This is a genomic window from Aeoliella straminimaris (genome assembly GCF_024054565.1).
Taxonomy (GTDB): domain Bacteria; phylum Planctomycetota; class Planctomycetia; order Pirellulales; family Lacipirellulaceae; genus Aeoliella; species Aeoliella straminimaris.
The window spans coordinates 97,501-140,002 of the sequence record NZ_JAMXLR010000043.1; the positions used below are offsets into that span (position 1 = coordinate 97,501).

The 42,502-nt window shown below is 59.4% G+C and carries 36 protein-coding genes (1 of these 36 cut by a window edge); 14 read left to right on the plus strand and 22 right to left on the minus strand.

Annotated elements, in window-relative coordinates; genetic code table 11:
- The 6 genes from NG895_RS13390 to NG895_RS13415 form a co-directional block, all read left to right on the plus strand.
- Nucleotides 1-1,107: the 3' portion of a PEP-CTERM sorting domain-containing protein gene (locus NG895_RS13390; protein WP_252853010.1), read on the plus strand. It extends 42 nt beyond the left edge of the window; 1,107 of the gene's 1,149 nt are visible here — the last part of the coding sequence; its start codon lies off the left edge, out of view; it ends in the stop codon at nucleotides 1,105-1,107.
- A 321-nt stretch (nucleotides 1,108-1,428) separates the two neighbouring features.
- Complete coding sequence (locus tag NG895_RS13395) at nucleotides 1,429-2,859, plus strand: mechanosensitive ion channel family protein (RefSeq protein ID WP_252853011.1); 1,431 nt, start codon at nucleotides 1,429-1,431, stop codon at nucleotides 2,857-2,859.
- Nucleotides 2,860-3,406: 547 nt separating this feature from the next.
- Nucleotides 3,407-5,170, plus strand: a complete 1,764-nt coding sequence (locus tag NG895_RS13400; RefSeq protein WP_252853012.1) for a hypothetical protein — start codon at nucleotides 3,407-3,409, stop codon at nucleotides 5,168-5,170.
- 125 nt (nucleotides 5,171-5,295) lie between these two features.
- Nucleotides 5,296-5,985 (plus strand): PEP-CTERM sorting domain-containing protein, encoded by a 690-nt coding sequence (locus tag NG895_RS13405; protein ID WP_252853013.1) that lies wholly within the window; start codon nucleotides 5,296-5,298, stop codon nucleotides 5,983-5,985.
- A 249-nt stretch (nucleotides 5,986-6,234) separates the two neighbouring features.
- Nucleotides 6,235-7,035 (plus strand): endonuclease/exonuclease/phosphatase family protein, encoded by an 801-nt coding sequence (locus NG895_RS13410; protein ID WP_252853014.1) that lies wholly within the window; start codon nucleotides 6,235-6,237, stop codon nucleotides 7,033-7,035.
- Nucleotides 7,036-7,208: 173 nt separating this feature from the next.
- Nucleotides 7,209-8,423 (plus strand): alpha/beta hydrolase family protein, encoded by a 1,215-nt coding sequence (locus NG895_RS13415; protein WP_252853015.1) that lies wholly within the window; start codon nucleotides 7,209-7,211, stop codon nucleotides 8,421-8,423.
- Between the two features lie 152 nt (nucleotides 8,424-8,575).
- Here NG895_RS13415 and NG895_RS13420 read toward each other — a convergent pair whose 3' ends face one another.
- Entirely contained in the window at nucleotides 8,576-11,119 is a 2,544-nt protein-coding gene (locus NG895_RS13420) for a protein-disulfide reductase DsbD family protein (protein ID WP_252853016.1), read from the minus strand.
- Nucleotides 11,120-11,224: 105 nt separating this feature from the next.
- A complete protein-coding gene (locus NG895_RS13425) occupies nucleotides 11,225-12,232 on the minus strand; it encodes a phosphotransferase enzyme family protein (protein WP_252853017.1) in 1,008 nt (335 codons plus the stop codon).
- A gap of 225 nt (nucleotides 12,233-12,457) precedes the next feature.
- On the opposite strand from NG895_RS13425, the gene NG895_RS13430 reads away from it, so the two are divergent.
- The 3 genes from NG895_RS13430 (at nucleotide 12,458) to NG895_RS13440 (ending at nucleotide 16,009) form a co-directional block, all read left to right on the plus strand.
- Nucleotides 12,458-15,211, plus strand: a complete 2,754-nt coding sequence (locus tag NG895_RS13430) for a zinc-dependent metalloprotease (protein ID WP_252853018.1) — start codon at nucleotides 12,458-12,460, stop codon at nucleotides 15,209-15,211.
- Between the two features lie 100 nt (nucleotides 15,212-15,311).
- Nucleotides 15,312-15,659: a P-II family nitrogen regulator gene (locus NG895_RS13435; RefSeq protein WP_252853019.1), complete on the plus strand. Its 348-nt coding sequence runs from the start codon at nucleotides 15,312-15,314 to the stop codon at nucleotides 15,657-15,659.
- Nucleotides 15,656-16,009, plus strand: a complete 354-nt coding sequence (locus NG895_RS13440) for a hypothetical protein (RefSeq protein WP_252853020.1) — start codon at nucleotides 15,656-15,658, stop codon at nucleotides 16,007-16,009. Before NG895_RS13435 ends, NG895_RS13440 begins: the two co-directional genes overlap by 4 nt.
- Nucleotides 16,010-16,037: 28 nt before the next feature.
- Here the strand turns inward: NG895_RS13440 and NG895_RS13445 are convergent, their stop codons facing one another.
- The 9 genes from NG895_RS13445 to groL (NG895_RS13485) form a co-directional block, all read right to left on the minus strand.
- Nucleotides 16,038-17,051: a hypothetical protein gene (locus NG895_RS13445; protein WP_252853021.1), complete on the minus strand. Its 1,014-nt coding sequence runs from the start codon at nucleotides 17,049-17,051 to the stop codon at nucleotides 16,038-16,040.
- A gap of 195 nt (nucleotides 17,052-17,246) precedes the next feature.
- Nucleotides 17,247-17,708: a hypothetical protein gene (locus NG895_RS13450; RefSeq protein ID WP_252853022.1), complete on the minus strand. Its 462-nt coding sequence runs from the start codon at nucleotides 17,706-17,708 to the stop codon at nucleotides 17,247-17,249.
- A 179-nt stretch (nucleotides 17,709-17,887) separates the two neighbouring features.
- Nucleotides 17,888-18,130 (minus strand): DNA gyrase inhibitor YacG, encoded by a 243-nt coding sequence (locus tag NG895_RS13455; RefSeq protein WP_252853023.1) that lies wholly within the window; start codon nucleotides 18,128-18,130, stop codon nucleotides 17,888-17,890.
- Nucleotides 18,131-18,152: 22 nt separating this feature from the next.
- Entirely contained in the window at nucleotides 18,153-18,470 is a 318-nt protein-coding gene (locus NG895_RS13460; RefSeq protein WP_252853024.1) for an FmdB family zinc ribbon protein, read from the minus strand.
- A gap of 45 nt (nucleotides 18,471-18,515) precedes the next feature.
- Nucleotides 18,516-19,070, minus strand: coding sequence for a nucleotide exchange factor GrpE (gene grpE, locus NG895_RS13465; protein WP_252853025.1), 555 nt, complete (start codon nucleotides 19,068-19,070; stop codon nucleotides 18,516-18,518).
- Between the two features lie 7 nt (nucleotides 19,071-19,077).
- Entirely contained in the window at nucleotides 19,078-20,211 is a 1,134-nt protein-coding gene (gene dnaJ / locus NG895_RS13470; RefSeq protein ID WP_261360934.1) for a molecular chaperone DnaJ, read from the minus strand.
- 158 nt (nucleotides 20,212-20,369) lie between these two features.
- Nucleotides 20,370-21,989, minus strand: coding sequence for a chaperonin GroEL (groL, locus tag NG895_RS13475; protein ID WP_341871457.1), 1,620 nt, complete (start codon nucleotides 21,987-21,989; stop codon nucleotides 20,370-20,372).
- Nucleotides 21,990-22,060: 71 nt separating this feature from the next.
- Complete coding sequence (gene groES / locus NG895_RS13480; protein ID WP_252853026.1) at nucleotides 22,061-22,360, minus strand: co-chaperone GroES; 300 nt, start codon at nucleotides 22,358-22,360, stop codon at nucleotides 22,061-22,063.
- A 141-nt stretch (nucleotides 22,361-22,501) separates the two neighbouring features.
- Nucleotides 22,502-24,199, minus strand: a complete 1,698-nt coding sequence (groL, locus tag NG895_RS13485; RefSeq protein ID WP_261360949.1) for a chaperonin GroEL — start codon at nucleotides 24,197-24,199, stop codon at nucleotides 22,502-22,504.
- Nucleotides 24,200-24,522: 323 nt separating this feature from the next.
- Between groL (NG895_RS13485) and NG895_RS13490 the strand changes: the two genes are divergently transcribed.
- Complete coding sequence (locus NG895_RS13490; RefSeq protein ID WP_252853028.1) at nucleotides 24,523-24,948, plus strand: hypothetical protein; 426 nt, start codon at nucleotides 24,523-24,525, stop codon at nucleotides 24,946-24,948.
- 539 nt (nucleotides 24,949-25,487) lie between these two features.
- On the opposite strand, the gene NG895_RS13495 is transcribed toward NG895_RS13490, so the two are convergent.
- Together NG895_RS13495 and msrB are read right to left on the minus strand one after the other, a co-directional pair.
- The gene (locus NG895_RS13495; RefSeq protein WP_252853029.1) at nucleotides 25,488-26,654 is read right to left on the minus strand and encodes a S1C family serine protease; all 1,167 of its coding nucleotides are present in this window, start codon (nucleotides 26,652-26,654) and stop codon (nucleotides 25,488-25,490) included.
- 176 nt (nucleotides 26,655-26,830) lie between these two features.
- Entirely contained in the window at nucleotides 26,831-27,544 is a 714-nt protein-coding gene (gene msrB / locus NG895_RS13500; protein ID WP_252853030.1) for a peptide-methionine (R)-S-oxide reductase MsrB, read from the minus strand.
- A 312-nt stretch (nucleotides 27,545-27,856) separates the two neighbouring features.
- Between msrB and NG895_RS13505 the strand changes: the two genes are divergently transcribed.
- Nucleotides 27,857-29,461 (plus strand): DUF1598 domain-containing protein, encoded by a 1,605-nt coding sequence (locus tag NG895_RS13505; protein WP_252853031.1) that lies wholly within the window; start codon nucleotides 27,857-27,859, stop codon nucleotides 29,459-29,461.
- 22 nt (nucleotides 29,462-29,483) lie between these two features.
- On the plus strand, nucleotides 29,484-29,969 hold the full coding sequence (locus tag NG895_RS13510; protein WP_252853032.1) for a DinB family protein: 486 nt from the start codon (nucleotides 29,484-29,486) through the stop codon (nucleotides 29,967-29,969).
- Here NG895_RS13510 and NG895_RS13515 read toward each other — a convergent pair.
- On the minus strand, nucleotides 29,962-31,074 hold the full coding sequence (locus tag NG895_RS13515) for an FAD:protein FMN transferase (RefSeq protein ID WP_252853033.1): 1,113 nt from the start codon (nucleotides 31,072-31,074) through the stop codon (nucleotides 29,962-29,964). The two genes, NG895_RS13510 and NG895_RS13515, sit on opposite strands and share 8 nt — an antisense overlap.
- Nucleotides 31,075-31,177: 103 nt before the next feature.
- On the opposite strand from NG895_RS13515, the gene glmM reads away from it, so the two are divergent.
- Both glmM and NG895_RS13525 read left to right on the plus strand, forming a co-directional pair.
- Nucleotides 31,178-32,524: a phosphoglucosamine mutase gene (glmM, locus tag NG895_RS13520; RefSeq protein WP_252853034.1), complete on the plus strand. Its 1,347-nt coding sequence runs from the start codon at nucleotides 31,178-31,180 to the stop codon at nucleotides 32,522-32,524.
- Complete coding sequence (locus NG895_RS13525; protein ID WP_252853035.1) at nucleotides 32,521-32,886, plus strand: hypothetical protein; 366 nt, start codon at nucleotides 32,521-32,523, stop codon at nucleotides 32,884-32,886. The genes glmM and NG895_RS13525 overlap by 4 nt, the downstream gene beginning before the upstream one ends.
- Before the next feature lie 7 nt (nucleotides 32,887-32,893).
- Here NG895_RS13525 and NG895_RS13530 read toward each other — a convergent pair whose 3' ends face one another.
- The 8 genes from NG895_RS13530 to rpsB all read right to left on the minus strand — a co-directional run bounded on the left by NG895_RS13530 (nucleotide 32,894) and on the right by rpsB (nucleotide 41,543).
- Complete coding sequence (locus NG895_RS13530; protein ID WP_252853036.1) at nucleotides 32,894-33,529, minus strand: exopolysaccharide biosynthesis protein; 636 nt, start codon at nucleotides 33,527-33,529, stop codon at nucleotides 32,894-32,896.
- A 64-nt stretch (nucleotides 33,530-33,593) separates the two neighbouring features.
- On the minus strand, nucleotides 33,594-34,976 hold the full coding sequence (gene pgk / locus NG895_RS13535; RefSeq protein WP_252853037.1) for a phosphoglycerate kinase: 1,383 nt from the start codon (nucleotides 34,974-34,976) through the stop codon (nucleotides 33,594-33,596).
- Nucleotides 34,977-35,200: 224 nt separating this feature from the next.
- Nucleotides 35,201-37,135: a peptidylprolyl isomerase gene (locus NG895_RS13540; RefSeq protein WP_252853038.1), complete on the minus strand. Its 1,935-nt coding sequence runs from the start codon at nucleotides 37,133-37,135 to the stop codon at nucleotides 35,201-35,203.
- A 160-nt stretch (nucleotides 37,136-37,295) separates the two neighbouring features.
- Nucleotides 37,296-38,033 carry a GumC domain-containing protein gene (locus NG895_RS13545; RefSeq protein WP_252853039.1) on the minus strand — a complete coding sequence of 246 codons (738 nt, stop codon included), beginning with the start codon at nucleotides 38,031-38,033 and terminating at the stop codon, nucleotides 37,296-37,298.
- Between the two features lie 19 nt (nucleotides 38,034-38,052).
- Complete coding sequence (gene frr / locus NG895_RS13550) at nucleotides 38,053-38,613, minus strand: ribosome recycling factor (protein WP_252853040.1); 561 nt, start codon at nucleotides 38,611-38,613, stop codon at nucleotides 38,053-38,055.
- A gap of 242 nt (nucleotides 38,614-38,855) precedes the next feature.
- Nucleotides 38,856-39,578, minus strand: a complete 723-nt coding sequence (gene pyrH, locus NG895_RS13555) for a UMP kinase (RefSeq protein ID WP_252853041.1) — start codon at nucleotides 39,576-39,578, stop codon at nucleotides 38,856-38,858.
- Nucleotides 39,579-39,772: 194 nt separating this feature from the next.
- Entirely contained in the window at nucleotides 39,773-40,636 is an 864-nt protein-coding gene (gene tsf, locus NG895_RS13560; protein ID WP_252853042.1) for a translation elongation factor Ts, read from the minus strand.
- A gap of 133 nt (nucleotides 40,637-40,769) precedes the next feature.
- A complete protein-coding gene (gene rpsB / locus NG895_RS13565) occupies nucleotides 40,770-41,543 on the minus strand; it encodes a 30S ribosomal protein S2 (protein WP_252853043.1) in 774 nt (257 codons plus the stop codon).
- Nucleotides 41,544-42,502 lie beyond the last annotated feature (959 nt).

Sequence of the window (42,502 nt, forward strand, 5' to 3'; positions counted from 1 at the left end):
GGGGAGGATTGCGATTTGCCTGTATTCACCCTCCTTTTTTGGGCGGCAATACTTGCTTGTGTTTCAATGTCAAGCTTGTCGCAGGCTGCAATTACAGTTCGACTCCCCGACATCGACATAGCGCCAGGCGACAGCGGAACCCTTGATGCATCCATCGAGATCGGTGGACCCTCCTCTATCCCAGGGATCCCATTCCACCATTCCATTCAGGGCTATGATGTTACGGTGCAATTGACTCCTGATTCAGCGGGATTGCGTCTGCCGAGTGTTGCCGATGGCTTTTTCGGTGTTGGTATCTCCACACAGCAGCAGAACAGCGTTCGTTCGACGAATGGTATTGGCTGCACCACCGGATTTGGAGTTGATTGCCCTCCATCCTTCTCGACCGGGACCTATTTGTTGTTGAGCATCGACTACCACATCGGACCCGACGTAGAGCCGGGGACACGATACGACTTGTCGTTTGATAGATCTGCCACGGAGATCTATTGTGCGAGTGGGCCATGCATAATCGATGCCTTTGTAGACGGAACGGTGACGGTGGGGCCAAGCTCGGCTAATGTGAGAGGTGGTCCGGTCGGACTGGAGGAATTCAGGGGCGCAATAATTAGTGAAGATTTCGAAGCAGGTAGTCCCGGACCGATTGAGTTGCCGTTGGAAACGCCCATCGCCAGATTCAACTCGGGAGACTTGCGGTATTACAAGCTTGGTAGTGATTTTGGACTTGCCATTGGTGGCGGAAATGAGATTTCGGCCGAGTTGAACGAACAAACTAAGGAAGTTGGCGCTTGGATCAGTGCACGCACGTCTGGGAAGGAGGTGACCGGGCATTTCTATTCCAAGGGCTTATTACTTGGTAGTGCGACGGTTCACACTCTTTGGGACCAGCCGACTTTTCTCGGTTTTAGATCTTCAACCGACGACATCACCAAGGTGGTTTTCGAAGGAGATAGCTCGGGCGTGGTATATACACTCGACGGGTTTACGGCTTCTTTAACGGTCCCAGAGCCTGATGCATTTCTGCTGCTGCTTGCTGCAACTGGCATGCTTTTCTTCTGCCGACGCAAATTGGCAACGCCCGCGTTTTCGACGGGAATGGGTTTCTGATCGCAGTCGGGCTTTCGATTTGCTACGCGCAAGTCAATTGTCAAGATCGAAGCGTTGTTCTGGCGCGTACTCTTGTCCTCTTGTAGCTCATGGTGATGAAGTAGCCTCCCCTCTGGTTAAGGTAGCCTCTATCTCGATGAATGCATCGTGTATTTTGATGGTGCCGACCAGGGCTTCGCCGGCCCTGAACAAGTAGATTTGAGATGAATCAATTGCCCCCTGAGATTTCGTCCTAGCAACTCACTCGCCGGATTGGATGGCTAATTCAGCCTTTGGCGTTGCACTCTGTTGCCCGGACTGGTTGAACACGGGATACTCAACATGATTCCCAGGTTCCCCAGCCCCGTTCTAAATACCGCCACCGAATCGATGAAGATCTGGCCCACTCTCGTTTGCTGCTTGCTCATCTTCGGCTTAGCATCGACGTATCCCACGCTCGCTCAGACGACCGCCGACTCTCCTGCGACCGAATCCACCATTGAAGAGGACACACAGGGACCCGCGAGTACTGTGGGGGTCGAGCCGACAGCGGCGGACGACCAGATCGAAAGCCGGTTGCAGGAGATCATGGAGGCGACCGAGTGGTTCGAATCGCCCGAAGTCCGTGTGGACAATGGTGTCGTCTTTCTCAGCGGACGTACGCCAAGCGACGAGCACCGCAAGTGGGCGGGAAACCTGGCCCGCAGTACCCAGGATGTCACCGCGGTGGTCAATCGCATCGAGATCGCCCCCAAATCCTTCTGGGATTTTTCCGGCGCCTACGCCGAACTGCGGGAGTTGGGGCGCGAGGCGGTGCAGTCGCTGCCATCGCTGATCGCCGCGTTACTGATGTTGCTGGCAACCTGGGTCCTGGCGAGATTAGTCGGAGCACTAGCCTCATCCATCGTAACCCGCCGGGTCCCCAACCGCTTGTTGAGACAGGTAGTGATGCGGGCGATTACCATCCCGATCCTGATACTGGGTGTGTACCTGGCGCTACGAGTTTCCGGTCTAACGCGACTGGCAGCAACGGTGCTGGGGGGCACTGGATTGTTGGGCATCATTCTCGGCATCGCTTTTCGAGACATTGCCGAGAACTTTCTCGCCAGCCTGCTGCTCAGCCTCCAAAGCCCCTACCGCGTTGGCGACTTGATCATCGTGAACGGGTATGAAGGTATCGTCCAAAGCGTAACCACTCGCGGAACTCAGCTTATGACTCTGGATGGCAACCACGTCCAGATTCCCAACTCGACGATCTACAAAAGTGTAATCACCAACAAAACTTCCAATCCCAATCTACGCCTCAACTTTGTCGTAGGCATTGACTATGAAGACTCCGCAACGACAGCCCAGCAAGTTGTCTTCGACGTGCTGAAGCGGCACGAAGCCGTGCTCAACACCCCTGAACCACTTATACTTGTGGAAGAATTGGCCGCTTCCACAGTTAACCTGCGAGTCTATTTCTGGATCGACGGCCACCAAAACAGTCCCCTCAAAGTTCGCTCGAGCGTCATGCGACTTACCAAGCAGGCTCTTACCGAAGAGGGCCTAACGCTGCCAGACGAGGCGAGAGAAGTCATCTTCCCGCGGGGGGTACCCGTGGTCATGCAGGAACAGCCTCCAATTGTCGACGAGTCAAAGCAACGGCCGGCCGAATCGAATCAACAGGTCTCGCGCGGCGAAGGATCGCTTGCCTCGGAGTCGGTCGAATTGGAGCAGCAGGCAAAAGAGTCTCGGCCGATGACCGACGGCGAGAATTTGTTGGAGGACTAAGGCGACTGCGGTTTGGCAGATCACGCAGTTCGCACTCCGAAATCTCCTGCGGCACATTGGACAAGACCACACGCGTCGCGACGGACGAGACCGAGCGGTCGCCACAGCGAACACCCTGAGTTGATTGGCTCGACTTTCCCCGGGCAGAGGTGCATCAGTACAACGTTCGCCATGTGGACCACCACGCCGCACAGTTGAGCCTGTGCCACAGGCCCCACGGTAACCCGGGTGTCCGGGGGCGTGGCTGGGGCTGGGAACGTCCGGCAGCGAAATGACAAATCTCCGCAAAAACACTGCCTAATTTGCCTCCCTGTGCTGTAATTCAAGCTTGGCGGCCCGTAGGGTCCCACGATCGTATTGCGCAATAAGAAGGAATTGTTGCGTTATTAAGCACAGAACTCCTAGTCGGCTTGGTTTAGCTTGTGGATAGCTGCAAAAGGCGGGTCGGTACCTCATCTCCATCCGGGAGCATCGCGCCCAGGTCTTTCAGCCGTCGAATGTTGAAGAGTCATACGCTTCTCAACCAAGGGATTGAAGGATCCAAATGATGAAACAACTAGTGGCAAGCGTTACTGTTCTGGTGAGCGTGCTTTCGACAGCATCCGCTCAAACTACACTCTATTGGGACATCAATGGTTCCACTCCGGGGGCCGGCCAGGTCGATGGTTTTACCGATGGCAACTGGGGCCTCGACAACTTCTGGAGCACCGATCCAAACGGCGCCGTGGCCACCGGCCCCTGGACCGATGGTGCCAACGCCGTGTTCTCGGCGGGCGACGATGCCGTGGATCACTTCATTAACATCAATGGGGCTCAAACTGCGAACTCGGTAACCCTCGAGGATGGTTTAGTAACCATTGCTTCGGGATCAATGGACGTCGGCACTGGAGATATCATCGTCGAAGATGGCGCCACCCTGAAATTTGAAAATCGAGAGATTCTGAATGATGGTGCACGCGTGTTGCTGCGCAACGGCACCATTGTACACGATTTCATGGGAAACTACTTCGGCATGTTCCGGAGTGGCACCGAACTGGCGATCGACGGAACGGGAACGGTCAATCGCACGAACGCGCTCGTCACGTACTCGTCTGGTAGTGTGATTACCGGCATAGGTGGTACTCCGGAGAATGGTGGTGCTGGGACGTTCATCAAAGAAGGCCCAGGCGAATTCCGCTATCAAGGCTCAGGATTGCCTTTGACTTCGTATGCCAAACTCGTGGTCAACGAAGGATTGTTCCGTCTTGGCTTCGCGAACGACACGCAAGACGCCCGCGGCTTTGGAGCGGATCCCCTTTCGCTCGATACAGAAGGTATTCTGCTCGACGGTGGCGCAATCGGGACCAGCTTGTTTCTCGCCGAGGCTCAAATACATGAGAATCGCGGCATCACCATCGGTCCCAATGGCGGTACTTTCAATATGACGGCCGGCCACTTCGGCATTAATGGTCCAGTGACTGCTGCACCGGGGACAACTCTCACCATCATTGGCGGCGGTGGAGATGTTGAGTTCAAAAGCACCATGAACTTGACGACCTTTCAAGGTGACATTGTCCAGGACGGGGGTGACCTAATGGTCGTCGAGTCGCTGTCCACGCCCAATCACAGCGGCGCTGGCGGACGAGTTGGTATTTCAGAAGGCAAGGAGTTTACGGTAGGTGCGAGCAACTCCGACCAAACCTACTCGGGTAGCATCATAGGAACAGGTACCTTTGTCAAAGTTGGCACGGGCACGCAAACACTTTCTGGCGATGCAACCACCACCACTGCGACGCTTGAAGTGCAGGAAGGTACGCTTAGCCTAACGGACCTCATCCTCGCCGAAACCGCCAATGTGTCGCTGCTAAATAGTGGAGGCACTTTGGATCTTAGTTTTGCAGGAACCAACACCATTGCTTCACTGTTCATCGACGACGCGGCTCAAGCCCTGGGTACTTGGGGCGCTATTGGTTCAGGTGCGCAAAACGAATCCTCGCTCATCACTGGTTCGGGCCTGCTCGATGTAACCGTACCAGGCGTGGATGTGCTGATCGGCGACTACAATCAAGACGGCACCGTGGACATTGCCGACTACACCGTGTGGCGAAACAACCTAGGTGGGGATGGAAGCGTGCTGATGAACCGCGACCCCGCGAATACGGGGGCCGTTGACGCTTCCGACTACGCCTCTTGGAAATCGAATTTCGGCGAATCCACGGCGGCCGCCGCTACCTCGGTGGCGGTGAGTGTTCCCGAACCTGGGACAGCTCTCATCGCGTTGATCAGCATTGCTCTGCTCGGTGGCCGACAGGTGTTACGCAAATGCGAGTAAACAACCCGAAAAAATGATTCACGTGTCGTTCCACGCGTAGTCATTCTTCACAATACGGTTCGAGAAGTAGACGGCTAGAAGTAGACTGCACCAATCTTTGATTCTCGTTTCTTTGGAGAAAGCTCATGAGATTATCACGATCCGTCTTGTCTCTCACGGTGGCCACTTTCTGCACAGTCTTACTGATTGCAGGTACGACCGGCGCCGCGACAATCGTCCTGGACGATTTCGAAGTGGACGAAGGCCACTTCAACGTGCACCCGACCTTTTCTGGTTCAACCTCTGGCATCGAGGTCACCTCGACTGCCGACCTTGATAACACGATGGCCAACTCCGGCTCGCAGTCGCAGTTGCTCACCCTCATTCCTTCGGCAGCAGGGTCCGCTTTCAATGTTCGCCATCTTTCTGGTGGTGGAAGTGTCGGAAACAACGTAGCCCTCGGGAACACCGGCACGATTGGCTACTGGTTGAAGACGACTACCTCAGGACTGACGACTCGCATCGGTATCGATGATAGTGCCGACTCAACCGAACGCAGTAATGTCGTGTCGGTCGTTGACGATGGTGCGTGGCATTTCTATGGCTGGGATCTGGCCGACACCTCGAACTGGAATGCATGGGTCGGTGACAGCAATGGCGAGATCAATGGCAGTGGGTCGATTGATGCCATTTGGATCAGCAGCAGTGCTGCGCCGGACTCCAACGTTCTCGTTTCGCTTGATGATGTTGTACACATTCAAGTTCCAGAACCGGCTTCCGTCACGCTAGTTGGACTAGCACTGGTTGGACTCGTTGGCTTCGCTCGACGCAAGTAGAGCCTATCCAGCAATCGGATCCATAAGAGCGGGGTTCAGCCAAGGCTGGGCCCCGCTGATTTTTTTAGGATAAGCCGAATGCTCGCAAGCCTGGAGCAAGCAACTGCGATGGCTGGACTTGCGATTCGCGACCGAACGATTTAAACAACGCGTGTGGCCGCGGGCGAGCGGCTACACGCTGTTTGGTTGCCGCATGCTCAAAATTGCGCGGAAGTTGCGTTCAGCACGGTCTATAGAGGACAGAATCCGATGACGATGCTATCTAAGGTTCCATCACGCGTCTTCACGTTGGCCTGGTTTTGGTTGGGGCTGACCGTTGTTTGGTGCGGACCGCTATCCGCGGCCGAGTTCCGCGTCCTGACTTACAACATCCATCACGGCCGGGGACTCGACGATAACGTAGACCTGCAGCGGATTGCCAAGGTGATCAAGTCAGCCGAGCCTGACCTGGTAGCTCTAAACGAAGTGGACAAGGGAGTCAATCGCTCCGGCAACATGGACGAACCGGCGGAGTTGGGCAAGTTGACCGGAATGTATGCCGCCTTTGAAAAGAACATCGATCACGACGGCGGCGAGTATGGCAATGCGATTCTTTCGCGGTGGCCCATACAGAAGACCGAAAACGTGCGTCTTCCTTCACTTTACCAAGGCGAGCAGCGTGGCATGCTGATGGTGCACATCGAACCTGAGGACGGCCAGCCGCTGTGGTTCGCTGCTACCCATCTCGACTATCGACCGGACAACGCCGAACGACTCGCGTCGGCGAAGATGATCGAGCAGCTCATGGCGAATCGTTTCGGGCGGCAGCCCGTGTTGCTAGCCGGCGATTTCAACGCGCAGCCCAACAGTCGAGTCATCAAGCAGTTTTCTCAGAACTGGTTGGTCGCCGACTCCGAGCATACCTTTCCTGCAAACAAGCCGGTCCGACGCATCGACTATGTCATGGCACAACCAGCCAACCTCTGGAAGGTGAAATCGGCAAAGGTATTGGACGCCCCCGTGGAGTCGGACCATCGACCGGTACTGGTGGTACTCTATCTGGTAGACTGAAGGGCGTGCGGCGTGTGACGCCATGGAGTTGCTGCCATGCGCGCAGGCTCTCTTCGAAAAGTATTACCCCAGGCGAGGCCATGATGTCACGAGAGATGCCCTCCGCTGCTCCAAATGCGGCCCCTGCCCTTTTGCAATCATTCTCCCCAACTCTGCTAGCCGCTTGTCTAACCATGCTCGCAATGCAGGCGTCGGCACGAAGTGAGGAACGCCAGCCAGGTGATTCTTGGAAAGCTCCCCAGGCGACGATCCAACATTACGCCGCGCGTCGCCCTGGCACATTGGTTCGCGAAGAGCTGGTGCCCGATTACGAGCTTCCACCGGTGCTGACGTCGCAGGATGGTTCACAAACAGCATGGCCGTCGCGGCGTGCCGAGTTAATGCGGCTGTTCCGCGAACATGTTTACGGCCAAGCAATTCCCAAGCCCGCTTCGTTGAAGACGGACAGCATCCGGCAAACCAAGCTCCAAAGCGTCCCAGGCGGTGTCTGCCACGAGCAACGTGTTATGGTGGAGATGCCAGGGGGACAATTTTCGTTCAACTACTTGCTGTACGCCGTAGAGAGTGAGCAACGACCGGTGTTCGTGATGATCAACAATCGCGACCCCGCTCTGGCAGCGCCAGACGGCGAGAATTTCTCCAGCTTCATACCGGTAAAGCAAATCCTGGACGCCGGCTTTGCGTTGGCCGTGTTTCAGCACAGTGACATAGCGCCCGATAACGGCGAGCACTTTCGCGAAGGTGTGCTGTCGGTTGTTTTGCCCTCCGGCCCTCGCCAACCTAACTCCCCAGGCGCCATCACGGCCTGGTCCTGGGGCGCGAGTCGTGTGCTCGACACGCTGGCAAACCATCCGCTGATCGACGCGAGCCGGGCTGCGATCATCGGCCACTCGCGAGGCGGCAAGACGGCCCTTTGGACCGGTGCTCAAGATCCGCGTTTTTCGCTAGTGATCTCCAACAACTCGGGTAGCCAGGGCGCTGCACTTACTCGGCGGCAGTTTGGCGAGCGGATCGACAATATCACTGGAAGCTTCGACTATTGGTTTTGCCCGAATCTGCAGAAGTACGCCGGCCACGAAAGCGAGTTGCCCATCGACCAACACCAGTTGATCGCATTGTCAGCACCACGGCACGTCTACGTGGCTAGCGCGGACGAAGACCTGTGGGCCGATCCGCGTGGCGAATGGCTCGGGTTGGCTAATGCCCATCCAGCGTTCAAGGTGCTCGGCGTCGAATCGGTTGCGCCCGACATGCCGATGCCGGGGCTCGATGAGCCGCAGACGGTTGGTGCCACGAGCTACCACGCCCGCACCGGTGGCCACAATCTTACCGAATGGGACTGGGGGCAGTACCTGAGCACAGCATCACAACTGTGGAATGAGGACTAGATCGCTTTCGTCTTTGGTGTTCCGCTTTGGCTTGTTGTGTCGGCCCGCTGCTTTGTCGGCCTGCATCGACAGATAGCAATTCGCCTGCTTCGGCCTTCGCGCATCGGACCAACACCACGGCGCCAAATCAGCACACCAATTCTGAAATCGCTCTAACGCATCGTCGCCAGCGTACCGCTATCGCTTAGCTGTTCTTCTTCTGCAGGGGGACGGGACAGCACAAAGGAATGATGGGGATTGCTGGCTCGCGCCCCAGCGGCGGCCAAGGCCTGCAACACCTGAGTCTCCGAAACCGTGTCGCGCAGTACGATCACCTCGTCCGGTCGATCCGCGGGATAAATGGCCAACAGAGGAATCGTACGACTCTGAAGTTGCAACAGGACATCTTCGATCTCTTGGTCCTTGTTCGTCCAGTCGGCTTTGATCGCATGGACGTCATTCGCACTGACCACCGACTTGACGGCCGGCACGTCGAGGGCCGTCAACAGATTCAGCTTACAAGTTGGACACCAATTGGCGGTGAACTCAACCATCACTACGTTGCCGCTCGCTCGCGACTGAGCAAGTTGTGCCGGGGTGTAGTTCTTCCACGGCAACTCGTTTTCGACCTCGAAGACGAATCCGAAATAGCCAACAAGTGTCGCCACTGCGAAACCGGACAACCAGGCGCCCCACTTCCTGGACGCGGACGCAGTGAACGGCTGCCTGCCGCCAAGCCAGCAGGCAAACCACAGCGCCACCAGCAGCGCCATGGTGGGAATGTAGTGATCCACGTGCAGTGTGGATAGCAGGTAAACCACCGTCCCCAGCAGCAGGAACGCCAAGAACTGTTTCAAAGTATCCATCCAGGGTCCTGGCTTGGGCATCCACCTAATGAGCGATGGGAAAGCGCCGATCACCAGGTAGGGAGACGCCATACCGAGACCGATGAACAGGAAGATCAAAAAGGTCATACTGGCCGGTTGGGTAATCGTGAATCCAAACACCGGGCCCAAGAACGGGCCGCTGCAAGGCGTGGCCAGGATCGTGGTGAGGATACCTTTGAAGAAGGCTCCACCGAGGCCTTCGCGCGAGGCGAGTTGGGCGGCCGTGCCGGATCCGGTGAATCCCGGAAGCGGGATCTCCCATACGCCCAGGAAACTGAGCGCCATGATAAACACGAAAGCGGTCATCGAAATCTTAAAGACCGGCTCGGTGTAGAGTTCGCCCCACTGGTAGCCGTAGAAAGCAGCCAGGGTGGCCAGCAGCATGAACACGAACAACAAACCGGCGACATACGCAAGATTGAGGGCGAACACCCGACCACGACTTTCCCCGCCCTGCCGGGCAAACGACATGATCTTCAGGCCGATGACCGGCAGCACGCACGGCATGAAATTCAAAATGAAGCCACCCAGCAATGCGGCCCCTATGATGAAGAACCAACTGGTGTCGCTCTTCACCGAGTTGCCTGAGAATTCGATGATCGTTGGTTGTTCGGGCCCCGGCGCAATTTGCAGGGTGCCGGCAATGGCCTTAGCCTGCTCGGCGGCCGATTTGTACTCCGCCGGCGTAAAGTTCACGGCGGCCGACGTCACGTTGGCCGAGTCGCCAACATTCACCTTTACGTTGAATTCAGCTGCTCTGGATACCTCACAGGTTCCCTGACCATCTTCCGTGGACTCGCAGCCCTGATAGCCAATCAGTCCCTTAAGCTCGTAGGAACCGGGCTTCAGGTCGCTGGATACGTCGACCGGGACACGCCAAACCACTTCGTTCTCGTGGTAGCGGAGGCTGCCAAACTCGGGCAGCGGCGACTCTTTCTCCGTCACTTCGCCGATGGCCTGAGGCTGGTAGGCAACAAGTCCATCGGTGGACACGGGCGCGACGAGCGTGGGACGGTTGGGCCCATCCCCCACTTCCTTGGCGTAGGTGTTAATGTGCCACGACTCAGGCATCTCGGCGCGTAAATACAGGTAGGTTCTTGCGCCAGGTTGCACGGTGTTTGGTTCGAGCCAGCCATACCAGGTAACTACCGACTCGTCGGCACGGAACACACCCGCCTCGGCTGGCGGCTGCGGAACGGCTGGGGCTCTGCCCCCCCGTGCTGCGTTCGATTGGGTAACCACATTGGCCGACTTGCTGGTATCTAATGGGCCAATGGGTACACCCTCGCCCCGTTTGGCCTTGAAGTCGACCGTTACCTGTTGGCATCCGGTATCGCAGGCCTGCATCTCAATGGTGCCGGCGATCTGCAATTTCTCGACGTCGACGCCTTTGGAGATTTCAATCGGCAGGTACCAGGTCACCTCGTCTTCGTACTCTTCAATGGTCTGGCCCGGCCACACCACTTCGTCGACGTGTTTCTTGGGTTCCGGGATCGAACGCCAGTTGCCAATAGGTTTATAGTCGTCCGATTGGTCGAGACTGATCGTCGTCGGCAGTGGACCAGGCGTCTGCTGCGTCAGAGAGTAGATGTGAAACCCGGGATCGATATTGGCCGTGATCATCAGCACGGCCGGCCGTTCGTCGGTGGCAGGAGTAAACTGCGTGTTGACCTGCACTGGATCGCCACCAAGCGGATCGGCGCCGAAGCCACCAAGATCGATGCCGCCGGGATCGAAACTATCGATATCGAACCCCTGTCCACTTGCCACGGAGGTGACCAGCAACGCAACACTCGCGACCAATAGACAGCCTAAACGCCTGATACTCATAAGAATCCTACTGCAGGATGACCGAGGTGGGATTGGGTGGGGCGGGGAGGGATCTCCAATTCTACATGGCCCCGCCGACCAAGAAAACATCGTCTGTTGGGGGGTTTACGTGGTATTCGCCTCCCGCAGCAAGTGTGTTAGCCGCAGGGCGAAGTGCGACATTCGGTCGCATGCCGCCCGGGGAGCCGCGAAAACCCGCCGCTCGATGCCCAGCCAACGCAGCCAATTGGCCAGCGACAGCACGGTGCCGCTAGCACACAGGGCCCCCACAGCCCGGCTCTCGACCTCGCTGAGCGGACGTAACGCCGCGTAGGCCCGGATACCACCAGCCCACCAGTCGCGATGCTCGACGGTCGTACTGCCCAACAGCCGAGCCAGGTCGGCCATCGGCGTGTCGATCCGGGCAGTTGCGAAGTCCACCACTCCGGTCACCTGCTCATCCACCAGCAAAAAGTTGTTGTGCCAGGCGTCGCCCCAGGTCCATTGCCCTGCCAGTGGAACTGCCTGCAGCGGGGCAAGTTGCTGGCGAGCCACTTCGACCCCACGTAGAAGCGCCGCCCCCCAGTCGGGGCCAACAGGACACTTCACCGGCAATTCGCGGGAGTCGAGCCTACTGAAATGCCCATGCTGGCCGGCCTGCTGCAGGTCGGCGAGTGCCTCGAAATGGCGGCGAATCGCCAACGGCTGCTCAGGCGCCGGCAGGTCGGCGGCAGTTAGGTGAAGCTCGGCGAGTGCCCGGCACATGGCCTCGAGCCGCTCGCAGCTAGGATGGGCCGCGAAGTCGGCCTCGCCTTCGAGCCACGGGGCAAGTTCCCAATGAAAACCGCCCGCTGGATAGAGCAGGGACGCGAATCGGCCACCGGTTGCCAAGGGCACCGGCACGCGAAGTGATGCCTGCCTGGAGATGTGGGTAACTAACTTGCTCGCGGCTTCGGCTCGCGGCAAGTCGGAATTGGCCCACCCCCGCAGCGCAAATTGTGCTTTGTCCGTATCGATGCGCCACAACGGCTGGTCGCTCAACCGGCCGGAGCGAACCGGGACAGCGGAAGCTCCGGACCAGCAGGCATCCGGCCAGCCAAGTCGTACGATCTGGAGTGCTGTATCTGATTCCACGCCGGTTGGTTTCGGGTGACGGTTATGTCGGATGCAAAGAGCGGTGCGGGCCTACGGGTGCAGCAGCGGCCGCAAATATAGCGAGTTGGGAAGAATCCTTCGACAAAGACTCCTCCGTGAGGTATATTCTGGGGGTTCTCCCTAGCCCTCCCCATTTTACCCACCCGGTAAAACCTCCCCACCTCAAGGGCCCTACCCCCACCTCTCTACCCCAAGGCAATTGTTGTGTCTCACCTGCGTTTTCCGGCGATCTTGCTCACTTTGTCCCTGTCGATGACGTGTTGTTTGTCCGCGGTGGGTGCGGACGACGAAAAACAAGAAGGCCAATCCAACCAGAACACGGCGGACGCTTCGGCTAGCGAAGTGTCGGCCGAAAGCGAAGGTGGTAAGAAGGAGGACTCGAGCTCCAAGGGGGCCTCAGGCGATTCGGCGAAGCCGAAGTTCCCGCCCTACGACAAGGTGTTGAAGGACACCACCAGCAAGAGCGGCCTGTTGAAGCTGCACCAGGGCGAAGAGAAACTGTTCATCGAGCTGAAGCCCAGCGACTTCGACCAGGACTTCTTTGTCTTGATCACCATCGCCAAAGGCATCGGCCAGCGGCCGCTGCTGGGCGGCTTCAGCTGGGGCTTCGGCGACGACTGGGTTTGGCAGTTCCGCCGCGTGGGCGACCGCGTGCAAGTGGTGCGACGCAACGTCCGTTTCACGGCCGATGGCGGCAGCCCGGCCGAACGTGCCGTGAAGCTGGCCTACACCGACAGCGTGCTGTTCAGTCTGCCAATCGCCACCACCGGCCCTGGCGGCAGCGTGGTGCTCGACTTAACTCCCGTATTCATGAGCGACCTGCCTCAGATCAGCCAGGTGCTTACGGGCTTTTCTTTTTCCCCTTCCAAGAGTAACTGGGCCGGCATCGAGGCCTATCCCAAGAACGTCGAAGTGCAGGTGGCGGCCACGTACGCCTCCAACGGCAGTTCCGACATTGAATCGGTTCCCGATACGCGGGGTGCCACCATTAACGTGCACTACTCGATCAGCCGCCTGCCGAAGACCAGCTACAAGCCTCGTTTGGCTGACGACCGGGTCGGTTACTTCCTGACCGTAGTAAAGGATTTCTCGAAGGCCGAGAACGAAGACCGTTTCGTCCGCTACATCAATCGTTGGCACTTGGAAAAATCGGACCCCAAGGCCGAAAAGTCACCTCCCAAAGAGCCCATTGTGTTCTGGCTCGAAAAGACGATTCCTTTCAAGTACCGCAAACCAATTCGCGATGGCATCGAGGAGTGGAACAAAGCGTTTGAAAAAGCGGGCTACTACAACGCTATTGAAGTGCGCCAGCAGCCGGACGACGCGACTTGGGAACCGGGCGACGTCCGCTACAACACATTCCGCTGGATCACTTCGAGTGCCGGCTTCGCCATGGGGCCCTCGCGCGTGAATCCGACGTCGGGCCAGATTCTCGATGCCGATATTATTTTCGATGCCGACTTCCTACAGTTCTGGAAGCAGGAATACGAAACCTTCACGCCCGAAGGCATTGCTGCGATGACCGGCGGTCCGCTGGACATTCAATCGTACAAGCTGCAGCAGGCCATGCGTCCGCGACATCTACACGATGGTCACCACGCCGGTTGCGCCTGCAATCTTCTGCATGGCATGTCGCACCAGCTCGCCATGGGCGCCACGGTGGCTGCTACCCGCAAGCGAAGCGCGGCCGACATGGACAAGATGATCATGCAGGGCTTGAAAGAAGTGACCATGCACGAGGTGGGGCACACGCTCGGCCTGCGGCACAACTTCAAGGCCAGCACGCTGTACTCGATGGACGAGATCAACGACGTCGAAAAGACCAGCAAGACCGGCCTGACCGCCTCGGTAATGGACTACGCCCCGGTGAATATCGTCCCCAGCGATATGAAACAGGGCGACTATTATTCCACGACGATCGGCCCTTACGACTTCTGGGCCATCGAATACGGCTACACGCCGATCAAGAGTTCCAAGCCGGAAGATGAGCTCGAAAAGCTTGGCAAGATCGCCTCGCGTAGCGGCGAGCCGGAGCTGGCTTACTCCACCGACGAAGACACCCGCGGCATCGATCCCGATCCGCATAGCAACCGCTTCGACTTCTCCAACGACCTGGTCGACTACGCTCAACGCGAAGCCAAGCTAGTGGCCGAAACGCTGCCGACGATCGTAGAAGCATTGGTTGAAGAAGGCGACGGTTACGAGCGAGCTCGCCAAGGCTTCGGCGTGATGCTCTCTACGCACGGCAAGGCGATGTTCATTGCCTCCCGCTACGTGGGTGGCGTGTACGTGAGCCGCAGCCATAAGGGCGACGAAAAGGCCCCCGAGCCATTCGAGATGGTGCCGGCCGCCGAACAGCGCGAGGCCCTCGAGCTGCTGTGCGATCAGATGTTCTCGACTACGCCATTCAACTTCCCGCCCGAGCTGTACAGCAAGTTGGCCAGTTCGCACTGGAGCCACTGGGGCGTCGAAGACACCTACCGCTACGACTACCCGGCCCACGAAGCCATCCTGATGTGGCAGGAGCGGGTTTTGGATCAACTGACATCGACACTCACGCTCACTCGTATCCACGACACCGAGCTGAAAGTATCGCCGGAAACCGACGTGCTGACTGTGGCCGAGCTTCTCACTACGCTGACCGACGCTATGTTCGCCGAACTTTCGACGGAGGACGATGAGCAAGAGTTCACGCTCCGCCAGCCCGCTATTAGCAGCATCCGCCGTAACATCCAGCGGGCGTACCTCGACCGGCTCAGCCAGTTGGCCCTGGGGACTTCGGCCCCTGAGGACTGCCAGTCGATGGCCTACAGCGAGCTAGGTCGCCTAAAAAAGCAGATCGACGGATACCTGGAGCAATCCGGCGATTCGCTAGATCGCTACAGCCAGGCCCACCTCGAGGAAACTTCGGCCCGCATCGAGAAGGTCATGGACGCCCGCTTCACGGCCCGCCCGTAGGGTCGGCATCCCGAACGGTCTTCGATAGCCACCGGCAATTCGTTATCATCCAAGGTGTTGAAACCGCATAAGCGGCAAGCACCAGGCGGAGGGTAAACGGATGAAATTAATTTGGGCAGTCATACAGCCCACCAAGCTGGCCTCGGTCGAGAAGGCGCTGGCCAACGTCGGCGTCACCCGCATGACGGTGCTCGACGCGATGGGCTACGCCCGGCAGCGAGGACACATCGAAACGTATCGTGGCCACGAGTACGAAACAAACCTGCTGCGCAAAGTGCAGATCGAGATCGCTGTGAACGACGACTTCGTCGATCGCACGGTCGCCTGCCTGGAAGAACACGCCCGCAGTAGCGTCGAAGGACACATCGGCGACGGCAAGGTGTTCGTATTGCCGCTGGAGCGATCCATCCAGATCAGCGATGGCCAAGAAGGCCCGGGGGCAGTTTGAGTACGCTACTCGCCGTGACGAACGACCTGATGGCTACCGCGCCGATCGAACATGCCGCCCGGCAGTTGGGTGCATCGTGCCGGTCGGCCACCGCGGCCCAGCTAGACGACCTTCAGCTGCCCGAACCTCCCCAACTGGTGGTACTCGACCTGACCGTTTCGAGCGACGTCGCCAGTACCGTTCAGGCGATCCGCAGCGTGGTCGGTTTCGAAGCACCAATCGTGGCCTTCGGACCGCACGTGCACGAAGCGATACTCCAGGCCGCCGACGACGCTGGTTGCGCCCGCGTGCTGACACGCGGGCAATTTCACCGCGACATGGTGAGTGTGCTGGGAGAGTTTCTCGACTAGTCGCAGCTAGGGGCGACGGATCCTAATTCTAAGCCGCGTCCGATTGTTCGTCGAACTCGGGTACTCCCGTAGGGCCTTGGCGAAGTCGGGGGATGCCACCGTCGTACTCGTTGGGATCGATGAAGACCTCGTCCGTGTGCACCCCGTCGACATCCTGGCGACGGAGCAAATAGATGCCCGTCGAAGAGGTCCAGCCGAAAGCCGTCAGGTATACACCCACCAGGGTGAGCGCCAGGGAGTTCCACCCAGCAATGGTCTGCTGGGACCATTCGTTGTCGGGAGTACCGGCCGCAATTTCACAGGCTATGGTGGCAATCGTCGCAAGCGCCGAAGCACCTCCCGCACAGCCTACGGCCATCAATGCCACTAGCGCAACGTAGCCCATCAGCCGTAACGGCTTCTGGTAGATGTAGGCAAACATCCGGCTCACTGCGTCGAAGGCATCGCTGCCATCCGTAGCCGCAGCGGCCCAAATCAGGGGCCAACCAATCGCGGCAGCAATCGCGTACAGCGAAGCGATCACGGCCACCACGATGACGATGGGCCAAACGACCGCCACCGCGGCCGACAGCCAGGAGATTTCCATCGCCAGACGAACCACCATCAGCGGCAGCGAAATGACCACCAGCCCCGCAATCAACAACAGCGGACCACCGAGAAAGCCCGAACGCAGTCGCCAGGCAAACCGGACAGAGGATTCGATATCGGGGCTTTCGTTACGTGTGAGGGCAAGCGCAGCAATGCGAACAATGGCCCCACCCAAAATGCCCCACACGGCGAGTCGGATCGCGCAGCGGATCAAGTTGGCAACAACATGTTCACCACCGGCGAGTTGCATAAACGGATCGGCAAAGCCCAGAATCATCGCCTGGAGGGTGTAGAGAGTGGACTCCGCGAAGCCTGCGAAGCCAGCGACTTTCGCTGTTGGCTGAGGCGCAACCGGGATTCCCAGTAGCTGGTCGCCCAACCAAACGAGTAGCACGGCCGCAGCCGCCAGCAGCAGCACTCGTCCCCGCAGCGCGATGGCGGGCGTCTTGAGCAAGAGGAGCCACGACCAAGTTGTTGTGTGTTGTCTGGCGGAAGTAGACGGATTAGCAGACATGCGGGTCCTTCGCGTACTCTTCGAGATAGCATCCATGCGGCGAAAACGCACCGCAAAGTATAGCCCGCCAGCTATGCTACGCCTACGCCGATCGAGGTGCTAGCATCTGACGTGACGTTGCCGCAGAATGGCTGATCAACTGACAAAAGTATTGTGCTTGGCACGAATCGGCTTTCCGCGATGCCCCCGCCTCATCCTCAGCCTATCGAACTTCTGGGAGAAGACCGTTATACCAGGACCGTTCTGCCACCCCTCTATCAGTTCTTCACTCAGAGGTTCCACGGTGAGTATTCCATCTCGATGCTCCGCCATGCAGAGCATTTGAATAGCGCCGCTCAACTGCACTCCTCCCGCTTCCACCAGGGAGATCTCGAGCATGCAAGTTTCGGGCTGGCCCTGCACGGGCCAAGCATTCAGATGTAACACCTTGTCACCAACTCGCAGCACGAACAGGTCATCGGCTTCCGATGTGATAACCCAAGAATCATTGCTCTCGGGTTTTTCTTGGCTCGCACCAGTTGCCTCGTCGAAGGTCCATTCTCCGGTCAGCCACTGCGGCGATTCCCTCGTGTCGAATGTCACCACATGGGTAGGCATTCCGGCAATCATTTTCCAAGTGCATCCCGAACAAGCCGCGACCACTATGGCTACAAAGCACCACAATGGAGACGACGGCCGCATAGTCTGCACCCAGCTGTCCGTAGAATTGGAGAACGAGAGAAGCCGTTATAGCCCTTTGGGCTCAGTCCGCCTACGCCGATACCCGGTGCTAGCACTCAGGGGTCGTCGCCGAATCCTTCGGGCGTTTCGTCGGCTTCGGGGTCGGGCACCGACGGCAGTCCGTGTTCTTCGCCCAACCAACGGCCCAGGTCGATCGTTCGGCACCGTTCCGAACAGAACGGTAGCGCCTCGGAGCTATCGGGCTTGAATTCTTTCTTGCAAGTAGGGCAGACCACAGTACGGTCACTCGGCGAAGGATGAAAGGGTGAGCCGAACACGCTGGCATCGAACAGCGTCACGAAGCCAGTGAGCCTTCGGCGGCTAGTCCTTTTTGTTCGAAGTTGTCTTGGCCTTCGTCGACGAACTCTCGGACGACTTGCTCTCCGACTTCTTTTCCTTTTTCCCCTCGCCCGATTGCGACTTCTTGTCCTTCTCGGCGGCCTTCTTGTACGAGTCGCTGCGGTAGTCCGTCTCGTAGAAGCCCGAGCCCTTGAACACCACGGCCGCGCCGGTGCCGAACAGGCGGCGCAACTTTAACTTGCCGCACTCCGGGCACTTACGCTTAACCGATTCGGAGATCTGCTGAAACAACTCGAACTCGTGATCACACGCATCGCACTGATAGTCGTATGTCGGCATCGTTTGGGTATCTCACCAAGGGATGGGATGGAGGTCGCGGAAAGGTTACGCGTTCATGGTGTCCGTGGGACCACCTGCGCCCGCGGGGCCAGCGGAGACGATCACCTGCGAAGCCCGCACGACACGGTCGTGCAGTTGGTAGCCGCTCTGGGTAACCATCATCACCACACCCGCTGGCACGTCGACCGAGGGTTGTTGCAGGATTGCCTGATGCAGGTCAGGGTTGAACACCTCGCCCTGTGCGGGGATTTCCTTGCAGCCGTGCTGAGCAAGTGCCGTCACCAGTTGCTGCCGTACGAGCTTGAAGCCTTCCAGCAGGCTCGCCACTTCCGGCGCATCGCCAGCTGCTTCAATCGCCCGATCAATGTTGTCCACAGCCGGCAGGATGTCCCGCATCAGTTCGATGCTGGCGTACTGGCGGGTGTCGGCCAGTTCGCGGGCCTGGCGGCTACGGAGATTCTGAATCTCGGCTTGCAGGCGCAAGTTTTGGTCGGTCTTGGCGGTAAGTTCCGCTGCGAGATCGGATGAGGCCGTCGACTCTTCGGCCTCCTCAATCGCGTCTTCAATAGCTTCGTCGATCAGGTCTTCTTCTTTGGCCATGGTTCCATTATTCCTCTTCCGCTTGATCGCTGGCCGTGAAGTAGTCGGCCAGGTGTTTGAAGAACGATTTCCGCTTCGGCGCCACGTTCTTATGTTCTACCTCCGCCAACTGGCGAAGTAACTGCTCTTCTTCCTTGGACGGCTTTGTCGGAACCTCAATGGTTACTTGCACCAACAGGTCGCCCAGACCGTGCGAACGTGGGTCGGGCATACCCCGCCCTCCCAGGCGGAACACATCGCCGCTCTGCGTACCGGCGGGCACCTTCACCTCGCCACGCCCGCTGAGCGTGGGCACTTCCAGGGTGCAGCCCAGCGCGGCCTGGGGGTAAGTAATCGGCACCCGGCAAACCAGGTGCTGCCCCTGCCGTTCGAACAGCGGATGATTCAATAGCGAGATGAAGCAGTAGCAGTCCCCCGGGGGGCCACCACTCATGCTGGGTTCGCCCTCTCCGGGAATGCGGACCCGCATGCCATCGTCGACGCCAGCGGGAATCTTCACCTCGGTGACAACCTTCCGCAGGCGTTGGCCTTTGCCGCGACACGACCGACAAGGGTCTTTCACCTTGGAGCCTTCGCCACCACATGCGGGACAAGTGGTCTGTACACGCACAATGCCCGCCGACTGGATCACCCGACCGTGGCCGCCGCAGTAGGAGCAGACCTCGCGAGCGCTGCCGGCCGCGGCGCCGCTGCCTTTGCAGTCGCCGCACGGTTCAAGGCGTTGGAACTCGACTTCCTTGGTGCAGCCATCGGCGGCTTCATGCAGGGTGAGCGTCACGTCGCAACGAACATCGCGGCCCTTGCGAACGCGTGCGCCGCCTCCGCCGCCACCGAAGATGTCGCCAAAAATGTCGCCGAACGCGCTGAAGATGTCGCCAACGTCGTGGAAGTGCGCTCCGCCACTACCGTTTCCGTTCACGCCGGCGTGGCCGTACTGGTCGTACCGCGCACGCTTATCTCTATCGTGCAACACCTCGAAAGCTTCGCTGCACTCTTTGAAGCGTGCGATAGCCTCATCGTCGCCCGGGTTCTTGTCCGGATGGTATTGGATTGCGAGCTTACGATAGGCCGTAGCAATCTCGCCTTCGGACGCGGTGCGCTCGATGCCCAGGACTTCGTAATAGCAACGTTGGGTGGTCATAAGAGCTGTGGGCTATAAGCTGTAGGCTCTAAGCTTTGGCTGCTTGGTCAGGCTCATAGCCTACAGCTACAAGCCATCAGCCTTTCAAAACACCGGGCCACTCGCTTTGAGTGCGAGTGGCCCGGCGGTGAACTTGCGAACTACTCACTTCAGTCGATCTAACGAATCGATCCAACGACGGCTTTCTTATCGTCGTCCTTCGAGTCGAAGTTCGTGACCAAAGCTTCGGTCGTGAGGATTAGGCCGGCAATGCTGGCGGCATTCGACAGGGCGGTCTTTACCACCTTCGTGGGGTCGATCACGCCAGCCTTCATCATGTCGGTGTACTCGCCAGCGTTGGCGTCGTAGCCCTGGTTGAAAGCCTTCTGCGATACTTCGTCGGCCACCACGCTACCAGGCAGGCCGCCATTGTCGGCGATCTGCTTCAGCGGGGCATCCAACACGCCCAGCACAATGTCGACGCCGATCTTCTCGTCGCCTTTCGCACCGCTACGGGCCGCTTCGACCGCCTCGCGGCAGCGAATCAGGGCCACGCCGCCACCCGGCAGAATGCCCTCTTCCACAGCAGCGCGGGTAGCGTGCAGGGCGTCTTCGACGCGGGCTTTCTTCTGCTTCATGTCGGCTTCACTATTGGCGCCAACCGACACGATGGCCACACCGCCGGTGAGCTTGGCGAGACGCTCCTGCAACTTCTCACGATCGTAGTCGCTGGTGCTGTTCTCGATGCTCTTGCGAATCTGATCGATCCGCTTCTGCACGTCGGCGTTCGAACCCGCACCCTGGACGATGGTGGTCGAGTCCTTGGTGACGGTGATCTTCTTGGCCCGGCCGAGCTGTTCGAGCGTGATGCTCTCGAGCTTCTGGCCCAGGTCCTCGGAAATCACGGTACCGCCGGTCAGCGTGGCGATGTCGCCCAGCATGGCCTTGCGGCGATCGCCGAAGCCAGGAGCCTTCACGGCAGCCACGTTCAGGATTCCACGCAGCTTGTTCACCACCAAGGCGGCCAGGGCTTCGCCCTCGACGTCTTCGGCGATGATCACGAGCGGCTTGCCCTTCTGGCTCACTTGCTCGAGGATCGGCAACAGCTCACGCAAGTTGCTGATCTTCTTCTCGTGGATCAGGATGTAGGCATCCTCGATGGCCGCCGACATGGTGGCCGGCTCGTTGATGAAGTACGGCGACAGGTAGCCCTTGTCGAACTGCATGCCCTCGACGAACTCGAGTGTCGTCTCCGTGCTCTTGCCTTCTTCGACCGTGATCACGCCGTCCTTGCCGACCTTCTCCATCGCTTCGGACAGCAGGTCGCCGATCTCGCGATCGTTGTTAGCGCTGATGGCGCCAACCTGGGCGATCTCTTCCTTGCTGGAGACCTTCTTGCTCTTCGAGTCGAGGAACTCGCAAGCGGCGTTCACCGCACGCTCGATACCACGACGCACGGCCGTGGGATTGCTGCCGGCCACGATGTTGCGAGCGCCTTCCTTCAGGATGGCACGGGCCAGCACGGTGGCGGTGGTGGTACCGTCGCCAGCAAGCGACGAGGTCTTGTCGGCCACTTCGTGCACGAGCTTGGCGCCCATGTTCTCGAAGGGGTCTTCCAGTTCCACTTCCTTGCTGACGGTCACGCCATCCTTGGTGACAGTGGGGCCACCAAACGATTTGTTGATGATCACGTTGCGGCCGGTCGGGCCCATCGTTATGGCCACGGCGTCGGCCAGTTTGTCGACACCTTTGAGCATCTTGGCTCGTGCGGCGTCGTCGAACATGAGTTGTTTAGCCACGGGATTGATCCTTTGTGGGTTATGAATTCGTGAAATGGGTAACGAAGCGAAACACTGCTAAACGGGCCGCGTTAGCTCGTTACCTTCGCGAGGATGTCACTCTCCCGCAGAATCTTGTACTCTTCGCCGTTCACTTCGACTTCCGATCCACCGTACTTGCCGTAGATCACTTCGTCGCCAACCGCAATCGATAGTTCGCCACGCTTGCCACTGTCGAGCAGCTTGCCGCCGCCGACCGCCACGACCTTGCCCCGCTGAGGCTTCTCGCGAGCCGCATCCGGCAGCACGATGCCGCCGGCGGTCATCTCCTCGGCCTCGAGCGGATGCACTACCACACGATCGTCCAAAGGACGCAAATTGATCTTTGCCATGATTATTTCCTTTTATTTGAATTGGTTTTGAATGTCGGAGCCGAGCTCTCGGCCGGTTATTGGCTATTAGCTGTATGCCGTTGGCCAAACCTTGCGATTCCAGGCTTAGAGCCTTAAGCCCACGGCCAACGGCCTTCTTGATTACATCATGCCGGGCATGCCACCCATGCCGCCCATGCCCATTCCAGGCATGCCGCCCATGCCACCCATTCCGCCCATGCCACCCATACCGTGGTCATGGTGATCGTGGCCACCGGTTTCCTCTTCCTCAACGGGAATCTCGGTTACCAGCGAATCGGTCGTGAGCAACAAGGCAGCGACGCTCGCGGCGTTCTGCAAAGCGGTCTTCACCACGCGAGCCGGATCGATCACGCCGGCGGCAACCAGGTCGGTGTACTCGTCCTTGTCGGCGTTGTAACCTTCGGTCTTGCCCTTCAAGCGGCGAACGCGGTTCACCACCACGGCGCCGTCGGTGCCGGCGTTCTCAGCGATATAACGCAGCGGGTACTCGAGCACGGCTTTAACGATTTCGACGCCGTGTTGTTCGTCGCCTTCCAGCTTCAGCTTCTCGAGCGCCTTTTCGCTCCGCAGCAGCGCCACACCACCACCAGGAACAATGCCTTCCTGCAGTGCGGCGTGCGTTGCGGCCCGAGCATCGTCGAACAGAGCCTTACGCTCTTTCATCTCGCTCTCGGTTGCGGCACCACACTTGATTTCAGCCACACCGCCGGCCAGCTTGGCCAGACGTTCCTGCAGCTTCTCGCGATCGTAATCGCTATCGGTGGCTTCGATCTCGCGGCGAATCTGATCGGCCCGGGCGTCGATGGCTTCCTTCTTTCCAGCCCCACTGACGATGGTCGTATTATCGCCGGTGATGATCACCTTCTTGGCCTTGCCCAGATCGGAAATCTGCACGGCATCGAGCTTGATGCCCAGGTCCTTGAAGATGGCGTTGGCGCCAGTCAGCGTGGCGATGTCGCCCAGCATGGCCTTACGTCGATCGCCGTAGCCAGGTGCCTTCACGGCACACACATTCACAATGCCCCGCATCTTGTTCACCACCAGCGTGGCCAGGGCTTCGCCCTCGATGTCTTCGGCGATGATCAAGAGCGGCTTGTTGGCCTTGCTCACTGCTTCAAGCAGCGGCACCATGTTCTTGGCGTTGGAGATTTTCTCTTCGAACACCAGGATGTGACAGTTCTCGAGCTCGGCCGACATCTCGTCTTCGTTCGTGACGAAGTGAGGCGACAGGTAGCCGCGGTCGAACTGCATGCCCTCGACCACCTCGACGGTGGTCTCGTTGCCACGACCTTCGTCGACGGTGATCACACCGTTCTTGCCCACTTTGGCGAAGGCGTCGGCCAACACCGAACCGATGGAAGGATCGTTGTTGCCAGCGATCGTAGCGATCTGCTGCAGACGCTTCTTGTCCTTCACGTCCAGCGGTTCGGCCATTTTGACGATCGACTCGCTCACCGCCTCCACGGCCTTGGCAATGCCGCGTCCCAGGGCCATGGCATCGGCTCCGGCGGCGATCATCTTCAGGCCTTCGCGGAAGATCCCCTCGGCCAGCACGGTGGCCGTGGTGGTGCCGTCGCCAGCGACGTCGTTGGTCTTGCTGGCGGCCTCCTTCACGAGTTGGGCACCCAGGTTCTCGTACGGGTCGTCCAGCTCGATGTCCTCGGCGACGGTTACGCCGTCCTTGGTCACCTTGGGCGAACCCCAGCCCTTGTCGAGCACTGCGTTGCGGCCGCGGGGGCCGAGCGTGCTGCGGACTGCACGGGCTAGCTTCGAGACGCCAGCCGCCAGGGGTCGGCGGGCTTCGTCGTCAAACACCATTTGCTTTGCCACTGTCGAAACTCCTTTGTTTGGTCAGTTGTCGGTGGTCGGTTGTCAGATATTCGTAGAAAGCCGGGAATTACGCCTTCCCCTCTCTGGGAGGGAACTCGCCCGACTGGATTGGCAGACCGTAGGCGTCGGCCCCTGCTTCATGCAAGCAGCGTGCCAACGCAAAGAAAGGCCAAGAAACGCGGCGTTCGCGGGCATTTTACGGGCATCCCGCCCACGGCCGATAGGGCCGGGTGCCAATTTGGCAGAGCAGCATGGAGTGGCGAACCAGGGTTTCCCGCCACTCGGAAGCCGGAAGCCGGTATAATCGCTGCATGAAATTCTCCCTCCGCACGCTGCTGGTCGCCGCACTGCTGATCTCGGTTGCCTGCGCACTACTGGCCAGTCGGTCAGAGTATGGCAGTACGATCACTCAAGCCGCCTACCAATTCAGTCTGCTCGCGGCATTGGTGGCTACGATCTATCGCAGCGGAGCCCAGCGCGCTTTTTGGATTGGGTACTCGATCTTCGGTTGGGGAAGGCTGTGGCTCGAAATGGATCCTGTACGTCGCTATGGCGTCAGTATCCACGAGTTTCTGTACGGCGAAGTTCCCACCGAAGGGGTTGCGGCAATTCACCATCAAGAGTTGATGTATCGCTTCCTCCGCACCTTGGCGAACCTCGAGTCAATCGTTATCGCGCTGCTCGGTGGGTGCCTGGCAGCGTTTCTCTATCGCAGGCGGGAGAAGGCCAACCGCTGACCCCATGTGCAGTTAGCCCTGCTTAAGCCCAGCTGGCCGTTGTAAGAGAATTGCTGTCGAAACTCACCTGGTCTGTTGATCTAATGGAAGTGCCCAGGGGTTTGGGTATGGCTGGTTCTTTGGCAATTTGGCGCGACGAATAACGGTGACACGCAGGGCCTCCGGCATGCGTTGCAGAAAACCACAACCGGGACGCGTGCCTTCCCATGCGATCCCACCCCGACGACAAAGAGTTTTGTCCCACTTGTCGCGAAACATGGGGCAAAACTCTACCGGTCTTTAAATCGACGCATTCCGTAACTCCAAGTTGTAGCTGAAGTTACGGCCGTGCGTTGATCCTGCGCTTCACGAGTTTTGGTCCCATGAATCGTTTTCGCTATCGTGGCGCTGGGACAAAACCGCAAGTTGTTGGCAGCAGACCGGTTACGTCGACAGGATTTGGGCACACAGTACCAAAACGAAAACACGCCTGCCGGCAGTTGCCAGCAGGCGTGTTGCGGGATGGGTTGTGTAGTGGAAGGCAGCAGGTTGTGACGTCCTCAGCCTTCGCCCAGCGTCATCTTCACATCCTGCTCGCGCCCGTTTCGCATGATCGTCAGGTTCACGGTCTGGCCAGGGTTGTAGCTGTCCATGATCGCCAGGAAGTCGCTGGCGGTTTCGACCTTTTTGCCATCGACAGCCACCAGCCAGTCGCCCCGCGAAACATCGGAAGTTCGCGACTTGTAAACGGTGTTACCCTGTCGGTAGATCTCCAACTGCACAATCGCCTGCAGTCCCGCCTTGTCGGCCGGACCACCAGGGCGAATGGCTTCGATCTTCACTCCGCGGTCGGTGTACTCGCGCAGGCCGAGGATCCCGTGATCGGGGCGAATGATGCGGCCATGCTCGATCAATTCGGGCACGATGGCCGAGATACGGTTGGCAGGGATGGCGAAGCCGACACCGGTGTTCTGCCCGGTGCGAGTGGCGATGGCCACGTTCATACCCACCATGCGTGCGTGCGAGTCGAGCAGCGGACCACCCGAATTACCGGGATTCATCGCCGCATCGGTCTGCACCAGCGACTTCATCTCACGACCGGTGCGCCCTTCGATCGAACGGTTCAGGCTGGAGATAATGCCCTTGGTGAGCGAGCCTTCCAGACCGAAGGGATTGCCCAAAGCGTAGACCTGCTGGCCGACCCGCAGTCCATCGCTGCGTCCGAGTTCCAGGGGATACAATTCACCGCTGGGCGCTTCGATCTTGAGTACCGCGACGTCATGCTCGCGATCCTGCCCCACAAGATCGGCCGGGTAAGTCTGTCCACTGGCAAGGGTCACTTCGATGGAGCGTGCGTTCTCGATCACATGGGCATTCGTGAGAATGTGCCCCTGCTTGTCGAGCACCGACCCCGATCCGGAGCCGGCCCCCTGCATGCGGCGCATGAAGAAGGGGTCGACCTGTTCGGTCTGAGTATCAATGTTCACGACGCTGCGATTAGCAACTTCGTAGACACGAATGTTGGCCAACTCCTCGGGCGTCAGTTCCACGGGCGCTGGTGACCGACTGGGGAAGGTCGATTGGGAGTTGGCCGCCACGGTCTGTGTGGGGGTGGCCATCGACTGGGCCTGCACCTGGGTCTCCAGGGCTTCGCGGTGCAGATACAGCAGAGTGGCCATCACACCAGCCAGCATCCACACGGCGGGTAGCAAATATCGTTTTGTCATCGCAATATCCGTATGTTTGAGAGTTGACATAAGCGCGTAGGCTGCCACAGCAACCTCGCATGCTTTGGTATTACGGAACAATGATGCCAATCGTTCACACGGCGAACGAATTGAGGGTCAGCGCACGGCAACACCTCAAGCATCGCCGATACCCATGTAGAAACTTACAGCGACGACTAGTCCTCGGCTTCCACTGTCTTGGCCTCAGCTGTCTTGGCCTCCGCCGGTTTGACTTCATCCGATTTTTCTTTGGCAGGCTCTTGCGGCTTGTCGGATGCGGCTTCTGCTTTGGCATCGCCACGCTCTGCCAACTTGCCTTTCGGAATGAAGTCGAGCGACACGCTATTGATACAGTATCGCTGGCCGGTAGGCTGGTCGGGAGCGTCCTGGAACACATGGCCCAGGTGACCGTCGCACCGCGCACAAGTTACTTCGACCCGTACCATGCCGTGCGAGTAGTCGGGAGTTTGTACAACACGATCTCCCGCCTTGGCGGCGTAGAATGCGGGCCAGCCGCAACCGCTGTTGAACTTGGTATCCGATTCGAACAGTACGAGCCCACACGCAGCACAGGCATATGCTCCGGCCTCGAAGTGCTCGTCGTACTTGCCGGTGAATCGCCGCTCGGTACCTTTCTGGCGGAGTACCTGGTACTCCTGTCTGGTGAGCTCCTTTCTCCACTGCCGTTCGGTCTTTTTGACTTTCTCAATCAGCTTCTTGTCCTCTACCGATTTCTCGTCTGAGGACTTGGGTTCAGAGGGCTTGGAGTCAGGCATGGTGTTGCGTTCGTCGACGATGGGATGAACGGGAAGAGTCGCGGTGGGGGGCATCTTGGCTTCGCAGCCAACGAGCAGGGCGACTAAAGGCAGGTAGATTACGTAGTTTCTCATGGCTTTTTAGCTTAGCACCTGGGAAAACGTAGAGGTAGATCTTCATAAAACGCTACGCTGCAAGCCCCCAGTTGGCAAGCCCGATTGGGCCATTCTGACGGTTTGCACACGGGATTTTCCGCTCCGCGGTTTGCATCCCCCGTACCGCAGCGATACCGTTAGGAGTAGCTGCGAAGCTGGCCCCCGGACGTAAGTGTCGGCCTCATTTGGCGTTACCAGGGGCGGCTTGGGGAATAAACTGCGACACTTTAGTCGAAGGGGCTGCCGAACAGGTCGATCGACTGTCGGTTTCACCCAGCCAAGGAGCGAGGTATGTCTACAACTCGTGCTACCGCCCAACTGCTTTCGCTGATCTTCCTCGCGGTGGTGCTGCAGCCTTTCGCCAGCGCCCAGCCAAACGCATTCATTCCTGGCATCAACGGTCCAGGCGGTGGCGGTGCCTTGTTCCCGCCTCTAGGTGGACAGCAAGGTGGTCAGGGCTTCGGCCAGACAGGCCAACAAAATCAGGGGAACGCCTTTGGCGGCGCGCAGAACGCCGACTTCGATTCGCTGATGGACCTGATTATTTCCACCGTGGCATCCGACTCCTGGGTGGAGAACGGTGGTCCCGAAGCCGAGATTCGTCCGTTTCCCAACGGGGTGTGGGTCGACGCCGCGGGTCTGCTGCAAGAATACGAGTCGCAAGGCAAGATCGAACTCACCTCGCTGCGAGCGCCGGCCGTTCCCTCCGAAGTGGCTTCGGAGAACCCACGAGAGCCTGCCAAACTGCGGTGCGTGTCCTTACCCCGACTGGAAGCCGCCATCTATTTCAACATGCGAGACAGTAAGCCACTCGACGAATCGATGCTGGCGCTCGCAGGACTGAGGCGCGTAGAGTACGTCTTCGTTTATCCCGAGTTGGGCGACGTAGTGCTGGCCGGCCCCGCGGGCGATTGGCGGCTCGACTCGCAGCACCGTTTGGTCTCGACCGAAGATGGCACGCCTGTCGTCCGGCTCGACGATCTGCTGACACTCTTGCGTCGCGAACGATCGAACGACCACAAGGCGTTTGGGTGTTCGATTACCCCCCGCCAGGACAATCTGGCCTCCACGCAAGAGTTCCTGCAACAATCGGCGACTAAACCACTGAAGCCCGGCCGCAGGGCGCGGGAAAAGTGGCTGGAAGAACTGCGTAGCACCATGGGCCGGCAAGACATCGAGGTATTCGGGCTCGATCCCGGCACCCATGCCGCCCATGTGCTGGTGAAGGCCGATCACCACATGAAACGAATCGGCATCGGCCTGGAGGATGGCACGCCCGGCGTGGAGAGCTACCTCGATACGATTGTCCGCGAAAAGCAGGGCGAGCAACCGCTTAATGTGCTCCGCTGGTGGTTTTCGGCCAATTATAAAGGTGTTGCCCGCAACTCCGATGGCTCGGCCTACGAATTGTCGGGCCAGGGCGTGGAGGTGCTGAGTGAGAACGAGATGCTCACCAAACGCGGCGAGCGGATTCATACCGGGCAAGCGGACGACGCTACCCAGCAGTTCGCGCATCAGTTCACCAACGAGTTTGGCGAACTGGCCAAGAAGTATCCGGTGTACGGCGAGCTGCGCAACCTGTTCGACTTGGCCATCGTGGCCGCGATGCTAGACTCGCAGGACTTGTACGCCACGGCCGGCTGGCAGCCCCTGCTCTTCCTGGATGCGGACCACCTGCCACTGCCGAAGTACTTCGCGCCGCGCGAAGTGGATACCATTCTCAATCACCGACTGGTCGACAAGACCAAGGTGCTAGCCGCCGTGAGCGGCGGCGTTTGGGTCGACAGCCAAGGCGTGTTGGCTCAGCACGTCGAACCAAGTGAGAAACTGGACTACCACCGCAATCAAGCGCCACCCGAGCTGACCGCCGGTCAGTGGTGGTGGGATTTAGAGTAACGACAACACCACCCGAGGCGAGATGTTCCAGCGCGAAACACACCTGAATCAGTTCCTGATGGGCTACCTCGATAAAGTCGTAGCCGACATTCCCAACGACCGCATCGCCGAGCGGGGCGCCGGTGGTGGACACCCACCCGTGTGGATCCTGGGCCACCTGGCAATTGTCGGGGAAATGGGGCAGATGCTACTGGGTGGCGCGCTCGAGCATCCCGAGTGGTTTCCCATCTTCGGACCGGGTTCCAGCGACGAAGTGCAGGGGGCGGACCGGTTTTCCAAGAACGAGCTGATACAGGTGATCCACACCGCCTATCCCAAAGTCTGCGAGTTGGCTGCCGCCACGCCGCCAGAGCGACTTGAGCAACCGCACGGATTCGAGCTCTTGAACGACACGGCTATCAGCACGGTTGGCGACCTCACCACTCATGGGCTGACGGCTCACTTTGCATTCCACCTCGCACAGCTTTCCGCGTGGCGACGTGCGGATGGCAAAGGTCCGATTATGTAGCTGGCGAGCTCTCGCCCAAGTTGTAAGTCCGCAGGCGAACCTCCCCCGGCCGCTCGGCAGGAAGGACCAGTACTGCTTGAACCTCGGGGTGGGCCGCACAGTACGTGGCCACCTGCTCTTCGCCCATTACGTAGAACGCCGTCGACAAAGCGTCTGCCAACGCCGCGGTCGGCGCGGTTACCGTGGCCGAGTGCATGGCCTCGGCAGGCCAGCCGGTACGAGGGTCGATCAAGTGCCCGTACCGCCGTCCGCCGAGCACAAACGACTGCGTTGCCGAACCGGAGGTTGACAGCGCCTGGTCTACCAGCACGAACTCGGCGACCACCTGCTGCGGCCGCAGTGGGTGACGCAATCGGACCGTCCAGCCACGTTCGCCAGTTCGATGGCCACGGGCCAGCAGAGAACTCCGCCCTCCGTGCATCGAGAAGTTCTCGACTCCTTCATCTGACATCAGCTCCGCCGCTCGATCCAGGGCATAACCTTTGCCGATGCTGTTCAGGTTGATCTCAATTTCCGGCTTCTCGAAGTGAATGGCGCCGCGCTGCCTATCCAGTTTCACATGTTGCCAACCAACCTGTTTGCGAGCCGCTTCGATCTGTTCGTCGCTGGGCAGCCGTCCCCGCCGGCGATCGAAACCCCACGCTCGCGAGAGGGGGCCACCGGTGATGTCGAACGCCCCTTGGGTTTCGTGATACAGCCGGTCGGCAACCACCAGCACTTCGAATAACCGGGGTTCCACCTCCACCCAATCGCTGCCGGCCTGGTAGTTGATGTCGATCACTTCGCTCGACTCGCGATACACGGTCATCTGCGTTTCAAGTTCGTCCACTAGATCGAGCGCCCGCATGGCTGAGCCCGACTGAGTCGACTCACGGGCGCGGTCGGCGTTCAGTCGCACTTCAAAATCGCAGGCCATGGCCCGTCGCCGGAGCGAAACGACATAGCTGGCCGCCTGTGAGGCCTCGGTGGTAAGTTGGGCGGGCACCAGGGCGTCGGCAAATTCTGCCACCTGTCCCGCCACGCGCAGCAGGGCGTCACCCGCCACTTGGCCTGCGGAGCGTCCCGTGAGAAAATCGCGTCGATGGGAGGAACGTTTTTCACTCATCCCCACATTATAGGCACCCACCGGTTGTAGAGGCACCAACAGCCGGCTTGTAGCAACGTCCCCCTGCCCTGTGGTGCCGGAACTCGAACGGTCAGACGGTCGCATGTCTCAGCTCATCATCAGTGTTTCTGGACTTCGTGGCATTGTGGGCGAGACGCTCACGCCCGACTTGGCGGCTCGTTATCTGGGGGCCTTCGCCACGGGACTGCCCCGCGGCCCCGTAATGCTCTCCTACGATGGCCGCTCCACGGGGCCGATGCTTACGCAGGCTGCGCGAGCGGCCCTGGTAGCGACCGGACACATGGTGATCGACGCCGGACCGTGTGCCACGCCGACGACGGGCGTGCTCGTCCGCCACTATCACTGTGTGGGGGGGGTGCAGATCTCTGCCAGCCACAATCCTGCCGAATACAACGGCATCAAGCTGTTCGGTCCCGATGGTCGCGTGATCCCAGCCGACGAAGGGGAGCATGTTCGCCGGCGGTTCGAAACCAACGAACTTCAATGGGCGACCTACGACGAAGTTGGCGAGATCGAGGAATTGGCCGACGCCACCAGTGCCCACTGGGATTTGATTGAACCGTTGGTAGACGTTCAGCGCATACGCTCGCATCGGTTCCGGGTGCTGTTGGATTCGAATCACGGCGCGGGAGGCGTCCTCGGGAGTCACGTCCTGGAGAAGCTTGGCTGCGAGGTGATTCACCTCGGCGCCGAACCCACCGGCAAGTTCCTGCACACGCCCGAACCCACAGCCGAGAACCTGCAAGAGGTGTGTAAGCTTGCGGCCAAAGAGAAGGTCGCCATCGCCTTTTGCCAGGACCCCGATGCCGACCGGCTGGCCATCATCGACGAGAACGGAAGATACGTCGGCGAGGAGTACACGCTGGCCCTGGCCGTCGATCATGTCTTGCGACAAACACCTGGCCCCGTGGTGACCAACTGTTCGACCAGTCGAATGACCCAGGACCTGGCCGAGAAGTACGGCGTGCCCTACCATCGCTCGGCAGTGGGCGAGGCCAATGTCGTTGACAAAATGCTGCACGAAGAGGCCGTGATCGGGGGCGAAGGCAACGGCGGCGTTATCCATCCAAAGGTAGTTGGTGTACGTGACAGCATGGTTGGCATGGCCCTGATGCTCGACGCCATGGCCGAGCGGGACCTCCCCATCAGCGGACTGGTGGACGAACTGCCCAGCTATGCCATCCACAAGGCCAAGGTTGCCATGCCGGCCGACGCCGTATCGACCGCCACGTTCAAGCTCGAAGCCCACTTCCATTCGGCCAAACCCGACCTGATGGACGGCTTGCGACTCGATTGGAACGACCGCTGGCTCCTGGTGCGAGCCAGCAACACCGAGCCAATCGTCCGCATCTTCGCCGAAGCCCCCACGGCCCATGAGGCGAAACAGCTGTGCGACGAAGCGGCCACCGTGATGAAGCAAGTGCTATGAACCGCCGCATGCGCTTCTCGACCAAGACCCTCATCTTCGCCGTGGGGGTGGTATCGATATTACTCGCGGCCACTCGATTTTGCTTGGTCCGCTGGCCGCAAGCTACGCAATCGTTCCTTGTTGGAGCCGCTGCGTGGGCACTGATGGAGGGCATCTGGCGAGGCACTTCTCACCATGGCCTGCCACATAATACGGGTCGGATCGTTGGTTTCTCACTGCTGGGAATGATCCTGATGGTAGCGACCAGGCTCGCTCCATCGTTGCCAATTGCCATCGCAGGGCTATCGGCGGGCGGGCTTACCTCGTTGCTGATGCATTGCTGGGGAACACGAGTACTAAGTTGGGCCGGGGTCAAAGGCTGAACCTTGCCTACGAACCAAAGAACCCGCCCACCCTTTCTACCAGTTGGGGCAGCTTGTAGAGCAGGTAACCGATGCCGCCGGCCGAGATAGCGATTCCAAGCAGTCCCAATAGGCCATCGCGCGATGTGATCGCCAACCCCAGAAACAGAATCGCGGCGGCAGGCACGGCGGCCAATCCGGGCAAAAGCTCTGCCGGGGGCATCATCAGCGCGAGCAGAATGCATAGCCCAGCAATTACATGCTCCATCGGACCTTCGACCAGCACCTGGATTCGCTTGCCCAAGAACCCGTCGACCCATTTGGCCCACGGGCGGCTCTTTTCGGCGGCTTTGAGCACCTTGTCCCGCTTGACACTGCGTTCGCCTATGAAATCGGGCACCCACGGATGGGAGCGGCCAACCAGATACTGACCGGCGATCAGAATCACTATCAGCCCCATGGTCGTCGGGACACCAGGAATCATCCCCAAGGGTGGTGCGAGCGCAACCAGCGCAGGCAGGATCAACAAAGGACCGAAGGTACGACCCTCGAAGGCATCAAGGGCTTCGCGTACCGTGACGGTATCGTCTTCGTCCTTAGCCTTATTTTCAAATTGGTCGACGACCTCTGAGAGGCCCTCGGGCGATCCATCGGCTGCTGGCATCGCTTAGCTCCTGGGTGAGGAAGGGGGGACATCACTACAGAAGCAAGTGGTATGCCAACGGCGATTACTTGGCCGCCAGACGGAGCGCCACCAGATAGGGCACCGGCTCGCTACCCAAGGCGTTGAGCACTGTGCCACCCGCAGTGAATGTGTGGGTCACCCAGTCGGGCTCGCCATACTTCTCCAGTGCTTTGCCACCCTCGCCACCGCCGACGTACACCTCGACACCGGCCTGCTTCATCCGCTTGAGCTCGGGAATCCAAGCCTTGGTGCCGGTTTCGAAACGGGGATCCTCGAACACGCCAAACACGCCATTGTGAAAGGCGACGGCCCCGGCTCCGTGTTTCTCGATAAAAGCTCCTACCGCGTCGTGGAACTGTTCGATCGACTTCGGACCGATGTCGAGCGCCTGATCCGTGGGCGCAAGCTCGTCAACCGGCTCGCCATCCTGCTTAATCGCGTCGCACGGAACGGTGAACGTGATCCCCTTGTCCCGGCCATCGGAAACGATCTCCCGAGCCTGGGCAATGCGGTCGTCGGGAATGAACCACGGCTCGCCCTTGTTAGCCTGATCTTCCGCGGCGCCGAGCGAGACCGGCACATCGTCCAGTTGTCCAATCGCCTTGCGAATGGCCATCGCCAAGCTGCCCGAGGCGAAGATCTGCTTGATCGAACCACGGGCGATCATCGCTTCCATATCGTCCAGCTTGTCGATCTTGATGCCGCTAAACACGGCCAGCGTGGCCTGCAGGCACTTCTGCATCGGACCATCGAACTCGCCCGCGGCATACTTGCCGAGCGCCACCTTCTCCATGGCGGCAGGCACCACCACGCTCGAGGCGTCGAGCGAACCGGCGCTGAACGCTTCGTGCACGTACACGGTGCCGATCTTCTCGGCACATTCGCTAGCGAATTTCGCCAGTTTGGGGGCTAATTCAGGGAGGTCCTCTTTTTTGGCTTTCCAGAGCACTCGCTCGATGTCGTACTTGCGTGTGTTCTCCAGCACGATCACCCCGCCGGGTTCCATGGCCGCGATAGCCTGGGTGACCGCGGGCTTGATCGTCAGGGTCTCTTCATCCAGCCAGTCCCCCACGAGCGGCACTTCGCAGCCCAGCAGCGCACCAATTCGCTCGGCAACCTTGTCGAGGCTCTTCTCCGGATCGCGGCCGATATGGCCGAGGATTACCTGCTTCCACCCTCGCTCCTGACCGTACTTCAGCGTGTCGACCATCGAACGCAGGCGAATGTCGCCCTTGCCGATGGCATCGCCCGGCTTCGCATCTGTATCCCCACGCACCAGCACTACGGTGCCGCTTGGTACGTCGGCCAGCGAGTCCATCCGGGGAACGGCCTTCAGGTAATCCTGCAGTGTCAGGTCGGGGGCAGCCGCTCGGCCACCCACTACGGTCTCGCACCAAGATTGCATATCGGCGGGGCTAATGGACATAGAGGGCTCCTTTGTGGTCTCGGGCGATGTATGAGGGGCGAGCGGCGCACCGGCTGCTCGCAGTGGTGATGCACTTGGATGCGCCGATTGTATAGCGCTATGGCCCGAGGCGCGAAGGTGCCCGAAAACGCGCTCAATTCTGCCAGTACATAGCACGAGCCGCGACCTTCTCCAGGGAATGTCGCGGCTCGGCAGGTTCGAAATTGTCAGCTTGCGCCACCGGCTCAGCGTCGCTGGGCCGAGGCGGGTTGCACTGCGGTGTCGCGACGCGGCATGGTGCCGGCACGCTGCTGACGCACCTCGTCAGGAACGGGCGCCTGGGTAGTGCCCGCCAGGTAGTTGTCGACGCGAGCGTTGCGGTAGATCTCGTCGTACCGTTTGCCCATCGCTACGCGAATCTTCTTTTCCATGATGTCCTGCAACAGGATGTCGCGGACCGCCTCGAGCTCGATCTTCTTCGGCTCGGTCCGTCCTTCGTACTTGAGCACGACGAACTTGTCGCCCAACTGCACGATGCGAGGCGGATCGTTCTCGGTCAGCTCAAACGCGACCTGCTCGAGCTGAGGTTGGCCACCGTGCAACCGAATCGGCGGCACCTCGCCTCGCAAGGCTTTGCTGGTGGGCTCGATGGAGTACTCCGCAGCCAGGTCGCCGAAGTAGTCCATCGACGGATTGGCACGGGCCTTTTCCCAAACCTCCTGGGCACGTCGCATGTTAGCCAACACAATGGCTCGGCAGCGGACCCGCACGCCGTAGTTGGCGTCGTAGCTTTTCTTCAAATCTTCCTGAGTCACCTGCACCTGGCCAGCGGTGAGTTTCTTCAGTGCGGCACTCGGCCAGACCGAATCGCGAACGTACAGTTTATAGCTGATGTCCTGCTCTTCAGTAGTCTGCTTAACCCACCTCTGGATGTCAGGCCGACCCTGCTCATCCACCACACCCGCCAGCTTCGCGGCGTGAGCGATCTCCGCATTCAAGTCCTCTTGCGAAACGGTCTTGCCGGCACGCTTCAATGCCTGCTCCAGCAGCTTGTGCCCGATCTCCACGTTCAACACTTCCGGCCCATGGCGGAGCATGGACTCCTTGCTGAGTTCCTCCAGAGTCACCTTGTCGCCGTTCACCAAGGCCACCACACCGGGCATCCGTTGGCTGAGCTGGGGGTCGTTGAACACGTTCTGAATCGTAGCGGCGTCTTGGAATTCCTTGAACTTGTCGTTGGCCACCTTGCGGAGCTTCTCGTCGCGGATGCTCTCCTCCAGCATGGTCCGGACCGAGTTGAAGTCCACCTCGCGAGGAGGGTTACGGCCTTCGCACTTCAGGATGGCAAACTGGTCGCCAATCGGAATGATCTGCGAGATCTGTCCTGGCTTCAACGCAAACGCTGCCTGCTCGATGCCGGGGTCGCCGACGAAGCGACGAATCGGTTGAATTAGTCCGCCGATCGGAGCGCTGTTCACATCAATCGAATCGCTCAGCGCCAGCCGGGCGAAGTCGTCCGGGTTTGCCAGTAGCTGCTTGTGCAGGTCCTGGGCTTTCTGTCCGTTGGCCACGACGATGATGCGTACCCGCACGCTCTCGCCGTATTTGCTCTCGTAGTCCTTCCTCAGCTCCTCCTCGGTGACAACCATGTCCGCTGCAACCAGCTTCCGCAGTGCCAGGGTGGGCCAAAGGATGTCGCGTTTGTATTGCTCTTCGGTGACACCTGTCTTGTCTTCCAGCAGGTTCGTCAGCAGTTCGCGGGTCAGTTTGAAGTTCTGGGCCATGCGATCCAGCTCGTCTTCAACTTCCTGCTGAGTGATCGTGATTCCCCGCTTCTGGCAGTGGTGCTGAATCAGCTTCTTGTTGACCATTGCCTCGAGTACTTCTTCGCCGTACCGTTCGGCACACGCCCGCTCCAGGTCGCGGCGGCTGATGTCCGCGCCGTTGACGATGGCCATCACGTCGTGCTGAGGCGGCTTGTAGGGCTTGGTTGCCGACGCGGGCTTCACGTTCGCATCGGCCTTCGGGGCGGTTTGGGCTTCCGCCTCGGCGGCGCCCATGAATTGCCGACCTACCAACACAGCGGTCAGGACGACAGCCATGCTGGCAATCATCCACGTCCAGCGACGCGGGTTTTGGTGGACGGGCGAGTTGTTCTCTGTCGACTTCCGGCGGGTCATGATGGTTTCTCCGTAAACCAATAGTGACGGCGGGCGAGGCGCGGCGGCTCGAGCGATCGAATGCCCGAGATATCGCGCGCACGTTGATTTCTGGGGGCGCGGAAATTAGCAGCCCGAGCATGCGCCAGCAAGAGGAGTTCCTCAGAGGTGCTAGCACGGCTCAGTCGGATTCAACGTAAGCCCGCCCGGCCGGCTGGATCGAGTCGCGGGAAGTGCTCGGGTCCAGCAGAATATCCTGCCGCTGGATGGCCAGCGCCAACTCCTTGCAGGCCTGTGAGTGCACTTCGATTTCATCCCGTCGCAGCCGCAGCTCGGGGTTGTTCGGCGACGATTCTCCCAGTTCTGTCTCCAGACGCTCGATCTCACCGAGCTTCTGCGCCAGATCGGCGAGGTGCTTTTGGTACGTCTGTTTCAGCGAGTCTCGAATCTTTACCTGCTCGAACCGGCTAGCCCTTACATACTCTTCCATGTAGGCGTCGCAAATGGCATTCAAGATGGTCACCAGATCGGCTTCATGGACCTGGAGGCCTTTCAGTTCGACTTCCATCACCTCGCTGTCGCCATCGAATTCGGCACTCAGATGGTCATCGAGCCACTGCTGCGGATCATCAACGGTCGTGAGGAACGTCTGGGCAACGCTCAAATCCGCCAGTGCGGCGTGAATCACCCTGGGCGACTTTAACATGGCACATGCGGTCGCACGGTTAGCTCGAACTGCCGAGTCTGTCGGAGGAGGCACCTCCGGCAGCAGCAGTTGATGTAATGTTGACTGATGACTGCCAACTATAAACTCGGCCTTGGCCGTTACCGATTTAGGCTGCACCCACCACGCCAGCCCTACTGCCAGCAACGCCATGATCACCAGCAGACTGATAATCCGAAATCGAAAGAACCGCATGCCCACCCCTTAGCGTTGCTCATTCGTCCATCACCTCGGCTTCTTTGGCCTTGGCAGCAGCATCGACTTCACCTTCGTACTTTTTAGTCAGTTCCTGCACTTCGTCTTTGACGGTGTCGCGAATGTCTTCACCGATCTCCTTGTCCTTTGCTCCCTGATCGAGCGCCTTGTTGGCGTCGCGGCGGACGTTGCGGATGGCAATCTTTGCTTCTTCAGACAGCTCCTTCGTACGAGCGACCATCTTCTTGCGCACGTCACCCGACAGCGGCGGGATGTTCAGGCGAATCACTTTGCCGTCGTTCTGAGGCGCCAGACCCAGGTCGCTGGCAATGATGCCCTTCTCGATGTCTTTCATCACCGAAGGATCGAACGGGCGAATTACCAACTGCTGTGGCTCGGGCGCGCTGACGCTGGCAATCTGCTTCAGCGGCGTGGGCGAACCGTACGCGTCGATTCGCAGCGAGTCGACCAAACCGGGAGTCGCCCGACCGGTACGAATACCGGTCAAGTCGTTCTTCAGCTTGGCCACCGCCTTCTCCATCCGCTCTTCAGCGTCCATGGTGACTTCGTCGATTTCCATGATTAGCTCCTTGTCAGTTTCGGGGCACAGCGGACGGAATTCGACGCGGATTGTCACGGATCAATACGGATCGACGCGGATCCGAAGACTGCAATCGCCGAACGTCACTCGAGGATTCCTGCGGCCGCCTCGCCTTTCTTCAATGCTGAATTTAAGTGCTGCAATTGAAAACACTCGATCCGCGAAGATCCGCCTGAATCAGCGAAAATCCGCGACTAATTACAGCGGTGGTAGTTTACTTCTTAGCACCCAACACGAGTGCCCAGCGTTTCGCCGCGCACCGCACGTTCAATGTTGCCGTCCGTGCGGTAGTTGAATACCAGGATCGGCAGGTTGTGTTCCATGCAGTGGGCGATCGCCGTGGGATCCATCACGCGGAGGCCCTGCTCTTGCACTTTGGCGTAGGTCAGCTCGTGGTACAGTTCGGCGTCGGGGTCCTTCTCTGGATCGGCCGTATAGACGCCATCCACGCGGGTGGCCTTCATCAGGATGTCGGCATCCAGTTCCAGGGCTTTCTGTGCGGCGGCCGTGTCGGTGGTAACAAACGGTGCGCCGGTGCCGGCGGCCAGGATTACGATGCGTCCCTTCTCCAAGTGACGCTTCGCGCGGCGGCGGATGAAGGGCTCGGCCACGCCATCCATCTTAATGGCACTCATCAGGCGAGTCTCGCAGCCAAGCGATTCCAGCGCGTCCTGCAGCGCGAGGCCGTTAATCACGGTGGCCAGCATGCCCATGTAGTGAGCTGTCGCTTCGTGAATGGTGCTGTTGCCCGCGGTGAACTGGGCACCTCGCAGGATGTTGCCGCCACCGATGACGATGGCGATCTCGACGCCCTGCTCTTTGGCTTTGATGGTCTGGCGGGCGATGTGGACCACTTCGGGCATGCTGATGCCACGCTCGCCGGGGGGGGCAAAACTCTCGCCGGAAAGCTTCAGGATCAGCCGCTTGTATTTTGGTTCGGACATGGGCTCTGGCTGCAATTGTTTGGTGGTTCTACGTCAAACGAATCTTTCCGTCCCGGCGATGTCGCTGTGACAAGAATTGTAACAAAACTCGTCGATCGTCAGGACGAGAAGTTCGGCTTGACGAGACGGTGCTGCCCCCACATCCCCATAAAAAAGCCCCCGCCGTTTTCGGCGGGGGCTTCGTGTTACTTGGCTTAGCTGGCTGTTGCCGGCTCGGCCTCGGCGGCCGAGGTTTCGCCCACTTTCCAGAGCGTGAAACCTTTGACCTTCATGCCGGCACTCTTGGCAATGGCTGCCACCGTTTGTTTGTCGTCCTTCACAAACGGCTGCTCTTCCAGCACGTGCTCGGCGTAGAAGTTACGCATGCGGCCTTCGATCATCTTCTCAATGATGTTCTCGGGCTTACCTTCGCTGCGAGCACGCTCAATCTGGATTTGCTTCTCGGCGTCGACCAAGGCAGCATCCAGTTCGTCCTTCGTGGCAGCCTTCGGCTTCATCGCCGCGACGTGCATGCTGATGTCCTTGGCCATGTCGGCGTCGCCACCTTCGACCTCCAGCAGCACACCTGTCTTGGCGTCGTGATGCACGTAGCCACCACACGGACCGTCAATCCGCAGGATGCGAGGCAGGCGGAACACTTCGCGAATCTTGTTCACGATGTCGTCCCGCACTTCCTTCAACGTCTGGCCGGGCTTGCTGGGCGAGGGCTGCTCCCACAGCTCCTCGGGCGTCGCGGCGCCGGGGCCGGTGGCCAACTGCTTGGCCAGGTCGTTCGCCAGGGCGATGACCTCTTCGTTGCCGGCTACGGGAGCCGACTCGACCTGCAGTTCGATAATGGCGCCGGGGCCCTTTTCAACATCGGTGTAGATGGCGATGCGTCCCTCTTCGGTGGAGCGATCACCCCGACCATCGATGAACTTGGCACCTTCTTCGCGAAGCGCCTTCTTGGCGGCTTCCATGTCGCCGCCGGCATCTTGAAGGGCCTTCTTGCATTTCATCATCGGAAGCTGCGTCTGCTCACGCAGTTCCTTCACCATGGCGGCGGTAATATCGGCCATTGGTCTGGTTGCCTCCTGGGTTTACTCGCCCGTGGGCGAGGTTGATTGCTTTAGAGTGGTAGCCGGAGGCACACCTGCCTCCGCGAATCGTACGATGGAGCGCGACCAACGGTCGCGGCTTTGTGATGTTTGCTTAAGCGTCGGCGGCGGCCTTCTCGGCGGCTTCCTGCTCGGCGGTGGGAGCCGGGGCATCGCTACCTTCGCGCTGTTGCTGCGAGTCGATGGCAGCTTGCGTCTTGCCGGCAGCAATGGCGTCGGACAGCAGCTTGGTGATCAATTCGATCGAACGCATGCTATCGTCGTTACCGGGGATCGGCAGGTCGACTTTGTCGGGGTCGCAGTCGGTGTCGATCAGAGCCACCGTGGCGATTCCCAAAGCCTGGGCTTCGCGAACGGCGTTCTTCTCTTTCTTGGGGTCGACCACTACCAGGCACTCGGGCAGTCGGCTCATGGTCCGCATGCCGTTCAGGTTGCGGTACATCTTGCGGTACTCGCGATTCAGCGACGACTGCATCTTCTTCGAGTAAGCGTTGAACTCTTCGCTGTTCTTCAGCGTCTCGAGTTCTTCCAGACGCGTCATGCGATTGCGAATGGTGCGGAAGTTGGTGAGCGTGCCACCCAACCAGCGGTCGTTCACGTAAGGCATGCCGCACCGCGAAGCCTCGCGCTCGACGGCCTCGGCCGCCTGTCGCTTGGTGCCGACGAACAGGATCAGACCGTTGCGGCTGGAGACCTGTTGCAGGTACTTCTTGGCTCGCAGCAGACCGCGGATGGTCTCGCGAACGTCGATGATGTGAATCAGGTTCTTGCGGGCGTAGATGTACGGCCGCATCTTGGGGTTCCAGCGGCTGGCGCGGTGGCCGTAGTGAACGCCGGCTTCCACCAACTCAGTAACAAGGGTCGACACGTGGTTGTCTCCAATTGGGGGCACACCGGCTAAGTCCCATCGGCACTTTGGCACCCCCAACCTGAGGGGCTGCCTGCGGCCTACCGGGCGTCCGGCGTTAGGTCGTTACTCGGCCTGGATTTACGTACGCTCCCCACGCGGGCCGATCGTCGTGGCGAGCCTTGTAAGCTATCCGAGCAGCCGGCCAAGGTCAATTGCCGACCGCCCCCTGGAGTTTTGGGCCCACGTTTTGGGCCAACTCTAAATACATGGTCCCAAAACCATCCACATCACGAGGCCGCGATATGCCGTAAATCTTTTTCAGCAAACCACTTACAACTCTTATCGACACCCAAACCCCCACGAGTTTTCCCCAGCGGCTTACCGCAGGTGAGATAAACGATCTCAGGACTGAAGTCGCACTACCGCCTGCCGCCCACCGCTCGCAGCCACCATTAGATCAAATCGGCGGGCGAGTTCCACGGCGAATTCTGGACAGGCATTCCCCACGTCCGCCGCGCGTTTCGCAGCAAACGCGAGACAACATCCTGAGTATTACCCCTGGAAGACAAAGCGCATACGGCGCCCAAGTTCGTCGCCTATTTCGGTTCGGCAGTGCCGCGCCGAGGCACCGATGAAACCGGGCCTATGTTGCCAAGGAGATCTGCACCGCGGGGAATTGCGGAATGGTAGACTTCGACCGCTAGGCGACTGCGGGAGGTGTCTTTACTAAGCGGACACCACTGCAGGTTGGCAATGGTCGCATACTGCTGGTGTTGGTGCAGCTTCGTTCTGATGAAGCAACTTGCAAATCACAGCGGTCGTGACACCTCGGAAGGTCGCGTGGATACACGCTGACGTTGGCAGCACCGCAGTACGACTGCTCCCACAAGCAGGCTGATGGTAATCACCGCCGCTGATTCTATGAAAGCGGCGGCCAAAAGAGTTGGATAGTGTTCTTTTGGACCAAACTCCATCAA

Excerpts from the sequence above, each read along its gene's own strand:
- NG895_RS13410 (WP_252853014.1), top strand. The coding sequence starts at position 6,235 with ATGACGATGCTATCTAAGGTTCCATCACGCGTCTTCACGTTGGCCTGG.
- groL (WP_261360949.1), bottom strand. The coding sequence starts at position 24,199 with ATGGTGTTTGACGACGAAGCCCGCCGACCCCTGGCGGCTGGCGTCTCG.
- frr (WP_252853040.1), bottom strand. The coding sequence starts at position 38,613 with ATGGAAATCGACGAAGTCACCATGGACGCTGAAGAGCGGATGGAGAAG.
- NG895_RS13530 (WP_252853036.1), bottom strand. The coding sequence starts at position 33,529 with ATGCCAGCAGCCGATGGATCGCCCGAGGGCCTCTCAGAGGTCGTCGAC.
- NG895_RS13405 (WP_252853013.1), top strand. The coding sequence starts at position 5,296 with ATGAGATTATCACGATCCGTCTTGTCTCTCACGGTGGCCACTTTCTGC.
- glmM (WP_252853034.1), top strand. The coding sequence starts at position 31,178 with ATGTCTCAGCTCATCATCAGTGTTTCTGGACTTCGTGGCATTGTGGGC.
- tsf (WP_252853042.1), bottom strand. The coding sequence starts at position 40,636 with ATGGCCGATATTACCGCCGCCATGGTGAAGGAACTGCGTGAGCAGACG.
- msrB (WP_252853030.1), bottom strand. The coding sequence starts at position 27,544 with ATGAGAAACTACGTAATCTACCTGCCTTTAGTCGCCCTGCTCGTTGGC.
- NG895_RS13435 (WP_252853019.1), top strand. The coding sequence starts at position 15,312 with ATGAAATTAATTTGGGCAGTCATACAGCCCACCAAGCTGGCCTCGGTC.
- groES (WP_252853026.1), bottom strand. The coding sequence starts at position 22,360 with ATGGCAAAGATCAATTTGCGTCCTTTGGACGATCGTGTGGTAGTGCAT.
- NG895_RS13510 (WP_252853032.1), top strand. The coding sequence starts at position 29,484 with ATGTTCCAGCGCGAAACACACCTGAATCAGTTCCTGATGGGCTACCTC.
- NG895_RS13420 (WP_252853016.1), bottom strand. The coding sequence starts at position 11,119 with ATGAGTATCAGGCGTTTAGGCTGTCTATTGGTCGCGAGTGTTGCGTTG.
- NG895_RS13515 (WP_252853033.1), bottom strand. The coding sequence starts at position 31,074 with ATGAGTGAAAAACGTTCCTCCCATCGACGCGATTTTCTCACGGGACGC.
- NG895_RS13415 (WP_252853015.1), top strand. The coding sequence starts at position 7,209 with ATGCTCGCAATGCAGGCGTCGGCACGAAGTGAGGAACGCCAGCCAGGT.
- NG895_RS13395 (WP_252853011.1), top strand. The coding sequence starts at position 1,429 with ATGATTCCCAGGTTCCCCAGCCCCGTTCTAAATACCGCCACCGAATCG.
- NG895_RS13400 (WP_252853012.1), top strand. The coding sequence starts at position 3,407 with ATGAAACAACTAGTGGCAAGCGTTACTGTTCTGGTGAGCGTGCTTTCG.
- NG895_RS13495 (WP_252853029.1), bottom strand. The coding sequence starts at position 26,654 with ATGACAAAACGATATTTGCTACCCGCCGTGTGGATGCTGGCTGGTGTG.
- NG895_RS13540 (WP_252853038.1), bottom strand. The coding sequence starts at position 37,135 with ATGACCCGCCGGAAGTCGACAGAGAACAACTCGCCCGTCCACCAAAAC.
- pyrH (WP_252853041.1), bottom strand. The coding sequence starts at position 39,578 with ATGTCCGAACCAAAATACAAGCGGCTGATCCTGAAGCTTTCCGGCGAG.
- NG895_RS13545 (WP_252853039.1), bottom strand. The coding sequence starts at position 38,033 with ATGCGGTTCTTTCGATTTCGGATTATCAGTCTGCTGGTGATCATGGCG.
- pgk (WP_252853037.1), bottom strand. The coding sequence starts at position 34,976 with ATGTCCATTAGCCCCGCCGATATGCAATCTTGGTGCGAGACCGTAGTG.
- NG895_RS13450 (WP_252853022.1), bottom strand. The coding sequence starts at position 17,708 with ATGCCTACCCATGTGGTGACATTCGACACGAGGGAATCGCCGCAGTGG.
- NG895_RS13460 (WP_252853024.1), bottom strand. The coding sequence starts at position 18,470 with ATGCCGACATACGACTATCAGTGCGATGCGTGTGATCACGAGTTCGAG.
- dnaJ (WP_261360934.1), bottom strand. The coding sequence starts at position 20,211 with ATGACCACCCAACGTTGCTATTACGAAGTCCTGGGCATCGAGCGCACC.
- grpE (WP_252853025.1), bottom strand. The coding sequence starts at position 19,070 with ATGGCCAAAGAAGAAGACCTGATCGACGAAGCTATTGAAGACGCGATT.
- NG895_RS13505 (WP_252853031.1), top strand. The coding sequence starts at position 27,857 with ATGTCTACAACTCGTGCTACCGCCCAACTGCTTTCGCTGATCTTCCTC.
- NG895_RS13490 (WP_252853028.1), top strand. The coding sequence starts at position 24,523 with ATGAAATTCTCCCTCCGCACGCTGCTGGTCGCCGCACTGCTGATCTCG.
- NG895_RS13525 (WP_252853035.1), top strand. The coding sequence starts at position 32,521 with ATGAACCGCCGCATGCGCTTCTCGACCAAGACCCTCATCTTCGCCGTG.